51 protein-coding genes and 1 pseudogene (2 of these 52 only partly in view) are annotated in these 55,916 nt (G+C 65.7%); 23 read left to right on the plus strand and 29 right to left on the minus strand.

All coding sequences use genetic code 11. The annotated features are described in order from the left end of the window. The 7 genes from ACX12D_RS09995 to ACX12D_RS10025 all read left to right on the plus strand — a co-directional run. Positions 1–2,031, plus strand: the 3' portion of a protein-coding gene (locus ACX12D_RS09995) for a nitrate reductase subunit alpha (protein ID WP_459370989.1). It extends 1,710 nt beyond the left edge of the window; only the last 2,031 of its 3,741 coding nucleotides appear in the window; its start codon lies off the left edge, out of view; its stop codon occupies positions 2,029–2,031. Next, on the plus strand, positions 2,028–3,581 hold the full coding sequence (gene narH, locus ACX12D_RS10000) for a nitrate reductase subunit beta (protein ID WP_459370990.1): 1,554 nt from the start codon (positions 2,028–2,030) through the stop codon (positions 3,579–3,581). Before ACX12D_RS09995 ends, narH begins: the two co-directional genes overlap by 4 nt. 92 nt (positions 3,582–3,673) lie before the next feature. Continuing rightward, positions 3,674–4,354 (plus strand): nitrate reductase molybdenum cofactor assembly chaperone, encoded by a 681-nt coding sequence (gene narJ / locus ACX12D_RS10005; protein ID WP_459370991.1) that lies wholly within the window; start codon positions 3,674–3,676, stop codon positions 4,352–4,354. A 10-nt stretch (positions 4,355–4,364) separates the two neighbouring features. Beyond that, entirely contained in the window at positions 4,365–5,048 is a 684-nt protein-coding gene (gene narI / locus ACX12D_RS10010) for a respiratory nitrate reductase subunit gamma (protein WP_459370992.1), read from the plus strand. A gap of 40 nt (positions 5,049–5,088) precedes the next feature. Continuing rightward, complete coding sequence (locus tag ACX12D_RS10015) at positions 5,089–5,835, plus strand: peptidylprolyl isomerase (protein ID WP_459370994.1); 747 nt, start codon at positions 5,089–5,091, stop codon at positions 5,833–5,835. A 139-nt stretch (positions 5,836–5,974) separates the two neighbouring features. After that, positions 5,975–6,556 (plus strand): molybdopterin-guanine dinucleotide biosynthesis protein B, encoded by a 582-nt coding sequence (gene mobB / locus ACX12D_RS10020; RefSeq protein ID WP_459370996.1) that lies wholly within the window; start codon positions 5,975–5,977, stop codon positions 6,554–6,556. A 50-nt stretch (positions 6,557–6,606) separates the two neighbouring features. Beyond that, entirely contained in the window at positions 6,607–7,056 is a 450-nt protein-coding gene (locus tag ACX12D_RS10025; RefSeq protein WP_459370998.1) for a putative zinc-binding protein, read from the plus strand. 160 nt (positions 7,057–7,216) lie between these two features. Here ACX12D_RS10025 and ACX12D_RS10030 read toward each other — a convergent pair. The 4 genes from ACX12D_RS10030 to ubiU form a co-directional block, all read right to left on the minus strand. Continuing rightward, a protein-coding gene (locus ACX12D_RS10030) for an IS3 family transposase (RefSeq protein ID WP_459373900.1) occupies positions 7,217–8,376 on the minus strand; the annotation gives its coding sequence in 2 pieces (ribosomal slippage) (positions 7,217–8,109 and positions 8,109–8,376; 1,161 coding nt in all). 198 nt (positions 8,377–8,574) lie between these two features. Then, entirely contained in the window at positions 8,575–9,027 is a 453-nt protein-coding gene (gene ubiT / locus ACX12D_RS10035) for a ubiquinone anaerobic biosynthesis accessory factor UbiT (protein WP_459370999.1), read from the minus strand. Further along, a complete protein-coding gene (locus ACX12D_RS10040) occupies positions 9,024–9,953 on the minus strand; it encodes a U32 family peptidase (protein WP_459371000.1) in 930 nt (309 codons plus the stop codon). Before ACX12D_RS10040 ends, ubiT begins: the two co-directional genes overlap by 4 nt. Positions 9,954–10,031: 78 nt before the next feature. Then, positions 10,032–11,060, minus strand: coding sequence for a ubiquinone anaerobic biosynthesis protein UbiU (gene ubiU, locus ACX12D_RS10045; protein ID WP_459371001.1), 1,029 nt, complete (start codon positions 11,058–11,060; stop codon positions 10,032–10,034). Positions 11,061–11,354: 294 nt separating this feature from the next. Here ubiU and ACX12D_RS10050 point away from each other — a divergent pair, with 294 nt between their 5' ends. The 5 genes from ACX12D_RS10050 (at position 11,355) to moeA (ending at position 18,253) form a co-directional block, all read left to right on the plus strand. Next, entirely contained in the window at positions 11,355–12,536 is a 1,182-nt protein-coding gene (locus tag ACX12D_RS10050; protein WP_459371002.1) for an NAD(P)H-dependent flavin oxidoreductase, read from the plus strand. Between the two features lie 326 nt (positions 12,537–12,862). Next, a complete protein-coding gene (locus tag ACX12D_RS10055; protein WP_459371003.1) occupies positions 12,863–14,854 on the plus strand; it encodes a type IV pili methyl-accepting chemotaxis transducer N-terminal domain-containing protein in 1,992 nt (663 codons plus the stop codon). A gap of 213 nt (positions 14,855–15,067) precedes the next feature. After that, positions 15,068–15,733 (plus strand): response regulator, encoded by a 666-nt coding sequence (locus ACX12D_RS10060; RefSeq protein ID WP_459371005.1) that lies wholly within the window; start codon positions 15,068–15,070, stop codon positions 15,731–15,733. 29 nt (positions 15,734–15,762) lie between these two features. Then, positions 15,763–16,887 carry a GTP 3',8-cyclase MoaA gene (gene moaA, locus ACX12D_RS10065; RefSeq protein WP_459371006.1) on the plus strand — a complete coding sequence of 375 codons (1,125 nt, stop codon included), beginning with the start codon at positions 15,763–15,765 and terminating at the stop codon, positions 16,885–16,887. Between the two features lie 88 nt (positions 16,888–16,975). Further along, positions 16,976–18,253 (plus strand): molybdopterin molybdotransferase MoeA, encoded by a 1,278-nt coding sequence (moeA, locus tag ACX12D_RS10070; protein ID WP_459371007.1) that lies wholly within the window; start codon positions 16,976–16,978, stop codon positions 18,251–18,253. Positions 18,254–18,356: 103 nt separating this feature from the next. Here the strand turns inward: moeA and ACX12D_RS10075 are convergent, their stop codons facing one another. Both ACX12D_RS10075 and ACX12D_RS10080 read right to left on the minus strand, forming a co-directional pair. Next, positions 18,357–18,596, minus strand: a complete 240-nt coding sequence (locus ACX12D_RS10075) for a hypothetical protein (RefSeq protein WP_459371008.1) — start codon at positions 18,594–18,596, stop codon at positions 18,357–18,359. A gap of 133 nt (positions 18,597–18,729) precedes the next feature. Next, a complete protein-coding gene (locus ACX12D_RS10080) occupies positions 18,730–19,740 on the minus strand; it encodes a CBASS cGAMP-activated phospholipase (RefSeq protein WP_459371009.1) in 1,011 nt (336 codons plus the stop codon). Between the two features lie 343 nt (positions 19,741–20,083). On the opposite strand from ACX12D_RS10080, the gene ACX12D_RS10085 reads away from it, so the two are divergent. Next, on the plus strand, positions 20,084–20,395 hold the full coding sequence (locus tag ACX12D_RS10085; RefSeq protein ID WP_459371011.1) for a helix-turn-helix domain-containing protein: 312 nt from the start codon (positions 20,084–20,086) through the stop codon (positions 20,393–20,395). A gap of 279 nt (positions 20,396–20,674) precedes the next feature. On the opposite strand, the gene ACX12D_RS10090 is transcribed toward ACX12D_RS10085, so the two are convergent. The 8 genes and pseudogenes from ACX12D_RS10090 to ACX12D_RS10125 form a co-directional block, all read right to left on the minus strand. Next, a complete protein-coding gene (locus tag ACX12D_RS10090; RefSeq protein WP_459371012.1) occupies positions 20,675–20,953 on the minus strand; it encodes a PAAR domain-containing protein in 279 nt (92 codons plus the stop codon). 18 nt (positions 20,954–20,971) lie between these two features. Then, a complete protein-coding gene (locus tag ACX12D_RS10095; RefSeq protein WP_459371013.1) occupies positions 20,972–21,628 on the minus strand; it encodes a hypothetical protein in 657 nt (218 codons plus the stop codon). Next, positions 21,625–22,740, minus strand: coding sequence for a DUF6708 domain-containing protein (locus ACX12D_RS10100; protein ID WP_459371014.1), 1,116 nt, complete (start codon positions 22,738–22,740; stop codon positions 21,625–21,627). Before ACX12D_RS10100 ends, ACX12D_RS10095 begins: the two co-directional genes overlap by 4 nt. A gap of 125 nt (positions 22,741–22,865) precedes the next feature. After that, positions 22,866–23,972: a DUF6708 domain-containing protein gene (locus tag ACX12D_RS10105; RefSeq protein ID WP_459371015.1), complete on the minus strand. Its 1,107-nt coding sequence runs from the start codon at positions 23,970–23,972 to the stop codon at positions 22,866–22,868. 10 nt (positions 23,973–23,982) lie between these two features. Continuing rightward, on the minus strand, positions 23,983–26,583 hold the full coding sequence (locus tag ACX12D_RS10110) for a T6SS effector BTH_I2691 family protein (RefSeq protein ID WP_459371016.1): 2,601 nt from the start codon (positions 26,581–26,583) through the stop codon (positions 23,983–23,985). Further along, complete coding sequence (locus ACX12D_RS10115) at positions 26,576–27,487, minus strand: DUF4123 domain-containing protein (protein ID WP_459371017.1); 912 nt, start codon at positions 27,485–27,487, stop codon at positions 26,576–26,578. Before ACX12D_RS10115 ends, ACX12D_RS10110 begins: the two co-directional genes overlap by 8 nt. Before the next feature lie 9 nt (positions 27,488–27,496). Then, positions 27,497–29,971, minus strand: coding sequence for a type VI secretion system Vgr family protein (locus tag ACX12D_RS10120; RefSeq protein WP_459371018.1), 2,475 nt, complete (start codon positions 29,969–29,971; stop codon positions 27,497–27,499). 428 nt (positions 29,972–30,399) lie between these two features. Further along, positions 30,400–30,626: pseudogene (locus ACX12D_RS10125) on the minus strand (PQQ-dependent dehydrogenase, methanol/ethanol family); the annotation flags it as partial. A gap of 76 nt (positions 30,627–30,702) precedes the next feature. Between ACX12D_RS10125 and ACX12D_RS10130 the strand changes: the two are divergent. Beyond that, on the plus strand, positions 30,703–30,909 hold the full coding sequence (locus ACX12D_RS10130; protein WP_183031173.1) for a DUF6494 family protein: 207 nt from the start codon (positions 30,703–30,705) through the stop codon (positions 30,907–30,909). A gap of 100 nt (positions 30,910–31,009) precedes the next feature. Here the strand turns inward: ACX12D_RS10130 and ACX12D_RS10135 are convergent, their stop codons facing one another. Both ACX12D_RS10135 and pedF read right to left on the minus strand, forming a co-directional pair. Continuing rightward, positions 31,010–31,903, minus strand: a complete 894-nt coding sequence (locus ACX12D_RS10135; RefSeq protein ID WP_459371019.1) for a substrate-binding periplasmic protein — start codon at positions 31,901–31,903, stop codon at positions 31,010–31,012. An 86-nt stretch (positions 31,904–31,989) separates the two neighbouring features. Then, positions 31,990–32,469: a cytochrome c-550 PedF gene (pedF, locus tag ACX12D_RS10140; RefSeq protein ID WP_459371020.1), complete on the minus strand. Its 480-nt coding sequence runs from the start codon at positions 32,467–32,469 to the stop codon at positions 31,990–31,992. 261 nt (positions 32,470–32,730) lie between these two features. Between pedF and ACX12D_RS10145 the strand changes: the two genes are divergently transcribed. Then, positions 32,731–34,785: a sigma-54-dependent Fis family transcriptional regulator gene (locus tag ACX12D_RS10145; protein ID WP_459371021.1), complete on the plus strand. Its 2,055-nt coding sequence runs from the start codon at positions 32,731–32,733 to the stop codon at positions 34,783–34,785. 28 nt (positions 34,786–34,813) lie between these two features. Here ACX12D_RS10145 and ACX12D_RS10150 read toward each other — a convergent pair whose 3' ends face one another. Together ACX12D_RS10150 and ACX12D_RS10155 are read right to left on the minus strand one after the other, a co-directional pair. Next, a complete protein-coding gene (locus tag ACX12D_RS10150; RefSeq protein WP_459371022.1) occupies positions 34,814–35,749 on the minus strand; it encodes an MBL fold metallo-hydrolase in 936 nt (311 codons plus the stop codon). Positions 35,750–35,772: 23 nt separating this feature from the next. Further along, a complete protein-coding gene (locus ACX12D_RS10155) occupies positions 35,773–36,702 on the minus strand; it encodes an alpha/beta fold hydrolase (RefSeq protein ID WP_459371023.1) in 930 nt (309 codons plus the stop codon). An 86-nt stretch (positions 36,703–36,788) separates the two neighbouring features. Between ACX12D_RS10155 and pqqA the strand changes: the two genes are divergently transcribed. The 6 genes from pqqA to ACX12D_RS10185 all read left to right on the plus strand — a co-directional run bounded on the left by pqqA (position 36,789) and on the right by ACX12D_RS10185 (position 41,323). Then, positions 36,789–36,863 carry a pyrroloquinoline quinone precursor peptide PqqA gene (gene pqqA / locus ACX12D_RS10160; RefSeq protein ID WP_006161450.1) on the plus strand — a complete coding sequence of 25 codons (75 nt, stop codon included), beginning with the start codon at positions 36,789–36,791 and terminating at the stop codon, positions 36,861–36,863. Between the two features lie 112 nt (positions 36,864–36,975). Then, entirely contained in the window at positions 36,976–37,893 is a 918-nt protein-coding gene (pqqB, locus tag ACX12D_RS10165; protein WP_459371024.1) for a pyrroloquinoline quinone biosynthesis protein PqqB, read from the plus strand. Beyond that, positions 37,890–38,582: a pyrroloquinoline-quinone synthase PqqC gene (pqqC, locus tag ACX12D_RS10170; protein WP_459371025.1), complete on the plus strand. Its 693-nt coding sequence runs from the start codon at positions 37,890–37,892 to the stop codon at positions 38,580–38,582. Before pqqB ends, pqqC begins: the two co-directional genes overlap by 4 nt. Further along, entirely contained in the window at positions 38,579–38,851 is a 273-nt protein-coding gene (gene pqqD / locus ACX12D_RS10175; protein ID WP_035862268.1) for a pyrroloquinoline quinone biosynthesis peptide chaperone PqqD, read from the plus strand. Before pqqC ends, pqqD begins: the two co-directional genes overlap by 4 nt. Further along, positions 38,823–40,028 carry a pyrroloquinoline quinone biosynthesis protein PqqE gene (gene pqqE / locus ACX12D_RS10180; protein WP_459371026.1) on the plus strand — a complete coding sequence of 402 codons (1,206 nt, stop codon included), beginning with the start codon at positions 38,823–38,825 and terminating at the stop codon, positions 40,026–40,028. Before pqqD ends, pqqE begins: the two co-directional genes overlap by 29 nt. A gap of 135 nt (positions 40,029–40,163) precedes the next feature. Beyond that, positions 40,164–41,323 (plus strand): IS3 family transposase gene (locus tag ACX12D_RS10185; RefSeq protein WP_459371027.1). Its coding sequence is split into 2 segments (ribosomal slippage): positions 40,164–40,431 and positions 40,431–41,323, totalling 1,161 coding nucleotides; the frame shifts between segments, so codons are not numbered across the junction. 410 nt (positions 41,324–41,733) lie between these two features. Here the strand turns inward: ACX12D_RS10185 and ACX12D_RS10190 are convergent. The 11 genes from ACX12D_RS10190 to ACX12D_RS10240 form a co-directional block, all read right to left on the minus strand. Continuing rightward, positions 41,734–42,027 (minus strand): c-type cytochrome, encoded by a 294-nt coding sequence (locus ACX12D_RS10190; protein ID WP_459373992.1) that lies wholly within the window; start codon positions 42,025–42,027, stop codon positions 41,734–41,736. 152 nt (positions 42,028–42,179) lie between these two features. Beyond that, complete coding sequence (locus ACX12D_RS10195; protein ID WP_416048735.1) at positions 42,180–43,922, minus strand: PQQ-dependent methanol/ethanol family dehydrogenase; 1,743 nt, start codon at positions 43,920–43,922, stop codon at positions 42,180–42,182. A gap of 214 nt (positions 43,923–44,136) precedes the next feature. Further along, positions 44,137–45,069 (minus strand): quinoprotein relay system zinc metallohydrolase 1, encoded by a 933-nt coding sequence (locus ACX12D_RS10200; protein ID WP_459371028.1) that lies wholly within the window; start codon positions 45,067–45,069, stop codon positions 44,137–44,139. After that, on the minus strand, positions 45,066–45,830 hold the full coding sequence (locus ACX12D_RS10205; RefSeq protein ID WP_459371029.1) for a quinoprotein dehydrogenase-associated SoxYZ-like carrier: 765 nt from the start codon (positions 45,828–45,830) through the stop codon (positions 45,066–45,068). The genes ACX12D_RS10200 and ACX12D_RS10205 overlap by 4 nt, the downstream gene beginning before the upstream one ends. After that, positions 45,827–46,651 carry an ABC transporter permease gene (locus ACX12D_RS10210; protein WP_459371030.1) on the minus strand — a complete coding sequence of 275 codons (825 nt, stop codon included), beginning with the start codon at positions 46,649–46,651 and terminating at the stop codon, positions 45,827–45,829. Before ACX12D_RS10210 ends, ACX12D_RS10205 begins: the two co-directional genes overlap by 4 nt. An 18-nt stretch (positions 46,652–46,669) precedes the next feature. Further along, positions 46,670–47,851 carry an ABC transporter substrate-binding protein gene (locus ACX12D_RS10215; RefSeq protein ID WP_459371031.1) on the minus strand — a complete coding sequence of 394 codons (1,182 nt, stop codon included), beginning with the start codon at positions 47,849–47,851 and terminating at the stop codon, positions 46,670–46,672. Further along, positions 47,844–48,854, minus strand: a complete 1,011-nt coding sequence (locus ACX12D_RS10220) for a PQQ-dependent catabolism-associated beta-propeller protein (protein ID WP_459371032.1) — start codon at positions 48,852–48,854, stop codon at positions 47,844–47,846. The genes ACX12D_RS10215 and ACX12D_RS10220 overlap by 8 nt, the downstream gene beginning before the upstream one ends. Continuing rightward, positions 48,851–49,627 carry an ABC transporter ATP-binding protein gene (locus ACX12D_RS10225; RefSeq protein WP_459371033.1) on the minus strand — a complete coding sequence of 259 codons (777 nt, stop codon included), beginning with the start codon at positions 49,625–49,627 and terminating at the stop codon, positions 48,851–48,853. Before ACX12D_RS10225 ends, ACX12D_RS10220 begins: the two co-directional genes overlap by 4 nt. Further along, the gene (locus ACX12D_RS10230) at positions 49,627–50,631 is read right to left on the minus strand and encodes a tripartite tricarboxylate transporter substrate binding protein (protein WP_459371034.1); all 1,005 of its coding nucleotides are present in this window, start codon (positions 50,629–50,631) and stop codon (positions 49,627–49,629) included. Before ACX12D_RS10230 ends, ACX12D_RS10225 begins: the two co-directional genes overlap by 1 nt. Positions 50,632–50,859: 228 nt before the next feature. After that, a complete protein-coding gene (locus ACX12D_RS10235) occupies positions 50,860–51,483 on the minus strand; it encodes a response regulator (protein WP_459371035.1) in 624 nt (207 codons plus the stop codon). After that, a complete protein-coding gene (locus tag ACX12D_RS10240) occupies positions 51,480–52,895 on the minus strand; it encodes a sensor histidine kinase (RefSeq protein WP_459371036.1) in 1,416 nt (471 codons plus the stop codon). The genes ACX12D_RS10235 and ACX12D_RS10240 overlap by 4 nt, the downstream gene beginning before the upstream one ends. 166 nt (positions 52,896–53,061) lie before the next feature. Between ACX12D_RS10240 and ACX12D_RS10245 the strand changes: the two genes are divergently transcribed. After that, positions 53,062–55,503, plus strand: coding sequence for a TonB-dependent receptor (locus ACX12D_RS10245; protein ID WP_459371037.1), 2,442 nt, complete (start codon positions 53,062–53,064; stop codon positions 55,501–55,503). A 207-nt stretch (positions 55,504–55,710) separates the two neighbouring features. Continuing rightward, positions 55,711–55,916, plus strand: the 5' portion of a protein-coding gene (locus ACX12D_RS10250; RefSeq protein WP_459371038.1) for a VOC family protein. The gene runs 163 nt beyond the window's last position; only the first 206 of its 369 coding nucleotides appear in the window; the start codon lies at positions 55,711–55,713; its stop codon lies off the right edge, out of view.

The raw sequence follows: 55,916 nt of genomic DNA on the forward strand, positions 1-55,916 counted from the left end.
GGCGGCGGCTGGGCGCATTACGTGGGCCAGGAGAAGCTGCGCCCGCAATTCGGCTGGGCACCGCTGGCCTTTGGCCTGGACTGGGCACGCCCGCCGCGCCAGATGAACGGCACCTCGTTCTTCTACAGCCACACCAGCCAGTGGCGCCACGAGAAGCTCGCCGTGGACGAGATACTTTCCCCGACCGCCGACAAGGCCAAGTACGAGAACCTCTCGCTGCTCGACCTGAACGCCCGTTCCGAGCGCATGGGCTGGCTGCCCTCGGCACCGCAACTGAGCAGCAACCCGCTCGATGTCGCCGATGCCGCCGCGGCGGCTGGCCAGGACCCGGTCGCCTATACGGTCGAACAACTGAAGTCCGGCGGCCTGCAGTTCGCCTGCGACGACCCCGACAACCCGGAGAACTTCCCGCGCAACATGTTCGTCTGGCGCTCGAATATCCTTGGCAGCTCGGGCAAGGGACAAGAGTACTTCCTCAAGTACCTGCTCGGCACCCAGAACGCCGTGTTCGGCGACGAGGCCGACGCCATCACGCCGAGCGAGGTGAAGGTCCGCCCCGCCGCCGAAGGCAAGCTCGACCTGCTGACCGTGCTCGATTTCCGCATGAGCACCACCTGCCTGTACGGCGATATCGTGCTGCCGACCGCGACCTGGTACGAGAAGGACGACCTCAACACCTCCGACATGCATCCCTTCATCCACCCCCTTTCGGAGGCGGTGCAGCCGCTGTGGGAGAGCCGCACGGACTGGGAAATCTACAAGGCGATCGCCAAGAAGTTCAGCGAGATCGGCGGCGCCCACCTGGGCACCCGCAAGGACCTGGTCTGCAGCCCCTTGCTGCATGACACCCCGGGCGAGCTGGCCCAGCCGTTCGAGCCGAAGGACTGGAAGCGCGGCGAATGCGAGCTGATTCCCGGCAAGACCGCACCATCGATGACCGTGGTGGAGCGCAACTATGCCGACATCTACAAGAAGTTCACCTCGATCGGGCCGCTGCTCGACAAGCACGGCAACGGCGGCAAGGGCATCAACTGGGATACCCGCCACGAAGTCAAGGAGATCGGCGCGCTCAGCAAGACGGTCGACGAACCCGGCGTGAGCCAGGGCCGGCCGCGGCTGGATACCGCCATCGACGCCGCCGAGATGATCCTGACCTTCGCGCCGGAAACCAACGGGCACGTCGCGGTGAAGGCGTGGGAAGCGCTGTCGGCCATCACCGGGCGCGATCACGCCCACCTGGCCGCCGGGCGCGAGCACGACAAGATCCGCTTTCGCGACGTCCAGGTGCAGCCGCGCAAGATCATCTCCGCGCCGACCTGGTCCGGGCTCGAATCCGAGGAAGTCAGCTACAACGCAGGCTATACCAATGTGCACGAGCTGATTCCCTGGCGCACCCTGACCGGCCGCCAGCAGTTCTACCAGGACCATCGCTGGATGCTGGACTTTGGCGAGGGCAACTGCGTCTACAAGCCCGCCATCGACACCAAGACCGTCGCCCCGATGCTCGGCGCCAGGCCCAACGGCAATACCGAGCTGGTGCTGAACTGGATCACGCCGCACCAGAAGTGGGGCATCCACTCCACCTACTCGGACAACCTGCGCATGCTCACGCTGTCGCGCGGCGGGCCGCATGTCTGGATCTCCGAGACCGAGGCCAAGGCCAGCGGCATCCGCGACAACGACTGGGTGGAAGTCTTCAACGTCAATGGCACGCTGACCGCGCGGGTGGTGGTGTCCCAGCGGGTCCCCAAGGGGATGTGCCTGATGTACCACGCCCAGGAGAAGATCGTGAACGTGCCCGGCGCCGAAACCAGCGGCATGCGCGGCGGCATCCATAACTCGGTGACCCGCACGGTCACCAAGCCCACCCACATGATCGGCGGCTATGCGCAGCTGGCCTACGGTTTCAACTACTACGGCACCGTCGGCAGCAACCGCGACGAGTTCGTGATCCTGCGCAAGATGAACAAGGTCGACTGGCTGGAAGGCCCGCTGGTGGAAAAACAAGCCAAGGAAGGAGCTGAGCAATGAAAATCCGCGCCCAGGTAGCCATGGTCCTGAACCTGGACAAGTGCATTGGCTGCCATACCTGCTCGATTACGTGCAAGAACGTCTGGACCAGCCGCGACGGCGTGGAATACGCCTGGTTCAACAATGTCGAGACCAAGCCCGGCATCGGCTATCCCAAGGAATGGGAGAACCAGGACAAGTGGCATGGCGGCTGGACGCGCAATGCCGCCGGCAAGCTCGAGCCGCGCCAGGGCAGCAAGCTGGGCATCCTGGCGAAGCTGTTCACCAATCCCAACCTGCCGCAGATCGACGAATACTACGAGCCGTTCACCTACGACTACGAGCACCTGCAGAAGGCCCCGCTGGTGCAGACGCCGCCCACCGCCCGTCCGGTGTCGGTGCTGACCGGCAAGAAGATGGACAAGATCGAATGGGGCCCGAACTGGGAAGACGACCTGGGCGGCGAGTTCAGCGCGCGCAGCAAGGACAAGCTGTTCGAAGACGTGCAAAAGGAGATGTACTCGACCTTCGAGAACACCTTCATGATGTACCTGCCGCGCCTGTGCGAGCATTGCCTTAACCCGACCTGCGTGGCCTCCTGCCCGTCCGGCTCGATCTACAAGCGCGAGGACGACGGCATCGTGCTGGTCGACCAGGACAAGTGCCGCGGCTGGCGCATGTGCATCTCCGGCTGCCCGTACAAGAAGATCTACTACAACTGGCAAAGCGGCAAGGCCGAGAAATGCCTGTTCTGCTATCCGCGCATCGAAGCGGGCCAGCCCACCGTCTGCGCGGAAACCTGCGTCGGCCGGATCCGCTACCTGGGGGTGATGCTGTACGACGCCGACCGCATCCAGGAAGCCGCCTCGGTGGAGAACACACAGGATCTCTACCAATCGCAGCTGGACATCTTCCTGGATCCGCATGATCCGGCCGTCCAGGCCGAAGCGCTGCGCCAGGGCATTGCGCAAAGCTGGCTGGATGCCGCGCGCAAGTCGCCGGTCTACAAGATGGCCTGCGAATGGAAGGTGGCCTTCCCGCTCCACCCCGAGTACCGCACGCTGCCGATGGTGTGGTACATCCCGCCGCTGTCGCCGATCCAGTCGGCCGCCGAGGCTGGCCACATGGGCATGAACGGCGTGATTCCGGACGTGAAGAGCCTGCGCATCCCGGTCAAGTACCTGGCCAACCTGCTGACCGCGGGAGAAGTCGCGCCGGTGCTCAAAGCGCTGGAACGCATGCTGGCCATGCGCGCCTACAAGCGCTCGGAAGTGGTGGACCACGTGCAGGACCTGGCTGTGCTGGAGCAGGTCGGCCTGACGCCGGCACAGGTGGAAGACATGTACCAGATCATGGCGATCGCCAACTACGAGGATCGTTTCGTGATCCCGTCCTCGCACAAGGAAATGGTGGAGGACAGCTTCAACGACAAGGCTAGCTGCGGCTTCACGTTCGGCAACGGATGCTCGGGCGGGACGTCGGACGGCTCCCTGTTCGGCAAGAAGCCGCAAGGCAGCGTGATGTTCGCGGACATGCCGAAATCGCGCAAGAAAGCCGTGGCGGCGTCATGACCTGCGCCTGACTTCCTGCCCCGCCCCCGTTGGCAAACGGGGGGCGGCCGGCACCCGCATTTTCGCCATCCATACAGAACAGGAGCCTTCCCATGCCGCTTTACCCCATCCTTAGCGCCCTGCTGTGCTACCCCGAGCAGGACCTGCTCGACGCCTTGCCTGAAATCGACGCCGCGCTGGCCGCGTGGCCGCAGGCGCAAGCCACGCTGGCGCCGCTGGGCGATCTGCTGAAGACGAACACGCTGATCGAGCTCCAGGAGAACTACGTCGCCACCTTCGACCGCAACCCCGCCCACTCGCTGCACCTGTTCGAACACGTGCACGGCGAGAGCCGGGATCGCGGCCAGGCGATGGTCGACCTGATCGACGAATACCGTCGCGAGGGCTTCGAGCCAGCCGAGGCGGAGCTGCCCGACTACGTGCCGCTGTTCCTGGAGTTCCTGGGCGCGCTGGCTGCGGACGGCAAGGACGCGCATGCCGAACAACTGCTGGGCGACGCCATCCACGTGCTCGCCGCGGTCGGCAACCGGCTGGCGCGCAACGAGAGCCCGTATGCCGCGGCGTTCGCCGTACTGCGCACGCTCACGGACGTGCAGCCGCAACCGCAGACCGAGCCACCGGTGCGCGACATGGACGAAGCGCTGGAGACCTTCGGCCCCGGCGCGGACGGCGTGGAGCCGCTGCTCGCGCCGCGCCCGCTGGGCGACCAGCCCGTGCACTTCTACGCCCGTGGCACCACTCCAACCCGCCCGCCCATGCCCACCGCTTGCTGAGGCAACGACCATGAACCTGCTCAACCAATTCCTCTACGGCATCTATCCGTACATCGCCCTGGTCGTCTTCCTGTTCGGCAGCCTGGCGCGCTTCGAGCGCGAACAGTACGGCTGGAAGAGCGACAGCTCGCAGCTGCTGCATCGCGGCAACCTGCGCGTGGGCAGCATCCTCTTTCACGTCGGCATCATCGGGCTGTTCTTCGGCCATCTGGCGGGCCTGCTGACGCCGGTGGCGGTCTGGGATGCGCTAGGCGTCTCGCATGGCTTCAAGCAAGGCGTGGCCATGGCGGCCGGCGGCCTGATGGGCACCATGTGCCTGTCCGGCCTGCTGATCCTGCTCCACCGCCGCTTTACCAATGCCCGCGTGTCCGCGGTCACGCGCACCGGTGACAAGGTGCTGCTGCTGTGGATCCTGGTGACCTTGCTGCTGGGCCTTTCCACGATCTTTGAATCGTCCCGCCATATGGACGGCCACATGATGGTGCAGCTCATGACCTGGGCGCAGCACATCGTCACGCTGCGCGGGGACGCCGCCAGCTATATCGCCGACGCACCGCTGCTGTTCAAGATCCATCTGTTCATGGGGATCTCGCTGTTCGTCATCTTCCCCTTCACCCGGCTGGTGCACGTGTGGAGCGGTTTTGGAACCGTCGGCTACCTGGGCCGCGCCTGGCAACTGGTGCGCAGCCGTTGAAGCCCGCCCCGCGAACCCGCCATCCTGCAAGGAGAAAACCATGCCCATCCTAGTCAACGGCGTCGAACTGGAAGACGCCGAGATCGAACGCGAACTGGACCATCATACCGACTCGCATGAGCCCACCCGGCATGCCGTGGTTACCCTGATCCTGCGCCATCTGGTGCGTGCGCAAGCGCGGCAGCTCGGACTGCCCGGCAGCGACGACGAAGCACTGACGCAAGCCCTGCTGGAGCGCGAGGTCGGGCTGCCCGAGCCGGACGAGGCCAGTTGCCGCCGGCATTACGATAGCCACATGGAGCGCTTCCGCGAGGGCGAATGGGTCGAGGCCGGGCACATCCTGTTCCAGGTGACGCCACGCGTCCCGCTCGATGCGCTGCGCGAAACGGCCGAGGCCACCCTCGCGCAGGTGCTGGCCGATCCTTCGGCATTCGACGGGCTGGCCAGAGCGCGCTCCAACTGCCCCACCGGCGCCGGCGGCGGGCGCCTTGGCCGCGTGTTCCGCGGCGAGACCGCGCCCGAGTTCGAGCGCGCCATCTTTGCGGCACGCAACCCCGGCGTGCTGGCCCGGCTGGTCGAAACGCGTTATGGCCTGCACGTGGTGCGGGTCATCGAGCGCTGCGAAGGCGTGCAACTGCCGTTCGATGCCGTGCGGCAATCCATCGCCCGCGCCCTCGCGGCGGCGGCGCGCGACCGCGCCTGGAAGCAGTATGCAAGCCTGCTGATCGGCGGGGCCAGCATCGAAGGGATCGACCTGGGCGGCGCCGGAACGCCGCTGGTGCAATAGGCAACCTTCACCGCCACCTCCGGCAACAGGCCCCGGCACTGGCACTGGCAAGCCAGAGGCGCACGCATCCTGCGCCTCTGGAACGCGCGCCGTGCTTCGCCAGTCAGCCTGCCCGGACGCAATCCATGGGAGAACAGTCATGCAACCCGCCATCATTGGCATCGCCGGCACCTCGGGCAGCGGCAAGACCACGCTGATCACGGCCATGCTCGCCTGGTTCCGCCAGCAAGGGCTGAGCGTCAACGTCATCAAGCATAGCCACCATCCCCTCGAACTCGAGCCGCCGGGCAAGGACAGCGCGCGGTTTCGCCAGGCCGGTGCCGGCGAGGTACTGGTGGCCTCGCCTTTCCGTTTCGCCATCCTGCACGACCTGAACGGCGCGCCGGAGCCCACCTTGCGCGAGCAGGTGGCACGCCTGGCGCCGGCGGACCTGACCCTGGTGGAAGGCTTCCGCAGCGAAGCCATCGCGCGCATCGAAGTGTATCGGCCAGCGCACGGGCGCGCGCCCTACTACCCGCGCGACGCGTCCATCGTCGCGGTGGCCAGCGATGTGCCGCTCGATATCGGCATGCCGTGCCTGCCGCTCGGCCAGGCTGCCCAGGTGGCGCGCTTTATTCTCAGGCTGTGCGAGCTGGACGGCGCTGCCGCGCCGCGTGCCGAACGCCTCGCCGCTTCGTCCGCGGGCATCACCCGGTGCGAGCCGTCGGCGATCGCTTCCTGAGGGCTTTCCGACGTTCCCCAAGACCGCACATCAAGTCCGGAGATATCTCAATGCCCAAGGCTGACACCACATCCTTGCCCCTCGTCTATGCCTGCTCCGGCTGCTCCAGCGTGGCGCAGCTCGCCAACACCTTCGCCGTGCGGCTGGACCGCAGCGGGATGGCCGAGATGTCCTGCATCAGCGGGGTTGGCGGCGGCGTTGCCGCGCTCACCAGGGTGGCCCGTTCGGGCCGCCCGATCCTGGCCCTGGACGGCTGCCCGCTGGCCTGCGTAAACGCCTGCCTGGCCAGCGCCGGGGTGGAACCCGACCAGCATCTGGTGCTCAATCGCCTGGGCGCCACCAAGCGGCAGCATGGCGAATGCAGCGAAGCGGAGGCAGGCGCGGCCTGGCAGGCCGTAATGTCGGCGCTGTCGTCCATCCAGGATGTGCCGCCCCGGCCCGCTGACAAACCGGCGGCATTGGCCGAGGCCGACAAGATGCGCCAAAACAGCCTGGAATGACGATGGCTTTCTCTCCCTCTCCCCTCAGGGGGAGAGGGCCGGGGAGAGGGGTGGCTTAGCTAGGAGCCGCTTGAAGCGAAGCCCGTGGTTGTTTCCAGCACGCAGGCATAACCAGCGCACGCCCTCTCCCTGTGGTGGTCAAGTTATTTCAGACAGGTGTTTAGGTTGTCTGGTGCTTTAGCTTGTCCTCGTATTTCTGCGGCGACTCATAGCCCAGCGTCGAGTGCAATCGCACCGGGTTGTAGAAGCCAACGATGTACTGCGTGATGTCGCGCCGGGCCTCGGCCCGGTCGACGTAGCGCTTCTGCCATACGCGCTCCATCTTCAGATTCAGGAAGAAGCGCTCCATGACAGCATTGTCCCAACAGTCGCCCAAGCGGCTCATGCTGCAAACCAGTCCGTGGCGCGCCAGCAAGCCCTGATACTCCTCGCTGGCATACTGGCTGCCCCGATCCGAATGCACGATCAGCCCAGGTGCCGGATTGCGCTGCTGGATCGCCATCTTCAGCGCATTGACGATCAGCGAGGCCGGCATCGTCGGCGCCATCGCCCACCCCACCACCTTGCGCGAATACAAGTCCAGCACGACCGCCAGATACAGCCAGCCTTCGACCGTGCGGATATACGTCATGTCCGACACCCATGCCTGATTGGGCTGCGCCGGCCTGAACTGCCGATTCAGCACGTTGGGCGCTACCGGGCGGTCATGCCGGCTGTTCGTGGTGGCTACGAACTTGCGCTGCCAGACCGGGCGCAGGCCCGCCTTGCGCATCAGCGCGCGCGCCCTGTAGCGACCGATCTTCACGCCCTGTGCGCTCACCGCCTGCGCCACTCGACGGCTGCCGTAGCTGCGCCCACTGCCCTCGAAGGCCGCTCGCACATGGACTTCTTGCCTGGCACGCGCCATGTCGCCTGGCCCCCTCTGCCGGTGTGCGTAATAGCCTGCACGGCTCACGCTCAACACCCGACAGGCACGGCTGATCGAAATGGCCTCCTTCTGCAACGCGGTCACGACGCGATAAATCACTTCAGTTCCCGGGCGAAGAAGGCCGATGCCTTTTTTAGGATCAGGTTGTCCTCCTTCAGGCGGCGATTCTCCTCTTCCAACTGCCGGATCCGCAGCTGCTCGGGCGTGAGCGGCTTGCCAGTGCCCTGGCCGCCAGCCAGCTCCAGGTCATACTGGGCGAGCCAGCGCCTGAGCGCCGTCTCGCCAATCCCCATCGTGTGGCATACCTCGGTAACCGAAAGGGCCTGCTCCCGGACCATTCGGACCACTTCCAGCTTGAAGCTGGCATCAAAATTACGGCGTTGCTTTGTCATCTGCTTTCCTCGTCGATCGTGATTTTCCACCTATCGACCTGTCTGAGGAAATTAGACCACTACACCCCCGTCCCCTCTCCCACAAGTGGGAGAGGGGAGCAAACCAGCAGCATCGGCCGAAGCCGGCAGGATGCGCCAAAACAGCCTGGAATGACGACGGCTTTGGCTCCCTCTCCCCCAGCCGCCCTTGCTGCATCATCAGCTAGCCTGCGGCGTGACGGCCTCCGCAGCCAGATGCCTGGTCAGGCCGGTGAGCCATTCCGGCCGGCTCACGGTGTCCAGCCAGTACTTCACCTCCAGCCCCAGCGCAGTATCACCACCGATCGCCAGGCGCCGCTGGAAGAACAGCGTATCGGTATCGGCCTCCCCGCCCAGCAGACGCAGGTAATCGACAGCGTTGGCGCGCAGCGTCAGCTCCGGCGGGCTGCCATCAAAGGGCCCGGCGGCAAAACGGCCGTCCGTGCAGCGAAAACGCACCCGCAGGCCAAGATCCTCCACCGTGAGCAGGAAGCAGTGGCCGTCGAGCGCCGCCGGTGGCTGCAGCCACCCACGCCGCCGCGCAAGCTCCAGCGCGGCCACCAGGGGTAAGGCCTGGGCCTGCGCCGGCACCGCGCGGTGCAGCCGTGCGAGCATGGCTTTGGGGCCGATCATGCGTGCGCCTCCTGCCAGGCGATGCCGGCGCGTCCATCCCAGTAGCCGTTGCTGGGCTGCGCCCCCGCCGGCAGCAGGCCGCCGGGGGCCGTGGTCCGTGCGCCGGACCGCAGTCCCGCCAGCGCCGCCACCACATGCAGCGTGGCGCTGGCATGCGGGCTGACGCGCACCGAGCCGATCCCCATGGCCATCAAGGCCGGCACTTCGGCGCACAGGTCGAGACAAGTCGCGGACTGGATCTGCACCCCGTTGAGCGTGAAGAATGGCTGGCCCTCCCCGGTCGAGGCCACCAGGCCATCCGGGTAATCCAGACAGCGGAACTCGCAGTTGTCCTTGCGCAGCCGGTGATGGCGCGCTGTGAAACAACGCGCCGAGAACGCCAGCGGCATGCGGCCCCAGACCAGTACCTCCAGCCCCGTGGCCGCCGGGCGAGCCGCCGCCAGCGCCGCCAGCGCGGTGCGGTCCATTTCCAGCGGTGGCACGCATGCGATGGCACCCAGCCCGCTCAGCCAGGCAAGCGTATCCGCGTGATACACGTTGAGATGCGGGCCGCAGATAAAGGGGCGTCCATCCATCCGGTTGACCGCGCCGAGGTCGTTGGCCTCGACCAGATATTCGGTCTGCTCGCAAACGCGTTGCATGCAGGCGATATCGCTGTCGGACTCGACCAGCACCGGGGTCGAAAGCACGACTTCCTTGCCGGCCTCCCGCAGCATCTGCGCGATCTCCAGCCAGTGGGCATGGCGCAGTTCATGGCGGCGGGTGCAAACGGTTTCGCCCAGGTAGACGCGGTCGACCGCGGAGTCGGCGACCTCGGCATAGAACTGCATGACCGTGGCACGCGGCCAGTAGTACAGCAGCGGGCCGAGCGAGATGCCGAAGCGGGCCGCCGTGGCTGCGGCGGGGTCGATCATCGAATCGTTCATTGGTAGTTTGGTTCCAGAGGAAAGTTGGATGCCGTGAGGCATGAGGAATGCGGCAGGCAAAGGCACGGCGGACCTCTCTTAGCGCCACGGCCGGTCGTACGCGCCCTGGGTAACCTGGTCACCCTCGGCGTGCCGCCCTAGCACGCCCTGCCATTCCTGGCGTGCTGTGAAGCGCGCCGGATCGATGCAGGCCGCGTCGATCGCCGCGCGCAGCACGCCGACCACATCGCCCACATAACGCGGGCTGCGCTGGCGGCCTTCGATCTTGATGGCAGCGATGCCCATGCCGATCAGCGCCGGCAGCAGCGACAGCGCGTTGAGGCTGGTCGGCTCCTCGAGCACGTAGCCCCGTTCGCCTTCCACCTCGAACCGCCCTTTGCACAACGTCGGGTAGCCGGCGGGCTCGCCCGGTGCGTAGCTGTCGATCAGGATGCCGGACAGCCGCGCCTGCATGGTTCCCTCGCGCTCTTCCCAGCGTACCGCGTGCGCGGGCGAGCACACCCCCTTGTTGTTCGGCGAGTCGCCGGTCGCGTAGGAAGACAGCAGGCAGCGGCCTTCGGCCATCACGCACAGGCTGCCGAAGCCAAACACTTCGAGCTCCGCATCGGTTTGGCGCGCGAGCTTGCCGATCTGCGCCAGCGTCAGCACGCGCGGCAGCACCACCCGGTGTATGCCGAAACGCGCGCGCATCAGCGCGATGGCGTCGGCGTGCGTGGCCGAGCCTTGCACCGACAGATGAAGACGCAATTGCGGATGGCGCTCGCGGGTATAGGCCATGAGGCCGGGGTCGGCCATGATGACTGCGTCAGCGCCCAGTTCCGCCGCGGCATCGACGGCGCGATGCCAGTTCGTCACCGCGCCCATCTGCGCGAAGGTATTGATGGCGAACAAGACTTCCGCGCCTTGCGCATGGGCCTCGGCCACGCCTGCCTGGATGTCGGCCTCGGTGAAGTTCAGCCCGCCGAAGTTGCGCGCATTGGTGGCGTCGCGCAGGCCGAGGTAGACGGCGTCGGCGCCACGTTGCAGCGCCACGCGCAGCGCCGCCAGCGAGCCGGCGGGCGCAACCAGTTGCGGTCGGCGCGTTGCGCCGGATGTGTTGGATGTCATTGGATAGGCTCAACGGGGTTTCGGAGTCCGCATGCGCCACGGTGGCGGCGAACGCCTGTGAGCCAGGATCCTAGCCAAGCCCCGCGACGAACCAGTTGACCAGGCGCAAAAGCGTGCGCCGCGGCGCGCGCACCGGACGAGGGCCATCCGCCGAGTGGCATAGGCCATTGGTATCGTGCCGTGCGCTGATTGATCCAGCGCAAGTTTCCCGGCGCGCGTCCATGCAAACCTATGCCGCTTTCCTGCCGCGCACGGCATCTTCGCCGGCGAGCGGGATGCCTCACCGAGAGTGATATGCAACAACATTGGCTGAAGCTGATTGGCCGCCGGCTGGTCCCGGTGGTACAGGGCGGCATGGGTATCGGCATTTCCGCGCACCGGCTGGCGGGCGCGGTGGCAAGCCAGAACGGCATGGGCACCATTGCCAGCATCGACCTGCGCCACCATCATCCGGACCTGCTGGCGGCCACCGCCAGGTCGCGCGACAAGGCCAGGATAGAGGCGGCCAACCTGGTGGCGCTGGATCGCGAGATCCAGGGCGCGCGGCGCCTCGCGGGCGGGCGCGGCGCCATCGCGGTCAATGTCATGAAGGCCGTCAGCTCGCATGCCGCGCTGGTCCGGCAGGCGTGCGAGAGCGGTGCCGATGCGATCGTGATGGGCGCGGGACTGCCGCTGGACCTGCCCGACCTCACGGCCGGGCACCCGGACATTGCCTTGATCCCTATCCTGTCGGATTCGCGCGGCGTGGGGCTGGTACTGCGCAAGTGGATGAAGAAGAACCGCCTGCCCGACGCCATCGTCATCGAAGATCCGGCGCACGCCGGCGGCCACCTCGGTGCCTCGCGCATCGACGATATCGGAGACGGGCGCTTCTCCTTCGCACGCGTGCTGGCCGAATGCCGTGAAGTATTCGCCGGGCTGGGGCTGGCCTGGGAAAGTGTGCCCCTGATCCTTGCGGGCGGGATCAACAGCCACGCCAAGGTCCGCCACTGGCTGGGTGAAGGCGCCAGCGCCGTGCAACTGGGCACGGCGTTCGCCGTGACCGAGGAAGGGGATGCGCACCCGGCTTTCAAGGAAGTCCTGGCCAGCGCGCGCCCCGAACAACTGAGCGAATTCACCAGCGTGGCCGGCCTGCCGGCACGCGCCGTACTGACGCCATGGCTCAAGCGCTACCTCTCGCGCGAAGCCACGCTGCAGGCCCGCGCCAAGGTCCGCGACTGCCTCGAAGGCTTCGACTGCCTGCAGGCCTGCGGCCTGCGCGACGGCATCGGCCGTGTCGGCCAGTTCTGCATCGACCTCAAGCTGGCCCAGGCCATGCGCGGCGACGTGGAGCGCGGGCTGTTCTTCCGTGGCAAGGGGGGCCTGCCGTTCGGCGCGGCCATCCGCCCGGTACGCGAACTGATGCACTACCTGCTCACCGGCGAAATGCCCGCGGGCCTGGGCACGCCACAAGGTCTGGCAGCCGCGGCGGCCTGACGGCCTCGCGCGGATGACCAGGCCGGTGACCTGCGTCGATGCAGGCTTCAAGGGCATGGCCGGGCCGCCGAGCGAATGGAAACGGAAATGGAAATGCATGGCACAAAGCCGTTGGCGGCGATGTCCGGCAGGCTTCCCGGTCACGCGCCCGGCGCCGCGTCATTGTGTCACGCCATGATATTTTCAGAAAGTGCACCCGGAACTACCTGTAGCCGCATATGACCTTGATCTGGCGCAAGCCCGCTCGCCGGCTTGCCGTCAATAATGCGACAAGCCCCTGAAGCGCCGTTGCAGAGCGCAAACCTGATGCCAGGGGCCGGAACCCCATGGTAGACCTCACGCCCCCTTGCCCACCCGCTCCCGCCACGGAGCCGTCCGTCACCCCACCGCGTACCCAGGCAGCGTTGCCGGGCTTGCGCCACCGCCTGTCGACGCGGATCGTCTCGCTCTCGCTGGGCGCGCTGCTGATCGTGCTGACCATGATCTCCGGGACGCTGTGGCTGTCATGGCAACTCGAAGGCGCGGGCGCGGCCATCAACGATGCCGGCAGCTTGCGCATGCGTGCCAATCGCGTCGCCATCGAGCTCGCCAGGGCACGGGCCGGCGCAAGCCATCAACTGGAGGCTCAGATCACCGGGCTGGATGCCACCCTGGCACGCCTGCGCCAGGGCGATCCGGCACGCCCCTTGTTCCTGCCGGATGACCCTGGCATCCACGCGCAGCTCGACCGGGTAGACCTTGACTGGCACCGGCGTATCAAGCCGCTCGCGCTCGCCGACCTGGCCGCCGCGAATAGTGAGCCGCCGACCTACCCGGCGGCGCTGACTTCCTTCGTGGATCAGGTCAATCGCCTGGTCAGCATGATCGAGCAAGAGAACGCCATGAAGACCACCCTGCTGCGGTTGTCGCAGGCGGGACTCGCGGCCATGGCCTGCATGGGCACGGTAGCCGTCATCTACCTGCTCTACATCTGGATCATCCTTCCGGTCATGCGCTTGCAGGACGGCTTGTACCGCATGGCCGCGCGGGAGTTCTCCCTGCGGCTGCCAGTGGAAACCAGCGACGAGTTCGGCATGCTGGCGCAAGGCTTTAACCAGATGGCAGGCGAACTGCAGGGGCTATACCAGGATCTGGAAGCGCGCGTGGCGCAGAAGACGGCGGAGTTGGCGCGGCACAACCGCGACCTCGCGGCGCTTTACGACATGGCCGCCTTCCTCAATATGCCAAACGACGGCGAGACGCTTTGCCGCGGCTTCTTGCAGCGCGTGATGAAGCAGTTCGATGCCGACGGCGGCAGCGTGCGCATGATCGATGCGGACCACAACCAGCTTCATCTGCTGGTATCGGTCGGCCTCTCCGCGGAACTGGAAGAGGCCGAGCACTGCATGAAGGTGGATGCGTGCTTCTGTGGCGAGGCGGCGAGCGAATCGGTCGTGCTGATCGAAGATCTCAACAAAGGCCCGGCGCTGTCAGCCAGCGGGCCGTCGGCCGGTGTGCGTTTTGGCTGCGCAAGGGAAGGCTTCCCGGGGCTTGCGGTGTTCCGCATCGAAACGCAGCGTGCGGTGCTGGGCACATTCTCACTACACTTTCGCGATCCCTTGCAGCTGCCTGCTTCGGACATACGCCTGCTTGAGACGCTGGGGCAGCATATCGGCGTGGCGCTCGATCATCTGCACCTGTCGGAAACCGCGCGCCAGCTCGCGGTGGTGGAAGAGCGCAACCTGGTGGCGCAGGGCCTGCACGACAGCATTGCCCAGGGCCTTAACTACCTGAACCTGCAGGTGCAGGTGCTGGAAGATGCGGTCTCGCGCAACGATATGGACGAGACGCGCACCATCGTGCCGCTGTTGCGTTGCGGTGTGGAAGAAAGCTACCAGGATGTGCGTGAACTCCTGCTCAACTTCCGCAGCAAGCTGGCGCATGGTGAGCTGCGCCAGGCGGTGGAAGACACCGTGGCGCGATTCCGGCGCCAGAGCAGCACGGAGCTTGCCCTGGTGTTCAATGACGCCCAGGGCGGGCCGCCCCTGCAGCCCGAGCAGCAACTGCAGGTGCTGTTCATCCTGCAGGAGGCCCTGTCCAATGTGCGAAAGCATGCGCGTGCCGGCTATGCCAGCGTCATCGTGCGCAATGGACGCACCTTCAGCATGATCGTGGAGGACGATGGCGATGGCTTCGACCCCGCGGAGCCGGCGGCGGACGATCAATCCCATGTGGGATTGCACATCATGCGCGAGCGCGCGGCGCGGCTATCGGCCACGCTGCGGATCGTGGCCGAACGGGGCACGGGCACGCGGGTTGAGCTCATCCTGCCGCGCTAGTTTGCTCCCCTCTCCCATGAAATGGGAGAGGGGCCGGGGGAGAGGGCGGGAGCTCGCTCAATGTGAAGCACCTCGCTCTTGCGCAGGCCCGCCCTCTCCCCCAACCCCTCTCCCGCCGTGCGGGAGAGGGGAGCCACGGCAGCGCTGGATTTGGCCCAGCGATGCATCGACCCACATGAAAGCCTGAACCACCATTTTTTCAAGGTGAATATCATGACCATCCGTATCCTCCTGATAGACGACCACTCCCTGTTTCGCTCGGGCGTGCGCGCCCTGCTTGCGCGCCAGACCGATTTCGAGATCGTCGACGAAGCGGCGGATGGCGTAGAGGGCGTCAAGCGGGCCAAGCAGCACCGGCCCGATGTGATCCTGCTGGACCTGAACATGCCCGGCCTGTCGGGGCTGGAAACCCTGCAGCTGCTGGTGGAGGACTTGCCCGACACTGCCGTGGTGATGCTCACCGTGTCGGAGGAAGCCGAGGAACTGGCGGCCGCCCTGCGCAGCGGCGCCCGGGGCTATCTGTTAAAAAATATCGAAGCGGAAACGCTGACCAGCGCCATCCGCCGCGCCGCGGCGGGAGAGGCGGTCATTTCTCACAGCATGACGGCAAAACTTGTCGCGCAATTCCGTGCGCCCACCAACCCCGCCGCGACTGCGGCAGCCAGCGTGAGCGACGAGCCCCGGCTTACCTCGCGCGAACATGAGATCGTGCGTGGCCTCACGCGCGGCGAAAGCAATAAGGAGATCGCGCGCGAGCTGGGCGTGGCGGAAAGCACCGTCAAGATCCATGTGCAGAATATCCTCAAGAAGCTCAACCTGACGAGCCGCGTGCAGATCGCGGTCTACGCCGTCGAGCGCGGGCTGACTGCGCCCGGCTGAAGCGGCCGCGCATCACTTGCTCTCAAGCCATGACCGAATCCGTCATTCCCATTTTCGACCTGCGCGATCATCGCTACCGCTCGATGACGCCAAGCATTCCGGCCGTGCTCGCCGCACCAATCGGGCTGGTTGCCGACACGCGCGGCAGGCCGCTCCATGATCTGCGCATCTCGGTCACGGATCGCTGCAATTTCCGCTGCGTCTACTGCATGCCCAAGGAAGTGTTCGACAAGGACTACACCTTCCTGCCCCATTCCGAGTTGCTGAGCTTCGAGGAAATCGAGCGCGCGGCTCGCCTCTTCGTTGCGCACGGCGTGGAAAAGATCCGCCTCACCGGCGGCGAGCCGCTGCTGCGCAAGAACATCGAGAAGCTGGTGGAAATGCTGGCGCGCATCGACACGGTGTCTGGCAAGCCGCTGGACCTCACCCTCACCACCAACGCCTCGCTGCTGGCTCGCAAGGCGCGCGCGCTGCGCGATGCGGGCCTGACGCGGGTGAGCGTGAGCCTGGACGCCATCGACGACGCCACCTTCCGCCGCATGAACGATGTCGACTTCGCGGTGCGCGATGTGCTGGACGGCATCGAGGCCGCCCAGGCGGCCGGGCTGGCGCCGATCAAGGTCAACATGGTGGTCAAGCGCGGCACCAACGATGGGGAGATCGTGCCGATGGCCGCGCATTTCCGCGGCAGCGGCATCATCCTGCGCTTTATCGAGTTCATGGACGTGGGCGCGAGCAACCACTGGCAGATGGACGAGGTGCTGCCCTCGGCCGACGTGGTGCGCCGCATCCACGAGGCCTTCCCGCTGGAAGCCATCCCGGCCAGCTACAGCGGCGAAACCGCCGAGCGCTGGCGCTACCGCGACGGCGCCGGCGAGATCGGCGTGATCTCCAGCGTCACCCACGCCTTCTGCGGCGACTGCAGCCGCATCCGCCTGTCGACCGAAGGCCGGCTCTACCTGTGCCTGTTCGCCACCGAAGGCTACGACCTGCGCGCGCTGCTGCGCGGCGAGCATGGCGACCTGGAAATCTCCAACGCCATTGCCGGGGTCTGGCAAGGGCGCACCGATCACTACTCGGAACAGCGCAGCGACCCCGCGGTGCGGCAGGCGCGTGCCGAGAACAAGATCGAGATGTCGTATATCGGCGGCTGACGGCATCTAAGCACCTAAGCACCTAAGCAACGAAGCACCCCGGGCGCCGCAGTACCGCCGCCAATCCTGCCTATATCGAAACCGCTCCATGCCATCACTGCAATCCGTTATTTCCTGCCTGTCCGACTACGATCCCGGTGCGTTGCCGGTGGCGCAGGCCAACCAGATCATCGGCGAGGTGGTCGAGCCCGTGCGGGGCACCGAGCAGGTCGCCCTGCGCACGGCGCTCGACCGCGTGCTGGCCGAAGACGTCATCTCCAGGCTGGACGTACCCGCGCACGACAACTCCGCCATGGACGGCTATGCGTTCGCCAGCAGCGAGTTGGCCGCCGGCGGCAACGTGACCCTGACGGTGGTCGGCAGCGCCTTTGCCGGCGCTGCCTGCGAGCAAGCGGTCGCGCGCGGCCAGGCTGCGCGCATCATGACGGGCGCCATCATGCCGGCCGGCTGCGACACCGTGATTCCCCAGGAATTCGTCGACGTCGAAGGCGAGCGGATTCGCTTTGACGCCAAGGCGGTACGGGCCGGCGACAACCGCCGCCTGCGCGGCGAAGACCTCGCCATCGGCCAGCCCGCACTGGCCGCCGGACGCATCCTGCAGCCGGCCGACCTTGGCCTGCTGGCGTCGCTGGGCGTGGCCGAAGTCAAGGTGCGGCGCCGCCTGCGCGTGGCGTTCTTCTCCACCGGCGACGAACTGCGCTCCATTGGCGAGCCGCTCGATGCGGGCTGCGTCTACGACTCGAACCGCTACACGCTGCACGGCATGCTGCGGCGGCTGAACGTCGACCTGATCGACATGGGCGTGGTGCCCGACGATCCCGCCGCGCTCGAAGCGGCGTTCCGCAGCGCGTGCGAAAACGCCGACGCGGTCATCACCTCGGGCGGCGTCTCAGTGGGAGAAGCCGACTACACCAAGCAGATCATGGCCCAACTTGGCGATGTGACCTTCTGGAAGATCGCCATGCGCCCCGGGCGGCCCATGGCCTTCGGCCGCATTGCTTCCCACGGCCGCGAAGCGCTGCTGTTCGGCCTGCCAGGCAACCCGGTGGCGGTGATGGTGACGTTCTATCACTTCGTGCGGGCCGCCCTGCACCGCCAGATGGGCGCCAAGGTGGCGCCCCTGCCGCTGATGCGCGTGCGCAGCGCCCAGGCGATCCGCAAGAAACCTGGCCGCACCGAATACCAGCGCGGCATCCTGGCGCCGGCCCCGGAGGGCGGCTGGCAGGTGAGCATCACCGGGCAGCAGGGCTCGGGCGTGCTGCGCTCGATGAGCGAGGCCAATTGCTTTATCGTGCTGGGGCCGGAGCAGGCCACCGTCGCCGCCGGCAGCGAGGTGGACATCATGCTGTTCGACGGTCTGCTGTGAAACCCGGCAGAACCGGAGCAGCGATCTCCCAGCGTCTGCGCGTCCATCCAGAATCGCCATGGCATGACCATCGCACAAACGCCTGTCGCGGCTAGGAATGCCCTCAGACGACAGACAGCGGCGCAGGCGACAGATCGAGCATGATACGCAGTTCGACGTTGTCCGGATTGCGCGGCTGCCAAACGCGACCGATGACCACAAAGATGATTGGCTGCCCCGGGAACTGAATCAGGTCGCCGATCACGGGTGTGATCGCGCCGGTGTGGGGTGTCAGATCCAAGTCGATGTCTCTTGCTGCGGCTTGAGCGGCTGGGGTGAACTCAAGGGTGATCGTGAGCTTCATATGGACCCGTTCGTGGTTGAGAATATTGGATCGTTGGATTCTTCCATTCTTCCATTCTTCCATTCTTCCACATTGCGCTGGCCCGCTCCTGCGCCAGCGCGGCCTGCTTGCGCGGCGCATGCGTTTTGCCGGCCTAGCTTTTCGGATTGGTGTGTTCGCCGTAGTAGAACATTGCCGAGCGGGCTCTGTGAGTCAGGAAGGATCGGCAGTCTTCGTTTCCGATGCAGATCTTGGAGCGTTCCGTCGCGGCGCCAAGCAATACCTCCTTCGCCGCGCTGTCGGCCCGATCAAGGGCGACGGCGCGTGCGCGCTGGTCGGTGAGATCGTCATCGACCAGGAAATAGCGTTTTGAGAGCAAATGCGAAAGCATGAAATCGCTCAATGCCTCCTGTACCGATATCGACAAGCCAAACACTCTCTTCGGCATGTTTGCCGGATTGACGCCTCCCCAGTCATAGGTCCCACCCTCTCGGTTTCGACGTGGGTTGACGGTGAATTTTGACGACATGGTACCCACCGCCATCACATGAATACGGTCTGTCGGCTGCCCCATGGCCGACTGCGCTTCGTGGACCGCGAGCATGCCCGGCGCATTGGCGTACAGGCCGCCGTCAACATATTGATTGTTGTTGAACGTATATCGTGGAAAGTATGCGGGCGCCGCGCTAGTCGCCATGGCGACATCCACCAGCCGGCATTTATGATCTCGCTTGAAATCCGGATGATGCGGCGTCTTGAAGATCTGCGGCCTGCCCGTCGAGTAATTGATGACCGGTATGATCACCGGATGCCGGCATGCGCCGAGGACTTGATCGCCAAAGATCTTCTTGTCACAAAGCAGCGACTGCAAAGGCGCTGAAGAAAATGGTGCGCGCCAGATTCCCGCCAGAGACCAGCGCCGCTTGAAAATCAAGCCCCCATGACTGGCGAGAAGCTCAACAATGCGCTGCGCAGGGATTTCCATCGCAATGGCCAATGCCAGGATGCCACCGATCGATGTGCCCGTCACAAGATCGAACCGAGTGGCGATTGGCGCGCCAATCTCGTCTTCGAAGTCAGCTAGCAATTTGGCCGTGTAAAGGCCTCGGAAGCCTCCACCTGACAGCGCCAGGATCTGAAACCGTCCGGAGTCTGCGTTTGTCATTCGGGACCTCCTCGCCGGAACTTCGATGACACGTCCTTATCCCGTTGCTTCTCACTGTGCAGCAAGAAGCATGATAATCATTTGTCGAAGCCGTTGTCAGCATTCCGAGATGCAGCCGGACGCTGGCGCCGCGTATGCAGATGGGCAACGAGGGCATGCAAGCCCAGGCCCGCGGCGCAGCTCGATAGCGCTTGAGAGCGAAGCATAGCCGCGTCGGTCCGTGGCAAGCGAGAAATGCCCGTGTGCGTTTCGCGTCGCAAAAACCGTGCATGCGATGCCCCCTGGATGCCGGACCCTACGATAGGATCGCCTTTCCGGGCGCAATGACACAAGATCATACGTTATGCCTGCTATTCGAAGCACATCGACGGGCGATGAAATCGCAGCTGAAATCGGTGCCCGCCTGCGCTCCAAGCGCATAGAACGCAACATCACGATCGAGGACCTGGCCAAACGCGCCGGGATCGGCCGGACCGCTCTGGGCGACCTGGAGGCCGGACGGGATGTGCGCGTATCCACACTGGTAAAGGTGATGCGAGCACTGAGCATGATCGGCAGCCTGGACGCAGCCTTCCCGGATACCTTGCCATCAAGTGAAGCGCTGTCTGCGCGAGGCGAAGTCCGCAAGCGCGCCTACAAACCCAGGGAGCGATAGGCGCGCAAGTGCAACCGTTGCCAAAGCGGCTCTGGCGCCAACCCGAGGGATGGACACGACGGTCGTGCCGCCGGCGGCGACCCGCTTCATCGGCGGCGACACCGCGTGCCAGCACCAGGGCGCCCGAGCGCCACCGTGGCTGGACCCGGCCTGTTCTTCAGACGGATTGCCAGATTGCCGCATCAATGCCCGATACCATAACGGCCACGATAGCGATGACAATTAGCAACAAGATCAACTCAGCGAGTGTCACCAACAGGTATGCGCCACCGCCCGCTTCTAACCCGCCGATGCATCCGAACTGGCAATCAGCATGCAGCCGCACTCTGTTCCGTCGCCCTCGCAGGCGGCTTCACCGCCATCCAGCATCAGATCCGAGCTGGCCTCGATGATCTTGTTGATACCGTGAGGCCGGCCATCCGGGTACTTGGCCGGGCAGTCCACCAGGTCGCCCAAGCGCGCTATTGGCTCGCCGTCCAGCAAGTCGTTCTCTGAGCCGGTGATAACTACGCCGCCATGGGTGGTCTTGTCGCCCTTCTTGATGAGCTTCTTTGCCATAACATTTCCGCCTTCTGGTTATTCCGCCGTCTCACCACTGACCGCCTCGCGCGAAACGCGTGGCACAAAATGCCATGCGCCAGCCTCTGGATCGAATACGGCAATCTGGTTCATGTCGCGCACATCGATATCACTTCGGAAATCCTTTGCCGACCAACACATTTCTTTCACCGCGCGGTGGTATCGCTCTGCATCCCACATGCTCTGGCTGGCAACGGTCTCCTGCCACGCAAACAACCCCGCGCTCTCGAAGATGAGATCGACCTCTCGCCAAACGTCAAGACTGGTGCGCAGCGATACACTCTCCCCAACTGGGTAAGCATGCACAGCATCAGGAATGTTATATGCCTGCAACCCGCCGCGCGGTCCCATGATCAGATGCTCATCCTTCGCGCAAAAGCCGCAGATAACCTCCACACGCACAAAACCATCCGCGCGGGCTAGCCTGAGCCAACCCGGGTCAAGATGATCCAGCCGAACGTGGGTGTGCGTGCTTGACGACGCCTTGCCCCTGCGCGACGAGTGCAGCATGGCATCGAGCGGCGACAGGTAGGTCGTCAGCATGATTTCACCTTCCCATTGCATCGCCAGCAGGCGCGCATTTTCATTGCCGTTGGCCAACCGGTCCGAGACACGCACGCAATAAAGCGTAGGCGGCGTTGTGATGGTCGTCATGCCGTGGCCTCCGTCTGCTGCCGGATCAGGTCTTCCGCCTCCGCACGAGTCAGGGCGCCTTCGCGCCTGCGCTGCGGCTCCAGCTCCCACACCCGCGCCAGGTCTTCTCGCGATGGCTTGGCATCGGGTCCACCTGGTACGCCAATGTAATCGTCGGCATACGGTCGGGCGTAGGGATCGTTGGGCTCTGGCTTGCAAGCTGCCTCAATCTCCGGCGGCCACACCGGGTTGCTACACGTAACGAGCACGAGCCAGCGGGCGAAGGCGTCGAGCAGGGCGAAAGGCGCAAAAATGACGTCTGTCAAGTTCAAGAACAGCCCAGACGATTTCCCCCCTGCGCAAATCTTGTAGCCCTCCCAGAACGTTTCCCGTGCTGCCCAGAAACGATACGGCTCAGGCAGATTGGCGGGGCCGTCCTGCATGTAACGCCGGTAGTACTCCCATTGCTCGTAAGCTTGGTCGAGCGTGAAGACGAACTTGCCGAGCACGAAGGCCCGCACCACGTTGCCTTGCGCATCAAGTTGGTAGTGTCGGATGTCGTACATATCATAGGCGCGCGAGAGTCCGCCCATGCGCCGGTGACCGACACAGAAAAACTCGTCCTCGCTCCATGGCACCTCCCAGATGCCGCCGGGGCCTTTGGTACGGATGGCGTAGATGCGGCGCGTCTTGCGGTTCAGCCGAATCGGGCGGCGTTTCAGCGTGAACATGTTCCGCCGCATCGGATCGAAGGCCAGCAGGCCGAAGAAGCCGGCAGCGGACAAGGCTATCAACGCACCGATAATCGTGCCCGGCCAATATCCGCCCTTTGCCATCATTTCGGCGCTATCTCTGAACGGACTCGTTGCTGCGAGCACGCCAAGGAGAAGGAATAGACCGGTGAGTACTGAACAGATCAACCAAAGCATTCCCACGTTTTGTATCCGCATTTGCGATTCATCCGTGATCTCCAGGCAAGTCGAATCGATACGATATACGTTGCCGTACTCCACGGCTTCCTCAATGGCGGGACGGGTAATGGACAGTCGGTGTTCCAGCTCCCACTTCCCCAGCGGCTTTCCGGTCTGCCTAAAATAGAACGGCGTGCGCTCATCCTTGGTCGGGAATTTCATCGGCGATCCCTACCCGACATTCTTGAGGCTAAGTTGCGCGAACTCGTGCCTCCGGCTTGCCATAGGGCTCGCGGGCAAGCACCTTGTCGACGCAGCCGCGTGCCGCCTATTTGAGCGTGTAGTTGTCATCCAGCCCTCTTGCGCAGCAGCGCTTCAGCTTCGTCGCGCGTTAGTACCCCGTCACGCCGCCTTGCTTCGAGTTGGGCGAACATACGATCCCGGTCCGCCTCCGAAGGTTGGGCGTATGCACCACTAGCGAATCCAATGTAATCATCAGCGTAAGGGCGTGCGTAGGGATCGTTGGGTTCCGGCTCGCAGGCGGCCTCAATATCCGGTGGCCAGACGGGATCGCGACAGGTGGCAAGGATCAGCCAGCGGCAGATCGCATCGAGCAGGATGAATGGCGAGAATACGAGATCGGAAAATGTGGAAAGAACACCGGCGACATTGTCTTCCCGGCAAATCTTGACCCCTTCCCAGAAGCTCTCGTTCGGCGCCCAGAAACGGTGCGGTTCGGGCAACCCGGCAGGCCCTTCCTGCATGTAGCGGCGGTAGTATTCCCACTGGGCGCAGGCCTGCTCCAGCGTAAAAACGAACTGACCCAGGACGAAGGCGCGCATTACATTGCCATCTTCGTCGAGCTGGTAATGGCGAATGTCGTACATGTCATAGGCGCGCGTCAGGCCGCCCATGCGCCGGTGACCGATGCAGAAGAACTCCGTATTGCTCCAGGGCACTTCCCACATGCCATCGCGGTCCTTGGTGCGCATGGCATAGATGCGCCGGGTCTTCCGGTTCAGCCGGATGGGCCGCCGCTTCAGGGTGAACAGGTTGCGGCGCATCGGATCGAAGGCCAGCAGGCCGAAAAAGCCCGCGACGAAAATACAGAATATCGTGCCAAATATCACGCCGAACCAGTTGCCCTTTCGGGCCATGACTTCAGCGGACAAGTCATAGGGCGCTGTAGCAAACATCCCGGCCATTCCCAGAAACAGTATCGTCGCTACCGAGCAGATCATGCAGAGCATCCCGACATTCTGCATGCGCGTCTGCGATTCGTCAGTGATCTCCAGGCAAGTCGAATCAATGCGATAGACGTTGCCGCTTTCCAGCACGTCCTCGCTAGCAGGCTTGTCGATATACACGCGATGTTGCAACTCCCACGCCCCTAACGGCTTGCCCGTTTGTCGGAAGTAAAACGGCGTGCGCTCATCTTTGGTCGGAAATTTCATGGTGCGATCTCTATTTGCTGTCCTTGAGGCCCAATTGCACAAACGCCGCCGACTCTGCCTCCAGGCTGCTATAGCGTTCGCCGGCGGGCGCCTTGCCGAAGTGGCAGCGCGTCGCCCATTTGAGGGTGGCGGGATCATCGAGCACCAGGATGCCCACGTTCACGGCGAACAGCACTACGAGAAATGGCCAACTCGGGACACCAACCAGAAAAGCCAAGAGTTCTTCTGTTGCCAGAGGAATAACGGCTGCTGCGGTCCCAGAGCCTGCTGATACCGCATACAAAACTGCGAGAGTCATGTTTCCTTTGCTTTTTTCATCGTAGGCATGATAGGTATCCCACCCCACGCCCACCACCGCTCCAGCAAAGCCGATCCAGCGCCCTTTCACAGCCAATCGCTTCCCTGTCGAAACCCACTCCGCCTTTGGCTGCGAACGCATGATGCGCTGAACCAGTGGATGCGTAGGTGCCTTTTCCAACGCGACACCCGCCTGTTCGGCGACGATGCCGGCCATGGCCACCAGGCCGCCGATCAGCTTGGAGCCTTTTTCCCCCTCATCGAATTCGCCGGCGGCGCGGAAGGATTGCGTGGCGTGGTAGAGCGCCAGCCCTTGCAGGATGCAGGCGACCGCGCCAACGTTCACGAAACGGGAGCCCAGGACTGCCTTGACTTGTCGCACGCCGGGTACGTCGTTTTCCGTGCGCAGCCTGATTGCGCCAAGTTCCGCATTATTCGCCAGATCCCCGGTCCTGAACCAGACCAGGTTCGCGCTTTGCCTGAGCTTGCTGCTGGCCCGTCGCGCCCAGGCCGCAGCTTCCTCGCGGCGCTGGGTTCGGCCTAATTGCTTGTAGAGGGCTGGGTTGAAGGCCTCAAGATCCGCCAGCACCATAGCGCGGATCTGCGTGAAACTCGCGGTACGGGAAGCCAGCCGCACGCCACTGAACAGGCTCATTCCATACAAGGCCAACCGGGCGGAAGTCGAGCCCGCCTTGTTGGCCAGAGTTGGAATGATCTGATCAGCAAGTATCCACGTCAGGCGTGGCACCAGGCCCATCTTCGCCAGCGCTTCCGGTAGGGTGAGGCCCTGTGCCGTGACGTCCATCTTGTCGATGCCGCTTTTCAGGATACCGAAGATGGCCCCATATCCCTGGTCGGTCGGGTCCGGCACGGTGTCGATGATGGGCTTGTGGTCCAGCATCAGCGCACGCGCCAGCAGATTGCTGTGGTTCTCCGGATTCGCGTCATTGAACCAGCGCTGGACCACCCTGCGGCATTCCACGGTATCCAGCGCATTTTCCAGGCATCGGGTCAGCGACTCGTTGTAGACATAGCCATGCGGCAGCTCCAGCTTGTCATGGCGGTATTGCATGTAGGCGGCAAGCTGGAGGCTCACGAGCCATTGTGCGAGGGAAGCCGCGATAGGTGCGAGCACATTCTCGTTGAGTGCCTTGAGCCGTGGCGCCAGGTCCTGGTGGCGCTTGCCTGGCGCCAGTTCATCTTCATAAGGCTTCCAGGCGGCATCGCTGGCGGTCTTCAATCTCCCAAGGCGCGTGGCCTCCCGCGCGGCGTCTTCGCGCTTCCAGCGCTCGGCCGTCGCCTTGCCGTTGAACACAGCCTGAAAGAGCTCGTAAGTTGGAAATCCGTCTGGTGTGGTCGCCGTGCGCTCCGCCTCAGCAGCGGCCGCCTCGGCCTCCTTCGTGTGCTGCGCCTCCGCGTTGGCGCGAATGTTCTTTTCAAGCGTATTCAGGAACAGATCGGTTGCCTTGTCCCGGATGACGCCATTGTTGGCCTTCGGATGCAGCTTCGGATTGGTAAGTTTGCCCAGGTCCTCTGCAATGCCGAGCGGATCGTTGAAGGCCAGCATCATCGCGTCACCGGGCGAGGTGCGTTCCATGGCTTCGTTGAGGATGGCGCCAGGTGTGGCGCCGATCAGGTCCACCCGCTTCCCGGCACCTGTCCGCGGTGGAGCGCTCAGATATCGGAACGCCTCTTCGTAGGGCTGGGGTTGCATGGCAAATGTTGCAACGCTCTTGACCAGTTCTGTGGTGCGCGCCGCATGCGCCTGGCTATGGCTGCCCATCCATGCCTTCACATACAGAGACTGCATGTGCTTCTTGCGCAGGTCTGGCCGGTTCTTGTTGTCATCCAGTTGCGCCTGGGTCCACTGCACATGCGAGTAGGCATACCAGACGGTCGTCGCGTGCTTCGGGTCGGGAATCGTGAAGTACATCGACGTGTAGGCGTGACCGAAGCCCACGCTGCAAAAGAACTCGGTCGGCGTCCTGGGCGGCGCTGGGCGCTCGGGGATGATTTTCCACAGGTGCCCGCCATTCAGCACGAGATAGCAATCCCAATGTTGCAAGGCTTCGTGGAACACGTACAGAAAGCCCGGCCGCATGACACGCAGCGTGTACTGCGCACCGCCGCCAAGCTGGGCCGGCGCGTTCTCGATCTTGAAATTGCCAGACAAGGCGGGGGCGCCTTGCTTGCCCTCCGGGCCGACCACGGCATACCGCACCGGCAGAACTGCCAAGCCGGGCAGATGGTGGCAGAACGAACAACCCTTGACGGGCGGCGTAAATTGATCCGCAAAATACTTGGCGTTATCCATGGTGTGGCGTGCTTACGGTCTTCCTGGCGGTTTCCGCCATGATCGTCATGAGTTGCCAATCGTCGGAGGACAATTGGGCCAGCGCCTGGCGCAGGGTCATCTCGCCGCTGGCGACGACCGGCCACAATGCCTGCAATTTCGTGTGGTTCTCGAAGGGCTGACCAAGGGCAGCGGCATAGGTGGCGTAGTGCCGGCAGTCCAGGTCACTTGACACGTGCAATTCCGCGGCTGCAAATCGCAGCAGCCGGTCCACGTTGGGTGCCTGCGTAATGGATGGCTTGGCGTTGCCCGCCAGACGAAGCAACACTTGTTCGATATCGGTGGTCTGCATAACCGTCGGCCATTGGGTCGCATCCGGCCACCAGGGCCGGGGATCGGCACTATCTGGGTGTGCCTGTGATTGCGGCCTCTCGAGTTCGTACCAGCCGCCCGCCCAGACAAAGCTCCAAGTCTCGCACGGACCGAACAACGCTTGTAGTTGCGCCGGACGCAGCAGCCAGGCCATGTGCATGAAGACGCGCGGATCGTAGAAGCGCCAGAGGGCATGTCCCTCGGCGTGGTCGGTGCCGGTCAGGCACGCCGCCAAATGGCTGGCGACATCCTTCACGGCCGCTGGCCCTCGCAGCCACGCACAAACGACGGGCGGGTCGCCGCGCTGGACCGCTTGCCAGGTATGCAGCAGCAATGCGTGCCGCGCCTCGAGCCGGATCTGCGTTAGGTCCAGCAGCAACGGCATGAGGTGCGCGTTGTCGCCGATCCCGGCCGGCAGGCACTCCTGCAAGGGCAGTTCCGACAGGTCCAGCGTCGCCGGATCGTGGTTCAGCAAGTCCAGCACCAGTACGCCTGACTCCCAGATGCGCGGCCAAGGCTTCGCGACCAGATGGTCGGTCGTGTATTTCGCCATGTCCGCCTCTTAATGAAGCGGCACGGTGCCCGCACCGCTGGCGGCCGCTCCCGCTGCGAGGTGGGCGCAAATCTTCGTGGTAGGCATCGCATAGGACGCCGACTTCGGCCCGGTCAACAGCTTGCTGCCCGCGTACACGGCCCATTTGCTGTCCGTCAGGTTCTCGATGCCCTCCGGCGTGATACGGATTTCGCTGCTTCCCACGTTCAGGCGAATGCCTTTCTTGCCGCTGATCTCGACCCAATCGGTGGTGGACAGGATGCGCAGCACCTTCTGTGCGATCAGATCCAGGCCGTCCGATTGCGCCTGCACCTCGACCGGGCCCCTGGCGGCGAATAGCTTGATGCCATCCTGCTGCACGAACAGCGAGAAGCGGTCTGTCGCTGTCGCGTAGATCCCGCCACCGGTCGAGAACGACAGGTGCTGGCCGCTGGTGAGCGCGATGTGTTCGCCGCTGGCAATATGCGTGCTACCCGGCGCGGAGGTCAGGATGCCGGCCTGGCTGGCGACGGTGATATGGGGCTCGCGGAACTCGGCCAGCTTTCCGCCGCCCTTGACGGCATCGGCCTGCTGGTGCAGGGCCTTGGCAACCTCTTGCTGCTGGCCAGTTTGTGCCTGGCCGTTGACCGCGCTCTTTGCTAGCGAGTCAGCCAGCGTCAGCGCCTCCTGCATGAGCCCGATCACGTCCTCGACGCTCATCATGCCGCCCTCGGCCTTGTCGCGGCGGTAGGTGGTGAGCAACAGGCCCAAGGCCGCGCGCAAGGCAGCATGACCGTCCGTGCGCGCTTCCATTCCCTCGCCGCGCTTGTCCTGCCGCCCGGTGTTGTCAGGTATCCCGGTGAGATACCCCATGCTGATTTGGGAGGTCAGGTGGTCCGATGAAAGCTGCGCCTGAATCTGCCCCTTGGTGTCATCGAGCACGAGGTGGTTGCTGCGCGAGCCATCATGCTCGCGGCTGCGGATGCCGGTCAGTGCCTGTTGATCTGGCAGTCGCCACGGCGGCATGTTCGAACTATTGGCAATGGCCGCTGTGATGATCGGCTTGTCGGGATCGCCGCCGTCCAGGAACGACACCAGTACCTCAGAGCCAATGCGCGGAATGCTGATCTGCCCATGCTGCGAACCGGCCCACGGCGTGGCGACCCGCATCCAGCAGGCCATCTTGTTGAAGCGGTCCCACGGGAACTGCACGCGCACGCGGCCATAGACATCGACATGCGTGACGTGTCCCTCTGGACCGACGACGGTCGCGCTTTGGGGGCCGCTGACGACCGGCCACGGAATGCTCAAATCGGGCCGGTAAATCTCCTGCGTCGGATGGCATTCGAACTCCACGCGACAGTGCCAGCGCTGGCCTTCCCCGGAGGCTTGCGCGATATCCTCCAGCTTGAGCGTCGCGTCGAGAATCACATACTCGCGGTTGGCCGCCTGCTGGGGGTGACCCTTGATGACCGTAGTACAGCCCGGTATCACCGAGCGCAAATTGCCTGCGCCGAAACAACGCAGCCCCTTTGAGCGGATCGCTTCCATGCGGATGCGCGCGATCATGTCGCCTTCGTCCCACGGGCGGTTGTCGGTGCCAGGCTGGGCGTGCTCGCTCGGGAAGTCGTAGACCTCCTGATGCAGGTCTGTGGTGTTCCAACCGGTCTCGCGCGGGTCCGAACTGCTGGCGCTCAGGTCGCCGAGCGGCTGCGTGAAGCTGTAGGCGCTGGTGGTGTACTTGCCTGCGACCACGGCGTCCACCACGGTGAAGCTGTCCAGGTATTCTTCGTCAATCTTGACGCCGGGCGGGTGGATTTCGAGTGTTTGATAGGCTTCGCTCGGGTTGCGGTAGTAGCCCCCCGGCATGTCGGCCAGAATCAAGCGGTGTTTGCACTCTGAATGCTCGAAGAACCACGAGATCCCCCAGTGCTGCATGAGACGGGCAATGAAAATGTAGTCGCTTTCGTCGCATTGGGTGCGATAGGTGCGTCTGGGATATTTCGCCACGTCCAGCCTGCGCTCGACGGGGAAAGAATAGGCCGACAGCACCTCCTCGATGACCTCGATGTCGGTCTTGTTCTCAAAAATGCGGCTGTTCCTGTTCTGCGAAGCAATCCACAGCCAGGGACGCAACGTCAGCCCATAGACGAAGTGCCGCCCCTCTGCGCGCAAGTACCTCGCCCTATCCACGATGCCACTGATCTCGCGCGTCCCTGCACCAACGCCGCCCGCCATGCCGGTGCCCATGCCATCCAGTTCGATGTGCACGGTCAACTCGCGTCCGTTCATCTGGCGCAGATCGAAGTTGCCTTCGGGACCGCGAAAGTTGTAGTCCTTGTCGGCGGTCTTGAGTTCGATCTCATATTCGAACAGGTCGCAAAGGGCTTCCTTGCCCTCCATGCGCACAAAGGTGAAGGGGGACTGTCCAAGAATCTCCGGCAAGGCGGGGCCAGAGACAGTAACAGTACGAGCGGAAAACGGCAGGTTGTCGCGGATACCCATGCGAGTGGCCTCCTGAGATGAGGATTACCGCAGGGCACCCGTGATACGCGCGAAGCACCTTCTGCGGAGCAGAAAGCGATGTTATCTGCAAAAAATGCGTCACGATCGTCAAATATTGCCATATTTGGCGATATAGGTACATTTTCAGATAAATCTCAGTCATCATGCGTCACATTTGACTCACGCCAGTCGTGGCGATGGGGCGTGGCCCAGTGTTGGCGCATCCAAGCGCTCCTCATAGCGAATCGTCTTCTTTGGATTGCAATTCCTGCAGGGGCCGCAGCGAGCACGAAGCGCGTCGAGCCGATCCACCGCCTGTTGAATGACAAGGGTACGCGCGCCGATGCTCGCGTTGGCCAGCGCCCAGAGGCAGCCGACGGCCTTTGCGGCTGGCAGCCTTCCCTGGTGCTTTCGCGCCCCAATACGGCTCAGGGCTTCTTTGGCCGTACTGCGTTCGCCGTACCCTGGATGACAGCCTGAATCTTCGCCACGTCCCGCGCAGTCAGCTTGCCGGTGAGATCCGGCACGCCCTGCTGTACGAAGGGACCGTTGAACGCGATCTTGCCCAGGTTCTCGATCAGGCCGGACCCGGCGTAAGCCAGATTGGGGAGTTCGCCGCCTTGTCCACCCCCGGCACACCATGGTTGGCCACGCAGGCCGGATCCACGTCAGGCAGCAAAAACGCAGCTCAGCGCCTAGTCTTTTCTTGTGGTAGCAGCCAGGAGAGCGCAATGAACGAAGAAACCTTCAACCTCAGCATCCGCAAGTTCCTCAAGGTCGTCGGCGTGAGCTCGCAGCGGGAAATCGAGCTGGCGGTGTCCAAGGCGATCGCCGCCGGCACCATCACCGGAACCGAACGCTTCCCGGTCGTGGTCACGCTGGAGCTGGCCGCCTTGCAGGTCAAGGTCCGGTTCGACGGCGAGATTCAGCTCGAGTGACGCCACTTGCCAATGCACTGGCGCCCTATGGCGTATTGCGAGGGTGGCCTGGCGCCACCATGCAGATCGCGGTCAATGCCGATGCTACGGCTGGAGAACCTCACGGCGTTTGCAGCGACACCCCGTACTGCGCGAAGATCTGCTGCAGCTCGCCGCTGCGGCGGATCGCGTCCAGCGCGTTCTGCAGTGACTCGGCGAGCTCGCTCTCGTCGGCCTTGACCGCCATGCCGATGGCCCAGCCGCGCGCGGGCAGCAGCGGCGAAGCAACGTCCACGGCGGCGAAACGCGCGCCAGACTGGCCGGCCGCCTTGAGCGCGCTTTCGTATTGCGAGCGCGTGACCATTGCCGCGGCAATCTCGCCGGCAAACAGCGCGCGCAGCGTTTCGTCTGGCCCGGGATAGATCTTCACCTTGTCGCGCAGCGCGCCCTGCGCCCCGGACAACAGGGCATTGGCACCGGCGGAGCCGGCTTCCGCGCCGGTAGGCTGCCCGGCCAGATCCCCTAGCTGCCGGACCTCGGAGACGCGCTCACGGTCGTGTACCAGCACGAACATCTCGCGGTGATAGGGCGCAAAGATCAGCGCCTTGTCGTTCGCACGCATGAACGCACGGTCCACCGGCACATGCAGCATCACGTCCGCCGGGCCATAGCCCAGGTAATGGCCACGCCAGACCATGTTGCGCAGGTCGTCGGACATGTTCTCGTCGCCATCGAACGGCAGCAGCGACACCGCCAGCCCCATCTGCTTGCTCAGGGCCTTCGCCAGCGCCACGTCGATGCCCGGCAACGGGTTGCCCGCGGCCGTGGAGAATGGCGGCAGGCTCTTATAGACGGCCACCTTCAAGGTCCCGCTCTGGCGGATCTTGGCCATATCGGCCAGCGACGGTTGGGCGCAGGCGAGCGCGGCAACCGCCAGCAGTGCGCCGGCCAGGCGACGCAGGCCAGCCTGGACTGGCATGGAGGGTGCGAGGCCGCGAAAAGAGCTGGCGCGCATGGGAGGTCTCCTGTTTTTTTGATCGTTGTGGTTGTGAATCCGGGGGGTACGGGAAGCCGGCGAAGCGCGGGCAGCCCCGCCTCCCCTTACTCGTGGCGCGATTCGAGGTAAGTCTTGATGGACCAGACGGCTTCCTGGCTCAGCACGCCCTCGAACGGCGGCATGTAGACCCGGCCGTCGCGCGTACGCCCCTTGCGCACGGTGGCGGTGAAGTATTGCGAGACCTCGCCCATGCATTCCTGCTTTTTCTTCGCGTTGGCCAGCGCCGTGCAATCGCCATCCAGCTTGCGCAGATCCGGCGCGATGCCGCCGGACACCGCTTCCAGCCCATGGCAGCGCGCGCAGTTCTGGTTGTAGGCCGAGGAGCCGATACGCAGTGCTTCCTGCTGCGCATCGCCGGCCCTGTATGGATTATCCGGACGCCATTCTTCGCCGAGTTGCGGTAGTGTCTTGGTGTCCACAGCTTGCGGCGTGACGTCGCCATGAGCCGATGCGGCTTGGGGCAGCGCTCCGGCCAGGAGCGTGCAGATGGCAATCAGGGCAAGTGTGCGGCGTGGTGTTTTCATCAGTGTCACCTCCAGTTGTTGAACGTGTTTTGAAGGTGACTTCCGCAAAAGCCGTACCAAGCGCAAAGTGGGCCAAAAACCGGGCCGGGCCCCGGCAAATGGTTAGCGTGCGACACAGCATGCCAAGACCAGTGCCCTGGAATGCAACACCCTGGCAAGCGTTTTGCTTCATGACGCAACACTTCCGGGCCATGTCGATCACGCCAGGACCCGGAGCGACCCGCGCACAGATCGCGGGCGACTTCCACAGGAGACAGAAAAATGACATTCCAAGCGGCCGCTGGCCCGCATGTGCCCGGCGCCTCGCCGGCGGTAACGGGCAACCCGGCGGAGGGCAACCCGGCGGAGGGCGACCGGCCCGGCCTGATCGCCCAGGCCCACCAGCGCTCCGAATCCTATGGCTTGCGGCCCTATGAATCGCCGGACTTCTGCCCGGTGCTCCAGAACGAGCTGAAAACCCAGATAGAGCGCAGCCAGTCGCTGTTTACCTACGCGCTGCCGGTCATGGAGACACTCTATGACCAGATCGTCAACACGCAGAGCATGGTGATCCTGACGGACGCTGCCGGCCTGATCCTGCACTCGCTGGGCGATGACGATTTCCTGGCCAAGGCCAGCAAGGTGGCCTTGCAGCCCGGCGCCCTGTGGTCCGAGGAAAGCCGGGGCACCAACGCCATCGGCACCGCGCTGGCCGAGAACAAGGCCACGCTGGTCCACGGCGCGGAGCATTTCCTGGAGGCCAACCGCTTCCTCACGTGCTCGTGCATGCCCATCCTCGATGCCTACGGCAAGACCGTCGGCGCGCTCGACGTAACGGGTGACCAGCGCGGGTTCCACAAGCACACCATGGCGCTGGTGCGGATGTCGGCGCAAATGATCGAGAACCAGCTGTTCGCCAACGCCTTCCAGGACATGGTGTGTGTGCGCTTTCACTCGCGCGCGGAGTTTATCGGCACCCTGGTCGAGGGCATCGCCTCCTTTACGCCGGGCGGACGCTTCCTGTCGGCCAACCGCAGCGCGCAGTTCCAGCTTGGGATGTCGGTCGGCGCCTTGCACGCGCACACCTTCTCCTCGCTGTTCGGCCTGTCGCTGTCGCAGCTGTTCGACGCCGAGCGCAAGGCCCAGGGGGGCGTCGTGCACTTGCCGCTGCCAAGCGGCGTCAAGGTCAGCGCCCGCATCGAGTGGAAAGCGCCCGCCGCTTCCGTGCCGGCCGTGGCCATCGACCGTGGCGGCGCGCAAGCGGACTGCAGGCCTGAAGCCACCTCCCTGCCCCACCGCGCGGCCACGCAGCCGGCCCAGCCCGGGCTGGACGACCTGGACACCGGCGATGCCCAGATCAAAAGCGTCATCACCAAGCTGCGCAAGGTGATCGGCAAGGATATTCCCGTCATGGTGCTGGGGGAAACCGGCACCGGCAAGGAACTGCTGGCCCGCGCCATCCACGCCGACAGCCCTCGCCATGGCGGGCCCTTCATCGCCGTCAACTGCGCCTCGATACCCGAGACGCTGATCGAATCCGAGCTGTTCGGCTACGAAGAAGGCGCCTTCACCGGCGCGCGCAAGAAGGGCGGCATCGGCAAGATGCTGCTGGCCAATGGCGGCACCCTCTTCCTCGACGAAATCGGCGATATGCCGTTGCACCTGCAGGCGCGCATGCTGCGGGCGCTGCAGGAGCGCGCGGTCACGCCGCTGGGCAGCAGCAAGGTGATCCATGTCGACGTGTCCGTGATCTGCGCCACCAATCGCAATATGCGGGAACAGGTGGCCAATGGCATGTTCCGGGAAGACCTTTACTACCGCCTGAACGGCCTCGTGGTGCGGCTGCCGGCATTGCGCGAGCGCTGCGACCTCGATGTGGTGGCCAACAAGCTGTTGCGCGAGGGCCAGGCCAGCGGGGGACCGCGCATCAAGGATTCGGTCATGGAGATGTTCCGCAGCTATCACTGGCCGGGCAATATCCGCCAGCTCGGCAACCTGCTGCGCACCGCGCGGCTGATGGCCGAAGGCGAGGCGGAGATCACCGAGGACCACCTGCCCGACGATTTCCTGGAAGACCGGCTGGCACGCCAGGCCACCCATCCCGCGCACGGCGCCACGGTGGCGGCAGACGCCGCGCCGGACGGCGAGCGCGCCGCGCAGGCCGCACCCCGTGCCCAGCCCACCCGCCTGGCCGACGTCGAGGTGCTGGCCATCGTCGCCGCGGTCAAGGCGCACCACGGCAATATTTCCGCGGCGGCCAAGGCGCTCGGCATCTCGCGCAATACGGTCTACCGGAAGCTGGACGAGGCCAACGCGCTGCCGCAGCAAGATGGCTGAGACGGCAGCCGTGCGCGCCGGCTGGCGCTCAGGCCAGCGGCTCGCCGTTCATCCACAGGTCTTCCAGCTCGCGCCAGGCGTGCTGCACGTTCAAGGGATGGCGCGAAGCGAAATTGCGCCAATGGCGGTACGGCTCGGCGGCGGCCGGGCTGAGCACGCGCGCCGCATCGCCGCCCGCTTCCAGTGCGGCGGCAACGCCGCCGGCCAACGCGTCCAGGTAGGCCAGCGTGGGCGCCAGCGTTTGCGCCGGCGTGCCCGGTGCGGTGCCCACCACGATATCGGCGGGTAGCGCGGACACGGCGCGCAGCGCGCGCCGCCAGCCTTGTAGGGAAGCCTCCTGCATCTCCGGAACGCGGTCGCGGTAGGCCAGGCCGCCCACGCATAATAGCCGCCGCCGCGGCGCATACAGCACAGTATCCGAAGCGCTATGGGCCCCCGCGTGGACCTGCACCTCCCATGCGGTGGCGCCGGTCTGCAGGCGATCGCCATGGCGCAAGCCGGGTTCAGGCAACACGATCTGCGTGCCGCGCATCGCGGCTGGCCCCAGTTGCGCGGCCAGCCGGGCCAGGCACGCCTCGCAGCGCTGGCGCATCAGGCTAGCGGTGGCGGCAGAGGCCAGGAACGCGGGGCGCGGCTGCAAGCGCGCGAACGCCGCGTTGGCCAGCACGTTCTCGGGATGCGCATGGGTGTTGACCACCCAGCGCACCGGCTCGGGCGTCACCGCCCGGATCGCCGCCAGCAGCCCCTTCCCCCAGGCCAGATGCGGGCCCGGGTCGACCACCAGCACCCCGGCTCCGGTCACATGGACCAGGGTCGGCACCACCTCCCCGGCATTGGCCCGCGCCACCTCGGCATTGGCTGCGCTGGCCACATACACACCAGGCTGCAACCTCGCCAGCACCACGCGGCCCGATGCGGCAGCCGGTCCGGCGCCGCCGAGCGCCATCGCCAGCAGGGCGCCCATGAATCCGCGCCGGGCGGGATCCGTCACCGCTGCCCGCCCGCTGCGCGGATGGCTGTCCGCAGGGCCTCGGCCATGGCACCGGCAGGCAAGTGTCCGCCTGGCACCCAGACCAGCCGCGCCTGGGGCATGACCGCCTGCAAGCGCAAGGCATTGGCCGGCCGGCAGACCGCATCGGCACGGCCATGCAGCAAGGTCACCGGCACGTTCCGCGCGCCGATCCGCGCCGCCGCCTTCAGCAGCGCCGGCTTGCCCAGCCCGGCGCGGCGGCGCAGGTAATGCGCCTGGACCCGGTATTTGTCCACCGCCGCCATGCGCTCGCGCCACGGCTTGCGCACCGGCTGCATCCGGCCAAGACCCAGCATCCGCCGTTCGGTGCGCTGCCACTGTCCGGCAGTGTCCAGTTTTTGAACAGGCGTACCACTTTGCAACACTTGTGACACAGTGAGCAGGCGGGCCCGGGCGTCGGACGACCGCTCGCCCCTAGTCATGACGCGCCGCAACACCGCGCCGCCGCGCGGAGAAAAAAGCCGATGGATATCGTCGCGGCCAGTCAGGAAAGCGCCCCGCAGCACCAGGGCCGCCACCGCGTCGGGATAGCGCGCGGCATAGGCCAGCGCCAGCGCGGCTCCCCAGGACCCGCCCACCACGCTCCAGCGCTGGACGCCAAGCGCTTCGCGCAGCTGCTCCAGGTCTGCCAGCAGCGCGCCCACCGTATTGCGCCGCAGCGTGCCAGCGGGGCGCGAACGGCCCGCGCCACGCTGGTCGGGCATCACCACGCGGTGCCGCAACGGATCGAACCACGCCCCCATCGACGGGCTGCAGCCGCTGCCCGGCCCGCCGTGCAGCACCAGCCATGGATCACCCGAGGCCGGGCCAGCCTGTCGCACATGCATGCGGTGGCCATCCCGCATGCGGAGAAAAGAACAATGGGACGGCGGCGGCGCTGCGGGCATGGATGTTGCCTCGGAAAGAACGCGGCGATATCCGCCGCAAGACCACACGATGCATTCACTAACTATGCCACCCCCGAGGAGGAGACATGAACTGGACCACCCCCGCCTACAAAGAACTACGCCTGGGTTTCGAGATCACGATGTACATCGCCAACCGCTGAGCCCCTTTGCCTGAACGCGCCAACCTGGCAAGGCCCGCTCCCCGCGGGCCTTTTTTCTCGCTGGCGGGCTTTTTGCTCTTCGACTCCGTCACGAACCCTATCGATACGCGCCATGACAATACTCCGGGTCCTGGGATCGGCCGCAGGCGGCGGCTTTCCCCAGTGGAACTGCAATTGCCGCCAATGCGATGGCGTACGCAACGGCACGCTGCGCGCCACGCCACGCACGCAGTCGTCGATCGCCTTGAGCGACGCAGGACAGGACTGGGTGCTGGTCAACGCCTCCCCCGACATCCTCGAGCAGCTGCGCCAGTCGCCAGCGCTGCAGCCGGCGCGCCGGCCGCGCGACACCGGCATTGCCGGGGTGGTGCTGATGGACGCCCAGATCGATCACGTGACCGGCCTCCTGATGTTGCGCGAGCATCGGCAAGCGCTGCCGGTCTACGCCACCGCGGCGGTACTGCAGGATCTCGGTACGGCGTTCCCGCTGACACGCATGCTGTCGCACTACTGCGGGCTGGACACGCACACGCTGGCCCTGGACGACGCGCCCTTCACGGTGCCACCGCTCCATAGCGTGATGCTGACGGCGGTGCCGCTGGAGAGCAAGGCGCCGCCCTACTCCCCCAACCGCAACGCGCCACAGCGTGGCGACAATATCGGCCTGCGCATCGTCGATGCCGCCACCGGCCGGCGCGCCTTCTATGCGCCCGGGCTGGGCCGCATCGAACCGCGCGTGCTCGACGAACTGCAGCGCGCCGACGTGGTGCTGGTGGACGGCACCTGCTGGCGCGACGACGAGATGCAGCAGCTTGGCTTTTCCGCCAAGACCGCCGCGGACATGGGGCATCTCGCGCTGTCCGGCCCGGGCGGCATGATCGAGACGCTCGACCGCCTGCCCGCGGCACGCAAGATCCTGATCCACATCAACAACACCAACCCGATCCTGGTGGACGACTCGCCGCAGCGCGGCCTGCTGGCGGACCACGGCATCGAGGTGGCCTACGACGGCATGGAAATCACGCTATGACACAAGCCACGGCCTGGAGCCCCGCCGAATTCGAAGCGCGCCTGCGCGCGAAAGAGACCGGCTATCACATCCACCACCCGTTCAACCTGCGCATGGCGGCCGGGCAATGCACGCCGGCGCAGATTCGCGCGTGGGTGGCCAACCGCTTCTACTACCAGACCAGCATCCCGCTCAAGGACGCTGCCGTCCTCTCCAACTGCACCGACCGCGCCACGCGCCGCGAGTGGGTCGTGCGCATCCTGGACCATGACGGCACAGACACCCAGGAAGGCGGCATCGAAGCCTGGTTGCGGCTGGGCCAGGCGGTGGGACTCACGCGGGACGCGCTGTGGTCGCACCAGTACGTGCTGCCCGGCGTGCGCTTCGCCGTTGACGCCTATGTGACCTTCGCGCGACGCGCGCCCTGGCAGGAGGCCGTGTGTTCCTCGCTGACCGAGATGTTCGCCCCGGAAATCCACAAGGAGCGCCTGGCCGGCTGGCCCGGGCACTATCCGTGGATCGAAGCGCAAGGCCTGGATTATTTCCGCTCACGCATTCCGCTTGCGCAGCGCGACGTCGATCACGGCCTGCGCGTGACGCTTGGCTACTTCCGCACGCCGGAGCAGCAGCAGCGCGCGCTGGACATACTTCAATTCAAGCTCGACATCCTGTGGTCGATGCTCGACGCCATCCAACTCGCCCACCCATGACCCCGACCGAAGCCGACCTGACCAAGCCGACGCTGCACCGGACCTTTCGCCTGCAGTGGGAAGACGCCCAGCAGAGCTGGATCCTGCTCTATCCGGAAGGCATGGTCACGCTCAACGACAGCGCGGCTGCCATCTTGCAGCGCTGCGATGGCAGCCACACCCTCGACATGCTGATCGACGACCTGCAGTCCGCCTTCGGCGTGCAGGGCATCGCACCGGAGGTACACGCCTTTGTCAAACATGCCATCGAACGCGGCTGGCTGGTCTGAGCCACCAGTGCCACCAGCAGCCATGGCGCCGCCCGGGCCGCCGCTATGGCTGCTGGCGGAACTGACCTACCGCTGCCCGCTCCATTGCGCTTTCTGCTCCAACCCGGTGGACTATGCCCGGCATGATGCCGAGCTCGACACCGCCCAGTGGTGCGACGTTTTCACCCAGGCGCGCGCGCTGGGCGCCGTGCAACTGGGCCTGTCGGGTGGCGAACCCCTGCTGCGCAAAGACCTGGAAACACTGGTCGAACATGCCCACGGGCTGGGGTTCTACACCAACCTCATCACCTCCGGCATCGGCCTCACGGATGCGCGGCTGGCCGCCTTGCGCGTCGCCGGGCTCGACCATATCCAGCTATCGTTCCAGGACTCCACGCGCGAACTCAACGATTTTCTCTCCAGTACCCGCACTTTCAATCTGAAGCAACGCGTGGCGCGCCTGATCAAGGCGCACGGTTATCCGATGGTGATGAACTGCGTGCTGCACCGGCATAACCTGCCCCATGTCGGCGCCATCATCGAGATGGCGCTGGAGATGGGCGCCGAGTACCTGGAACTGGCCAACACCCAATACTACGGATGGGCCTGGGAAAACCGGCAGGCGCTGATGCCCACGCATGAGCAGCTGCGCGAGGCCGAAGCGGTCGTGAACGCATACCGCGCACGCATCGGCAACCGGTGCAAGATTTTGTTCGTGGTGCCCGATTACTTCGAGCAACGGCCCAAGAAATGCATGAACGGCTGGGGCACCACCTTCCTCGGCGTGGCGCCCGACGGCGTCGCGCTGCCCTGCCACGCGGCCCGCATGCTGCCCGGGCTCGACCTGCCGAATGTCACCACGCAATCGCTGCGCGAAATATGGCGCGACAGCGACGCCTTCCAGCGTTTTCGCGGCACGCACTGGCTGCCGGAGCCTTGCCGATCCTGCGATTCGCAGGCGGAAGACCATGGCGGGTGCCGCTGCCAGGCGTTCCTGCTGACCGGCGATGCCGCCGCCACGGATCCGGTTTGCGATCGGTCGGGAGAACATGGGAAGGTCATGGAGATCGTGCTACAGGGCAGGCTGGCCGAGGTGCAGGCGCGCGGGCGGGAGCACGGGATGGTCTTCCGCAGCGACGGGAATTCGCTCAGGCTAAGCAGCGAAGCGGACTGCGCTGGTGGCGAGAAACGGAAGTAAAGAGAAGGTTCGTCCGACATGCGTGTGGGTCGATTTATCGCTGAGCTAAATCCAGCGCCGCCGTAGCTCCCTGTAGTGGTCTAATTTCCTCAGACAGGTCGATAGGTGGAAAATCACGATCGACGAGGAAAGCAGATGACAAAGCAACGCCGTAATTTTGATGCCAGCTTCAAGCTGGAAGTGGTCCGAATGGTCCGGGAGCAGGCCCTTTCGGTTACCGAGGTATGCCACACGATGGGGATTGGCGAGACGGCGCTCAGGCGCTGGCTCGCCCAGTATGACCTGGAGCTGGCTGGCGGCCAGGGCACTGGCAAGCCGCTCACGCCCGAGCAGCTGCGGATCCGGCAGTTGGAAGAGGAGAATCGCCGCCTGAAGGAGGACAACCTGATCCTAAAAAAGGCATCGGCCTTCTTCGCCCGGGAACTGAAGTGATTTATCGCGTCGTGACCGCGTTGCAGAAGGAGGCCATTTCGATCAGCCGTGCCTGTCGGGTGTTGAGCGTGAGCCGTGCAGGCTATTACGCACACCGGCAGAGGGGGCCAGGCGACATGGCGCGTGCCAGGCAAGAAGTCCATGTGCGAGCGGCCTTCGAGGGCAGTGGGCGCAGCTACGGCAGCCGTCGAGTGGCGCAGGCGGTGAGCGCACAGGGCGTGAAGATCGGTCGCTACAGGGCGCGCGCGCTGATGCGCAAGGCGGGCCTGCGCCCGGTCTGGCAGCGCAAGTTCGTAGCCACCACGAACAGCCGGCATGACCGCCCGGTAGCGCCCAACGTGCTGAATCGGCAGTTCAGGCCGGCGCAGCCCAATCAGGCATGGGTGTCGGACATGACGTATATCCGCACGGTCGAAGGCTGGCTGTATCTGGCGGTCGTGCTGGACTTGTATTCGCGCAAGGTGGTGGGGTGGGCGATGGCGCCGACGATGCCGGCCTCGCTGATCGTCAATGCGCTGCAGATGGCGATCCAGCAGCGCAATCCGGCGCCTGGGCTGATCGTGCATTCGGATCGGGGCAGCCAGTATGCCAGCGAGGAGTATCGGGGCTTGCTGGCGCGCCACGGACTGGTTTGCAGCATGAGCCGCTTGGGCGACTGCTGGGACAACGCTGTCATGGAGCGCTTCTTCCTGAATCTGAAGATGGAGCGCGTATGGCAGAAGCGCTACGTCGACCGGGCCGAGGCCCGGCGCGACATCACGCAGTACATCGTTGGCTTCTACAACCCGGTGCGATTGCACTCGACGCTGGGTTATGAGTCGCCGCAGAAATACGAGGACAAGCTAAAGCACCAGACAACCTAAACACCTGTCTGAAAAAACTTGACCACCACACCCCTCTCCCGCATGGCGGGAGAGGGGTTGGGGGAGAGGGCGGGCCTGCGCAGGAGCGAGGCGCATCACCTTGAGCGAGCGCCCGCCCTCTCCCCCGGCCCCTCTCCCATTTCATGGGAGAGGGGAGAAAAACAGCGTTTTGCTTCCCGCCACTCGCACTCGCACTCGCACTCGCACTCGCATGCAGTAGCCACACGAAATTCCGAAGCACCAAAAAAATAGGAAACAAAAAATCAAAGACGTTTCACACCGTGCCTGGGCAGCCATGCGGGCCGATGTGAAACGCCTTTTGCGAATCCTTCCTGCGTATCCGGTTTTTTATCCGACCGTCAGGTCCGACACCGGTCTCTTCCAATGCTCATCTAGTGCTCATCTAGTGCTCACCCGATACTCAGGACCCAATCCGCCAGCTTCCTGGCATCCGCCTCGCTGAGATTGTCGTGTGGCGGCATGGGTATCCGTCCCCAAACGCCTTTTCCGCCCTCGCGGATCTTTTTCGCGAGCCGCTCGGGTGCTTCCCCGTCGCCCTTGTACTTGCCCGCCACCTCGGCAAAGCCTGGCCCGACTACCTTGGTCTTCATGCCGTGACAAGAAAAGCAGCCGCTCTTGTCAGCCAGCGCCTGCATGTCGGGCGCCGCTTCGACCCGGGCGGCACACAGCACCAGCGCCACCATCGCGACCGTGGCCGTCAACGGCAGGTATCCTTTCGCCTTCTGCATATCTACATCCCAATGCTCTGATCATCGACCCGCCCTTGCGCGTGCCGGCGCCGGTGTGCGATGCCGGCACGCGCAGGACAGTTGCGCTACATGGTGTCCGGCAACGTTCAGCTCTTGTGCAGCTTGAACACCCACACCGATCCGCCCTGCTCCAGGAAATTCACGCGCTTGGCGACTTCCCCGCCCCACAGCGGCACGGCGCCGCCCCAGCCCGACACCACCGCCACATACTGCTCGCCGCCCTCCTCCCAGGTAACCGGCGGCGCCACCACGCCGCTGCCCGTCTGGAACTTCCACAGTTCCTTGCCGGTCTTGGCGTCCGCGGCCTTCAGGTAGCCCTCCGGCGTGCCCCAGAACACCAGCCCGCCGGCAGTGGTCATCACCCCGCCCCACAGCGGCGCGTAGTTCTTGACTTCCCACTCGATCTTGCCGGTCTTGGGGTTGATCGCGCGCAGCGAGCCGATGTAGTCCTCGTTGAGCGGATGGATGGTGAAGCCGGCGCCGAGGAAGGCGGCGCCCTTCTTGTAGCCCACGGGTTCGTTCCAGATATCCATGCCCCATTCATTGGCCGGCACATAGAACAGGCCGGTCTGCGGGCTGTAGGCCATCGGCTGCTGGTTCTTGCCGCCGAGGAAGCCCGGCGCGGCGAACACGGACTGGCCCTTCTTCGGATCGCTGCCCGCCGCCGGGTCGCCCGGCCGGCTTTCCGCGATCATGTTGGGGCGTCCGGTCTTGAGGTCGATGCTGCTGGCCCAGGTGATCTTCTTGACGAAGGGGAAGGCGTTCACCAGCTTGCCGCTGGTGGCGTCGTTGACGTAGAAGAAGCCATTGCGGTCGGCCTTGCCGCCCAGGCGCTTGCCGTCCTGGTCGAAGGTCACGAACTCATTGACGCCGTCAAAGTCCCAGCCATCGTTCGGGGTGTTCTGGTAGTGCCAGACAATCTTGCCGGTGGCGGGGTCGAGCGCAACGGTCGAGGCCGAATACAGGTTGTCGCCCTTGCGCATGTGGCTGTTCCACGGCCCCGGGTTGCCGGTGCCGAAGTAGGCAAGGCCGGTCTGCGGATCGTAGGTGCCGCCGAGCCAGGTGGCCGCGCCGCCCGTCTTCCAGGTCTCGCCGGGCCAGCTGGCGTTCTGGGTGCCGGTCACGCCGTTCTCGGTCTTGTTGCCGTCCTTGTCATACTTGTAGCCCATATGGCCTTCCACCACGGGCCTGGACCACACCATCTGCCCGGTCTTGGCGTCGCGTGCCTCGACCCGGCCCACCACGCCGAACTCGCCGCCTGAGACGCCGGTCAGCACCATGCCTTTGACGATCAGGGGGGCCGCCGTGTAGGAGTATCCGGCAGCATAGTCTTCGATCTTCTCCTTCCACACCACCTTGCCGGTCTTCTGGTCCAGCGCCACCAGTTGCGCGTCGAGCGTGCCGAAGATCACCAGGTTGTCGTACAGGGCCGCGCCACGGTTGACCACGTCGCAGCAGGGCATGATGCCTTCGGGCAGGCGGTGCTCATATTTCCACAGCTTGGCGCCTGTCTTCAGGTCGAGCGCGTAGATGCGCGAATAGGAGGCGGTCACGAACATCTTGCCGTCGTGGATCAAGGGCTGCGCTTCCTGCCCGCGCTGCTTCTCGCCGCCAAACGAGAACGACCAGGCCGGCACCAGCTGGCTGATGTTCTTGGTGTTGATGCGGTTCAGCGTGGAAAAGCGCTGGCCTTGCGGGCCCATCCCCCACGACAGCACGTCGCCCGGCGACTTCGCGTCGTTCTCGATCATGGCATCGGTCACCGCGGCCTGCGCCACCAGGCTCGCGGTAGTTGCCGCGAGCACCATCATCACGCGTAACGTCCTCATTGTCTGCTCCTCTCTCTTGTTGTCGATCTTCGCCGGTGTGCCACACACACCAGACAGACTCTTGGCAATTCCCATGCCAATGGAAAACACCCGCATTCGGCCCCACAGCGGCCCAATAACGGCCCCATCGCGGCCTGCCGATGCCTTGATGGCGTACCAGCGCGGAACACTCCGTTGCCGTTGTTGCGGAATTGAACAGCACACCTGCCCTGACTCAGCGTCTCAACGCGGCGTCCTCATACGCCGGGTAGAGGTGCGTCACATTGCGCAGGTACTCCGCCGGCATGGCGCCCCAGCGTGCGTATGCGTCCGGCACCGGCATGGCGATCACCTCGGCCAGGTCGCGCCCCTGGGATGCCGCCTGGGTCATGCGGGCATCCAGCCACTGCAGGTAGCCGCGTGTCTGCGCAATGGCGTCCGCGCTGCCGAGCGCCGGTCCGTGGCTGGGGATCAGCAGCCGCGCGCCGCTGTCGCGCAGCAGCGCCTCCAAATGGTCCAGGCTGGCCAGCCAGCGCTTGAGATCCGCGTGCGGTGTGGTCGGCACGCGCTCGCGGAACGCCACGCCGCCCGCGAACACAATGCCGGCGCTGCGGTCCACGACCACGAGGTCGTCGGCGGTGTGGCCGTCCATCCGGATCAGATCGAAGGTGTGCCTGCCGATCGTGCGCCGGCCTGGGGCCAGCACGTGGCGCGGCGGCGCCGGTTCGGTGTCGCGCATCCAGTTGCCGCACAGGCGATAGAGGTTGTCGGCATAAGCGGGCCCTTCGCGCCGGGCGCCGTCGATGGTGCCGGCCAGTGCGCTGCCGCCCACGTCGGCATAGGCCTGGTTGCCGAAAAAGTAGTCCGGATGCAGGTTGAGATTGAGCACCAGCCGTACCGGCGCCGCCGTGACCGAAGCAATGGCACGGCGCTGCTGCTCGCCATACTGGCGCGACGGCCCGGTATTGATCACCACCACGCCATCACCCGTGTCGATAAAGGCGGTGTTGATGATGTTGCAGCCGTTGTCCGGGGCGAAATCCGCGTTCGCCCCTTCCAGCAGCCACACGTCGGCGGCGACCTGGCGCGGCGCCAGGTGGTAGTCCCCTTCCTGCGCCAGCGCCGCCTGCGCGGCCAGCCATAGCAGGATCCCGAGCACGCGCTTCATGGCGTCACCTGCGCCGCGAACCGGTTGCCGTTGTTATCGCGTCCGCTCACCGTCATGCCGCGCTCGATGGCCCCGCGCAGGTCGAAGGAGAAGATCGGGTTTTCAGCGACCGGCTCGTATAGCGTCAGCCGCAGCATCGCCTCCCGGTTGGCGTCGAGCAGGTTCAGCGACTCCACATGGAAGGCGGGGATACCGGCCACCAGCCCGGTGTCCATCGGGTGCATCACGCGCAGCCGCACCCGGCCACCGGCGCCGCCGAGGCCGGGAAACACGCGCGATTCGACCCGGTTCAGCGTGGTGCTCCATGAGCCATCGCGGCGGGTCGCGCCCGGCACCGTGCAGCCGCCGCCGCTGGCATCCACCATCACCCCGCCCACATGCCACACGCCGTCCGGCGTGCGGGCCGCCACGCGCACCGGCGAGGCCTGCTCCAGCTTGAAGCGGAACGACAGCGAGGGGCGCACCTTGCGCGGCTCGAACTCCAGCACCTTGCGGACCGGGTTGCGGTCCACCGCCACCACGATGCGATCCACCTCGCCGAGCGCCGATGCATCGAAGGCGATCGGCACCCGCATCGGATCTTCGGCAAAGGCCGGCCCGGTGACCTTGACGCGGCTGTCGAACACGAACGGCGCCTGCTGCAGCGCTTCCTTGTGCACCAGCGGCCATTGCGGCGACTGCAACGGATCGCGGCTCTCCAATGCCCACGCGCCCGCCGCGGCGAACGCCAGGCAAGCTGCCAGCGCAGCGGCATGCCTCATGCCGGCCCCCCAGCCTGGCGCACGCGGCGCACCATCCCGCGCTGCGGGTCGTAGCCGAGCAGCGCCAAGGCGAAAAAGACAGCCGTGCAACTGGCCACCACCGCGAGACTGACTGGCGCGGCCTGCCCGTACAAGGCGAAGCGGATCGCTTCCACGGCATGGGTGAAGGGATTGAAGCGCGCGAGCTGGTAGACCACGGTGGCGCCGGACTCCTCCAGCTTCCAGAGCGGATACAGCGCCGAGCTGATGAAGAACATCGGGAAGATCACGAAATTCATGGTGCCGGCGAAGTTCTCCAGTTGCCGCACATGCACCGACAGCAGCAAACCCAACGCCCCCAGCATCAGCGCGGCCAGCACCATCACGGCCAGCGCGCCGGGCAGGCATGCCGGCGCGAACGTCACATCGAAGGCCATGGCGACAAGCAGGAAGGCGACCATCTGCAGCAACGAAAGCAACGTGCCGGCGGCCAGCTTGCAGGCGAGCAGCCAGGCCCTGGGCAGCGGCGCGGTCAGCAGCAAGCGCATCACACCCATCTCGCGGTCGTACACCATCGCCAGCGAGGACTGCATGCCGTTGAACAGCGCGATCATGCCGAGCAGGCCGGGCGTGACAAAGACCTTGTATTCGACATAGGTGTCATAGGGCGGCACGATGGCAACGCCGAGCGCGTTCTGGAAGCCGGCCGCGAAAACCAACAGCCACAGCAGCGGCCGCACCAGCGACGAGAACAACCGCCCGGGTTGCCGGAAAAACTTGTGCAGTTCGCGCCCGGCCACCGCGCGCAAGGCGCGCCAGGCGTGGATCAGGGTGGTAGTCATGGCTCGGGCGTCGCCTCCTTATTTGCCTGGCCGGCACGCGGTGTCGGCGGCGTCGGCGCCCAGCGTGTCGAGATTGTTCTTCGGATGCAGCACGCCCTCCACCGGGGCCACGCCTGCCACGCCGTCGGGATGCGCCAGCAGGACCGGCTGGCGCAGCTGGCGGTCCCAGCGCCGGAAGGACAGGGGCGGCCCCTTGAAGCCATCCACCACCACCGCTTCGGAGACCAGGGCCTCGGCCTGCCCGGCAAAGCCGCCCTTGGGCTGCCGCGCCACGCTTTCCGCAATCGCCTTCACAGCCACCCACGCGGCCCAGTCGTAGCCCGTCATGGGGCGGCCCGCTGCCTTGATAAAACGCCGGTTCAGCTGCGGCCCGCCGTTGCGCTCCCAGGCCCAGTGCCAGGCCTGGGCGGTCAGCCCGCTGGCGCCCACCACCGGGCGCGGCAACTGGGTGGCATAGGGCACGCCGCGCGCGAATTCGCCGTCGGCATCGGCCACCACCACCACGTCGTAGTCCACGCCGGTGGTCAGCAGGCTGAGATTGCCCAGCTCGCGCTCGCGCGGATCGTTCGACAGCTTGAACGCGCGCTGCGCCGACCAGGCAATGCCGAAGCGGCGGGCGGCCTGCGTGAGCACGGCGCGCTGCGCCGCGTCTTCCGGCGACGGCCCGCTCAGCAGCAGCGCGCGGCGCCACTTTCGCAGCGCCAGGTATTGCATCAGCGCATCCGCCTGCATGCGCTGGCTGGGCAGCGTGTGGAGCAGGTGCGGCGCGCAGCCGGCGCCGCGCAGTTCATCGTCGGCAGCGGAAACGTTGAAGAGCAGCGCTTCGCCGGGCTTGACCGCGCGCGCCGCCAGCCTGACCGCCGGCGCCGGCAGGTCGAGCAGGATAAAGCGCGTGCCCTGGCGCGCCAGCGCGGCTACCATGGGGCCCACCTCGGCTTCGCTTTTGGCCTCCTGCGCATCGAGCCGCAGGACCTGCCCGGCGGCTTCCAGCGCAAAGCGCGATTCCGCCGCTGCCACGCGCGCGCCGTCCACGGGACGGCCTTGCGGCTGGCCGGGATAACGTTGCTCCATCCGCCTGGGCGCGTAGCGCGCATCGTCGGCCATGGAAACCACGGCCACCCGTACGTCAGTCGCGTGCGCGGTGGCCGCAAGCCACGCGAACACGGCCAGCCAGCGCAGCCTGGCCGCCGGGCTAGTCATCGATCGCCACCGAATGCGGCACCCTGCCCGCCTTGAGCGTGGCCACGGCCTTGTTGCTTGCGGTGTCGACCACGCTGACGTCATCCGACAGCCCGTTGGCCACATAGAGCCAGGCGTTATCGCGCGTCAGCGCCAGGCCCCAGGCGCGGCGCCCCACCAGCACGTAGTCGAGCACCCGGCGCGAGGCGACATCGACCACGGCCACGTGATTGGCGCGGCCCAGCCCGATATAGGCGCGCTTGCCATCGCTGCTGGCGGTCAGCCCGACCGGGGTCACGTCCTCGGCACGAAAGCCCTTGGGCGTGAAAGCGATGGTCTGCACCACTTCCAGCGTATCGGTGCGGATCACGCTCACGCTGGCGGCCAGTTCGTTGGTCACCCACAGCTCCTTGCCGTCCATGGCGAGCAGCAAGCGGCGCGGGCGGTTGCCGACCCGGATATTCTTGATCAGCTTGCGCGAAGCCACGTCGATCACATGGACCAGGTTGGCCACTTCCGAGGCGACATAGACCCGCTTGCCGTCCGCGCTGGCCCTCACGCCCTCAGGCTCTTCGCCCACCTTGATGGCAAACACCTTCTTGCCGGACGCGATGTCGTAGGCCGACAGCAGTCCGTCCTCCTCGTTGGAGACGTAGAGCGTGCGGCCGTCGGGACTGAGGTCGAACAGTTCCGGATCGTCGCCGACCGGCAGCGAGGCCACGGTCTTGCGGCTCGCCACGTCGATCACGTCCACCCGGTTATCGTCGCTGCAGGCCACGTAAAGGCGCCGCCGGTCCGGCGACAGCTGCAGGTGGCGCGGGCGCTTGCATTGCCGCCAGACGGCGATCAGCTGCCTGCTCGCGGCGCTATAGGCGGCCACGGCATCGTCTTTTTCGCTGGAGACGAAGACCTGCCCGGTGGCGTTGCGGCTTTCAGCGGCACCGGCCACGCCGGCGGCAATCAGCAGCAGCATGGCGGCCAGGGTGGCGCAGGCGATCAAGCCAAGGGTGGGCGGCTTGTTCATGCGGGGACACGCTCGGTGGCACGCAATGGCGATGCGGGAAAGGTAGTCAGGGCCAGGAAGGCCTGCTCCAGGCTGTCGCGCTCGGCCGCGCCGCGCAGCGCCGCCGGGGTGCCATCGAAGCGCACCGCGCCGCGATGCAGCACGATCACGCGATCCGCCTGCTCCACCTCCTGCACCAGGTGCGTGGCCCACAGTACGCCGGCCTGCGCCTGCGCGGCAAGCCGGCGCGCATCGGCAACGAGCTGCGCGCGCGAGGCCGGATCGAGCCCGACAGTGGGCTCGTCCATCAGCAGCACGGCGGGCTCGTGCAACAGCGCGCGCGCCAGCTCCACCTTGCGCCGGTTGCCGCCCGAGAGCTCGCGCACGGCCGCCCCGGCCCGCCCGGCCAGGCCGAAATCCTCCAGCAGCCGGGCAATCCGCCCGGCGGCAACGCGGCGCGCCATTCCGTGCAGGCCGGCATGGAAATGCAGGTTGGACAAGACCGACAAGTCCAGGTCGATGGCCGGCTGCTGGAACACGATGCCGAGCCGGGCCAGCGCGCGCACCGGGTGGCGCCGCATATCCGCCCCCATGACCGTGACCTGCCCCGCGTCGGCCACGAACAAGCCGCTGAGGATCTGGAACAGCGTGGTCTTGCCTGCGCCGTTGGGGCCCAGCAGCGCTACGAATTCGCCGCGCCGCACGTCGAGCGAAACGCCGTCCAGCGCGTGCTGGTTGCCAAAGCGCTTGCGCACGGCTTCACAGCGCAGCGCCAGCGGGGATTCCGGGGCCATCACAGGTGCTCCTTCGGCAGGGCCGTGCCCACCCGCTCGGCGAAGCGCCGCTCCGTCTCCCAGGCGCGTTGCAGGTAGGCTTCGTACCGGGCGGTGTTCAGGTAGGTCAGTTCCTGGTCGTACCTGGCCAGCTCGGCCACGTGGCGAGGCTGGTACATGGCGACGCGGAACGCGTCGTGCAGGCGGCTGACGATCAGCGGGTCGGTGCCGCGCGGCACACCGATGCCATAGGGCGAGTTGTGGATCGCGTTGTCGAAACCCAGCTCGCTGACGGTCGGCACCTCTGGCCAGCGCGCCGAGCGCTGCGCGCTGAACACCGCCAGCAGGCGCATCCGCCCGCTGTCCACGAAGGGCGCGAAGCCGGTCGAATTCACGCCCGCCATCAGCGAGCCATTGGCCACCGCCAGCATCTGGTCCGCGGTGCCGCGGTAAGGCACGTGCACGTAGCGCACGCCGCTGCGCCCGAGCACATCCTCCATGGCCAGGTGCGCGGTGGTGCCGATGCCGGTGGAACCCACCGTCAGCTCCCCTGGATGGGCACGGCCCCAGCCGATCAGGTCGTCCAGCGTGTGGAAGGGGCTGTCCGCGGGCACCACGATGCCGAAGGTGTAGCCGGAGATCATCAGCACCGGCTGGATGTCGCGCAGCGGCTGCCACGCGGTTTTCTGCTGATGCGGGAAGCGATAGACCGTCAGCGGCAACTGGCCGATGGTGTAGCCATCCGGCCGCGCGGCGGCAAGCGCGCCGCCCACCAGCGTGCCGCCGGCGCCCGGTTTGTTCTCCACCACGATGGGCTGGCCGAGTTCGCGCCCGGCCAGCTCCGCCAGCACGCGCATCGAGATATCGGTGGCACCGCCCGCCGGCCACGGCACGATCAACGTGATCGGGCGCACCGGAAAGCGCCGCGCCGCCTCCGCCGCCTCCGCCGGCGCGGCCAGCGCATTGGCCAGCCCATGGGACAGCCCCAGGCAGAGCAGCAGCGCGAAAGCGAGGCGAAGAAACATGGCGTGACGGGAGGCGGAAGTGTTCATGCCGGTTAGAGGAGCAAGGCCGATACCATCTGCGGTGCAGCATGAGCGCTATGCGCCGCCAGGCCTTCTCCCGCATCGCCCTGGAGGGCGCCCGGCCATCAGGCAGGGACGCGCGTTGTGCAGTGCGCTGGCGAGCGTTGTACCGCCACGGAACACGGCTCCTGCCCGCGGGGCAACGCTGTCCCGTTTTGAAACAGAGGCTCAGCCGAAGCCGTGCTCCACCGCATAGCGATGCATTTCGACCCGGTTGGCCAGGCCCATCTTCTTGCGGATCAGCGTCTGGTAGTTGGCCACCGTCTTGGTGCTCAGGTAGAGCTGCGCGGCCACTTCCTCGATCGCCGTGCCGCGCGCAAACAGGCGGAACAGGTCGAACTCGCGCGGCGACAAGGCCAGGTGGGGCGGAAGCTGGCTGCCGGCGGCGGCCAGGCCGGCGACATCGTCGGACAGCGCCTGCCGCCCGTTGGCCACCTTGCGTACCGCGTCCACCAGGGCCTCCGGCGCGCTGCTCTTGGTCAGGTAGCCGGCGGCGCCGGCCCGCATGGCCTGGCTGACGATGGCGGCGCTGTCGTGCATGCTGAACACCAGGATCCGCAATGCGGGCACCCGCGCGCCCAGCCGCTGCAGCACTTCCATGCCGCCGCGTCCGGGCATCGACAGGTCCAGGATCAGCACGTCGGCGGGATGCTGCGTCAGCCAGGCGTAGGCGGCATCGCTATCGCCAAACTCGGCCACCACGCGCACCCCCTCCTCCAGTTCGAGCAGCCGCCGGTATCCGGTGCGCACTACCGCGTGATCATCGGCAAGAACTACGTCGATCGTTTTCATTCGCTCTGGCTCCCATGCGGTTGTACCGGCGTGGCGAAGGCCTGCTGCGCTAGCGGAAAGCTTGCACTCAGGCGGCAGCCGGGTGTGGCGAGGGCCGCGGCGCAGGCAGGTTCGATGTGCAGCGTGCCAAGATGGGCCCACGCACGTTCCTGCATGCCCCGCAGGCCATGACTGCGCTGCAGCGCCGCGGCGACGTCGGCAATGCCCTGGCCGTCGTCCTCCACACTCCAGCGCACCGCTTCGCCGGCGGCCGTGGCGGCAATGCGGATCGCCACGCGGCGTGCGCCGGCATGGCGCATCACGTTGGTCAGCGCTTCCTGCGTCATGCGGTACAGCGTCAGGATCAGCTCGGGGCCCGGCGCCACGCCGTCAAGCGCCACCGCATAGTCCACCTCCACGTGCTGGCCGGGCTGGTCGCGCCAGGCCTGCACCAGGTCCTGCAGCAGGCGCTCCACCGAAGCCAGCCGGCCGTCGGGCTGCACGCCGTGCGGCCGCAGCCGGTGCAGCAGATGGCGTACCTCGTGCTGGATCCTGGCGCAATGCCCGGCCAGGTCGTTGGCCACGAGTTGCAGCACCGGCTCATGGACGCTCTTGCGCACCAGGTAGGCGGCATCGGCACGCATCGCGGTGAGCACCTGGCCGAACTCGTCGTGCAGTTCTCGCGCCAGGCGCGCGCGCTCGCTTTCCTGGGCGGTCAGCAGCTTGCGGCTCAGGGCGCGGCGCTCCGCCTGGGTTTCGTCCAGCGCGCCGGCCAGATGGTTGAGCGCGCGGCGGAGCTGGTCCATCTCGCGCGTGCGCATGGGCGGCAGGCGCGCACTGTAGTCCTTGTCTTCGTAGCGCCGGATAGCCGCCAGGATCTGTTGCAGAGGGGCAAGGGCCCGTCCCAGGGCCCAGTGGATGCCAAGCAGCAGCAGCGCGCCAAAGACCGCCAGCACGGCGAGGTTGCCGGCCATGTCGCCGCTGGCTTCCCGGATTTCGCTCTCCGGGCTCCAGCGCAAGGCGGCGCGGTAGGTGGCGCCGTCGCGGGTGTGGATCTCCCAGCTGCTTTCCAGCCGCGCCGCATCGGCACCCAGGCCCGGAAGGGCAAGCAAGCCGCCCCAGGCGGCGCTATCCCGCGGCTGCGGCGCGCTCACCAGCACCCGGCCCGTTGCATCCTCCAGATGCAGCCACAAGTGGCGCATTTGCGCCGAGGCGTTGATGGCGCGCAGGGCGGCAAGATGCGCTGCGCGTTCGGCCGGCGCCGCCGTCTGCAAGGCCGACAGGCGCGGTATCAGCTGCGCCATGGCGTCCGCGCCACGCCGCTCGTCGCCGATGGCGCGCACCGCGAGCCATAGCGCGACCACCAGCGCGCCGCACAGGCAGGCCGCGCAGATCCAGATGGCGCGGCTTAACAGATAGCGAGACATCGTCATGGCAATGACGCCCCCGGAGGTTGCAGTGGACGGTAGAGATGGCCCGCGGATCGGGAGGTTTTCCCGAAGCCCGAGGTACGGAACCTGCTCCCCGTCCCTCAAGTTGTTTCCACCAAGCCGGCACCCAACGCAGGTGCCCCGGCCGATCATTCCGAGGAGATGCAAGATGCCAGCCAACCTACCCCCACCCAGGCGCAGGGCCTCGCCTGGAGGCGCAACCCTGCGCCGTGGCGCGCCACGGCGCAGCGCGGCCACCGCCATCGCACTGGCCGTGGCATTGCTGGCCGCCCTGCCCGCTGTTGCACAACAGGACAGTGGTGTGCAATCCGGGGACAGTGCCACGCTGCCCGAAGTCATGGTGGTAGCCACCGCACCGCTGCCGGGCATTGGCGTGGACCGCGATCTGGTGCCGTACACGGTGCAGACGGTCAGCGGCGACGACCTGAACGGCACGCGCACCGGCACCCTCGGCGAATACCTGGCGCGTAACTTCACCGGCGTCAACGTCAACGACATCCAGGGCAGCCCCTTCCAGACCGACCTCACCTACCGCGGCTTTCGCGCCTCGTCGATCCCGGGTATGCCGCAAGGGCTGTCCATCTACCTGGACGGGATCCGCGTCAACGAGCCCTTCGGCGATGTGGTGAGCTGGGACATGATTCCCGAAGCCGCCCTGGAGAGCGTCTCGCTGGTCTCCAGCGCCAACCCCGCTTATGGCCTCAACACGCTCGGCGGCGCGCTGGCCATGACCACCCGCTCGGGCCTGACTTCACCGGGCCTCACCGCCGATCTGTCCTATGGCAGCGGCAACCGCAAGCGCGCCGACCTGTCCGGCGGCATCCGCAGCGACAGCGGCTGGCACGCCTTCGCCGCCGGCACCCTGTTCCAGGAGCACGGCTGGCGCGATCATTCCGAGGGCCGGCTCGGCAACCTGTTCCTCAAGGCAGGGCATGCCAGCGACACCACTAGCTGGGACGTTTCCGTGCTGCACGGGCGCAGCACCCTGATCGGCAACGGCCTGGTGCCCAGCTACCGCGCGAGCGGCAATGCCATGCTGCCCGGCCTCTACGAAAGCCATCGCGGTGCCGTCTACACCTATCCCGACAAGACCGAGAACATGGTCACCCAGGCTGCCTTCAACGGCCGCCACTGGTTCGACGACAAGACCAGCGCCGCCGTGCTCGCCTATGTGCGCACCGGCCGCCGCGATACCACCAACGGGGACGTGAACCCGGACTACGGCGCTTACGCGGAAGACTGCGAAGATGGCTTCAAGGCCGACGGCAGCCCGCGCAAGTCCCGCTGCGGCTTCACCCGGAGCGAAGGCGCGGCGCTGGATCCGGCGGTGCTGAACACCACGCACATGTGGCAGCAGTCCGTCGGCATGGCGTTCAGTTTCGCCAAGGAGACGGAAAAGCACCTGCTCAACGCCGGGCTGACGTTCGACCGCAGCCGCCTGACTTACTCGCAGTATGAGCAGCTAGGCACCTTTACCGACGACCGCGGCGTGATCGCGGACCCGAATGCACCGAACGCGCTATTCTCCGGCGTCAGCGGCACCTCGCGCGCGATTGGCCTGTACCTGTCGGACACCTGGGCCATGACACCCAGCACCTTCGTGACGGGTTCGGCCCGCTGGAACCACGTGACCGTGAACAATACGCTGCGCAACAGCGACGGCAGCGAGCAGCCGAGCGAGAGCTTCACCTACCGCCGGCTCAACCCCGCGCTTGGCATCACGCAGAAGCTGGGCGCCGGGGTCTCGGTATTTGGCGGCTATGCCCAGAACAACCGCGTGCCGACGGTGCTGGAGCTGGGTTGCGCCGATCCCGCCCAGCCCTGCCGCCTGCCTGCAGGCCTGCAGGCCGACCCTTACCTCAAGCAGGTCGTCTCGCACTCCTATGAAGCGGGCGCGCGCTGGCGGCCCTCGAAGGACACGGAAGTATCCGGCTCGTTCTACCGCATCGATAACCACGATGACATCCTCTTCCTGCGTGCCCCCAACACGCAGCAGGGATACTTCGCCAACTTCGACCGGACCCGTAACCAGGGCTTCGACCTGTCCGCCCGGCAGCGTTTTGGCAATGTCACGCTGCGCCTCGGCTACAGCTATCTCGAAGCCACCTATCAGGCCACCGGGCAGCTCGCGGTGGGAGAACGGACCATCGACATCAAGCCGGGCATGCGCATGGCCGGCCTGCCGCGCCACACCATCAAGCTGGGCGTGGACTGGCAGGCGCTGCCCGAACTGACCCTGGGCGCCGACCTGGTTGGCGTGTCAAGCAGCGTGACCAGCGGCAACGAAGACGGCCTGCGCGCCGACCCGCAGCCCGGCAAGGCGCCCAAGTACGCGGACTGGAGCACGCCCGGGTACGCCACGGTGAACCTGCGAGCGTCCTACCGCGTCAACAAGCATTTCGAGATCTATGCGCGCGTGGCCAACCTGTTCGACCGCCGCTACGAGACCTATGGCCAGATCTCCAGCGACCTGTTTCCCAACGGCAACCTGCTGCGTCCGCACGTGACGCCGGAAGACAACGCCAGCGCACGGTTCGTCGCGCCCGGCGCGCCGCGCAGCGCCTGGGTCGGCGTGATTTACCGCATGTAATCCGACGATGGGAGCGCTCCTGGCTACGATCAATGGGCTATGCCGGCATCAGGCCTTTGGCGGCTAGCCGGGGTGTCTGCGCGCAGGCTTCGACCGCATCGAGGCTGGCCGCGGCGCCCGCCCGGCGTGCCCGAATCCATGTACGCTTCCAAGGTGACACGCGTCAGCCGCTGCCTGACGCACCTACCCCTTCCCGGAGATTGCGATATGGCCATCCAGCTCAACCACACCATCGTCTTTTCTCATGACAAGAAGGCGTCCGCCGACTTCCTCTGCGAGATCCTCGGACGTCCCGCGGCCGTGCCGTTCGGGCCGTTTCTTGCCGTACGGCTGGACAACGAAATCACCCTGGACTTCATGGACGCGAAAGGCGATGTGGCTCCGCAGCACTATGCCTTTCTGATCAGCGACGC

The sequence above is a fragment of the Cupriavidus sp. PET2-C1 genome (assembly GCF_054515855.1).

What these genes read in the sequence shown, in the direction of transcription:
- narH (WP_459370990.1), top strand. Translation starts at nt 2,028, where the DNA reads ATGAAAATCCGCGCCCAGGTAGCCATGGTCCTGAACCTGGACAAGTGC.
- ACX12D_RS10130 (WP_183031173.1), top strand. Translation starts at nt 30,703, where the DNA reads ATGAACGAAGAAACCTTCAACCTCAGCATCCGCAAGTTCCTCAAGGTC.
- ubiU (WP_459371001.1), bottom strand. Translation starts at nt 11,060, where the DNA reads ATGACATCCAACACATCCGGCGCAACGCGCCGACCGCAACTGGTTGCG.
- moaA (WP_459371006.1), top strand. Translation starts at nt 15,763, where the DNA reads ATGACCGAATCCGTCATTCCCATTTTCGACCTGCGCGATCATCGCTAC.
- narI (WP_459370992.1), top strand. Translation starts at nt 4,365, where the DNA reads ATGAACCTGCTCAACCAATTCCTCTACGGCATCTATCCGTACATCGCC.
- ACX12D_RS10105 (WP_459371015.1), bottom strand. Translation starts at nt 23,972, where the DNA reads ATGAAATTTCCGACCAAAGATGAGCGCACGCCGTTTTACTTCCGACAA.
- ACX12D_RS10095 (WP_459371013.1), bottom strand. Translation starts at nt 21,628, where the DNA reads ATGACGACCATCACAACGCCGCCTACGCTTTATTGCGTGCGTGTCTCG.
- pqqD (WP_035862268.1), top strand. Translation starts at nt 38,579, where the DNA reads ATGACCCCGACCGAAGCCGACCTGACCAAGCCGACGCTGCACCGGACC.
- ACX12D_RS10080 (WP_459371009.1), bottom strand. Translation starts at nt 19,740, where the DNA reads ATGACAAACGCAGACTCCGGACGGTTTCAGATCCTGGCGCTGTCAGGT.
- narJ (WP_459370991.1), top strand. Translation starts at nt 3,674, where the DNA reads ATGCCGCTTTACCCCATCCTTAGCGCCCTGCTGTGCTACCCCGAGCAG.
- ACX12D_RS10155 (WP_459371023.1), bottom strand. Translation starts at nt 36,702, where the DNA reads ATGCCCGCAGCGCCGCCGCCGTCCCATTGTTCTTTTCTCCGCATGCGG.
- ACX12D_RS10245 (WP_459371037.1), top strand. Translation starts at nt 53,062, where the DNA reads ATGCCAGCCAACCTACCCCCACCCAGGCGCAGGGCCTCGCCTGGAGGC.
- moeA (WP_459371007.1), top strand. Translation starts at nt 16,976, where the DNA reads ATGCCATCACTGCAATCCGTTATTTCCTGCCTGTCCGACTACGATCCC.
- ACX12D_RS10075 (WP_459371008.1), bottom strand. Translation starts at nt 18,596, where the DNA reads ATGAAGCTCACGATCACCCTTGAGTTCACCCCAGCCGCTCAAGCCGCA.
- ACX12D_RS10040 (WP_459371000.1), bottom strand. Translation starts at nt 9,953, where the DNA reads ATGAACGATTCGATGATCGACCCCGCCGCAGCCACGGCGGCCCGCTTC.
- ACX12D_RS10060 (WP_459371005.1), top strand. Translation starts at nt 15,068, where the DNA reads ATGACCATCCGTATCCTCCTGATAGACGACCACTCCCTGTTTCGCTCG.
- ACX12D_RS10120 (WP_459371018.1), bottom strand. Translation starts at nt 29,971, where the DNA reads ATGGGTATCCGCGACAACCTGCCGTTTTCCGCTCGTACTGTTACTGTC.
- ACX12D_RS10195 (WP_416048735.1), bottom strand. Translation starts at nt 43,922, where the DNA reads ATGAGGACGTTACGCGTGATGATGGTGCTCGCGGCAACTACCGCGAGC.
- ACX12D_RS10115 (WP_459371017.1), bottom strand. Translation starts at nt 27,487, where the DNA reads ATGGCGAAATACACGACCGACCATCTGGTCGCGAAGCCTTGGCCGCGC.
- ACX12D_RS10210 (WP_459371030.1), bottom strand. Translation starts at nt 46,651, where the DNA reads ATGACTACCACCCTGATCCACGCCTGGCGCGCCTTGCGCGCGGTGGCC.
- ACX12D_RS10015 (WP_459370994.1), top strand. Translation starts at nt 5,089, where the DNA reads ATGCCCATCCTAGTCAACGGCGTCGAACTGGAAGACGCCGAGATCGAA.
- ACX12D_RS10150 (WP_459371022.1), bottom strand. Translation starts at nt 35,749, where the DNA reads ATGGGCGCCCTGCTGGCGATGGCGCTCGGCGGCGCCGGACCGGCTGCC.
- ACX12D_RS10100 (WP_459371014.1), bottom strand. Translation starts at nt 22,740, where the DNA reads ATGAAATTCCCGACCAAGGATGAGCGCACGCCGTTCTATTTTAGGCAG.
- ACX12D_RS10205 (WP_459371029.1), bottom strand. Translation starts at nt 45,830, where the DNA reads ATGAGGCATGCCGCTGCGCTGGCAGCTTGCCTGGCGTTCGCCGCGGCG.
- ACX12D_RS10235 (WP_459371035.1), bottom strand. Translation starts at nt 51,483, where the DNA reads ATGAAAACGATCGACGTAGTTCTTGCCGATGATCACGCGGTAGTGCGC.
- ACX12D_RS10215 (WP_459371031.1), bottom strand. Translation starts at nt 47,851, where the DNA reads ATGACTAGCCCGGCGGCCAGGCTGCGCTGGCTGGCCGTGTTCGCGTGG.
- pedF (WP_459371020.1), bottom strand. Translation starts at nt 32,469, where the DNA reads ATGAAAACACCACGCCGCACACTTGCCCTGATTGCCATCTGCACGCTC.
- ACX12D_RS10110 (WP_459371016.1), bottom strand. Translation starts at nt 26,583, where the DNA reads ATGGATAACGCCAAGTATTTTGCGGATCAATTTACGCCGCCCGTCAAG.
- pqqB (WP_459371024.1), top strand. Translation starts at nt 36,976, where the DNA reads ATGACAATACTCCGGGTCCTGGGATCGGCCGCAGGCGGCGGCTTTCCC.
- ACX12D_RS10085 (WP_459371011.1), top strand. Translation starts at nt 20,084, where the DNA reads ATGCCTGCTATTCGAAGCACATCGACGGGCGATGAAATCGCAGCTGAA.
- ACX12D_RS10135 (WP_459371019.1), bottom strand. Translation starts at nt 31,903, where the DNA reads ATGCGCGCCAGCTCTTTTCGCGGCCTCGCACCCTCCATGCCAGTCCAG.
- ubiT (WP_459370999.1), bottom strand. Translation starts at nt 9,027, where the DNA reads ATGATCGGCCCCAAAGCCATGCTCGCACGGCTGCACCGCGCGGTGCCG.
- pqqE (WP_459371026.1), top strand. Translation starts at nt 38,823, where the DNA reads ATGCCATCGAACGCGGCTGGCTGGTCTGAGCCACCAGTGCCACCAGCA.
- ACX12D_RS10025 (WP_459370998.1), top strand. Translation starts at nt 6,607, where the DNA reads ATGCCCAAGGCTGACACCACATCCTTGCCCCTCGTCTATGCCTGCTCC.
- mobB (WP_459370996.1), top strand. Translation starts at nt 5,975, where the DNA reads ATGCAACCCGCCATCATTGGCATCGCCGGCACCTCGGGCAGCGGCAAG.
- ACX12D_RS10225 (WP_459371033.1), bottom strand. Translation starts at nt 49,627, where the DNA reads ATGGCCCCGGAATCCCCGCTGGCGCTGCGCTGTGAAGCCGTGCGCAAG.
- ACX12D_RS10145 (WP_459371021.1), top strand. Translation starts at nt 32,731, where the DNA reads ATGACATTCCAAGCGGCCGCTGGCCCGCATGTGCCCGGCGCCTCGCCG.
- ACX12D_RS10190 (WP_459373992.1), bottom strand. Translation starts at nt 42,027, where the DNA reads ATGGTGGCGCTGGTGCTGTGTGCCGCCCGGGTCGAAGCGGCGCCCGAC.
- ACX12D_RS10220 (WP_459371032.1), bottom strand. Translation starts at nt 48,854, where the DNA reads ATGAACAAGCCGCCCACCCTTGGCTTGATCGCCTGCGCCACCCTGGCC.
- ACX12D_RS10055 (WP_459371003.1), top strand. Translation starts at nt 12,863, where the DNA reads ATGGTAGACCTCACGCCCCCTTGCCCACCCGCTCCCGCCACGGAGCCG.
- pqqC (WP_459371025.1), top strand. Translation starts at nt 37,890, where the DNA reads ATGACACAAGCCACGGCCTGGAGCCCCGCCGAATTCGAAGCGCGCCTG.
- ACX12D_RS10090 (WP_459371012.1), bottom strand. Translation starts at nt 20,953, where the DNA reads ATGGCAAAGAAGCTCATCAAGAAGGGCGACAAGACCACCCATGGCGGC.
- ACX12D_RS10050 (WP_459371002.1), top strand. Translation starts at nt 11,355, where the DNA reads ATGCAACAACATTGGCTGAAGCTGATTGGCCGCCGGCTGGTCCCGGTG.
- ACX12D_RS10230 (WP_459371034.1), bottom strand. Translation starts at nt 50,631, where the DNA reads ATGTTTCTTCGCCTCGCTTTCGCGCTGCTGCTCTGCCTGGGGCTGTCC.
- ACX12D_RS10200 (WP_459371028.1), bottom strand. Translation starts at nt 45,069, where the DNA reads ATGAAGCGCGTGCTCGGGATCCTGCTATGGCTGGCCGCGCAGGCGGCG.
- ACX12D_RS10240 (WP_459371036.1), bottom strand. Translation starts at nt 52,895, where the DNA reads ATGACGATGTCTCGCTATCTGTTAAGCCGCGCCATCTGGATCTGCGCG.